This window comes from Roseiflexus sp., from assembly GCF_057785375.1.
In genome coordinates this window covers 1-57,671 of the sequence record NZ_JBYNRX010000035.1, presented here as the reverse complement: position 1 = coordinate 57,671, position 57,671 = coordinate 1, and the positions used below count along the sequence as shown (strand labels likewise).

The window sequence follows — 57,671 nt, the reverse complement described above, 5'->3', positions numbered from 1 at the left end:
CCGCTGGCACGCGCGGCTGAGTTTAATGTTCCGTTACATGCCGGCATCGAGCGGAGCATTGCCGCCACCAAAACATACACGACACAACTGGCGGCGCTGGCGCTGCTGACCCTCAGCATGGCAAACGACAGCGCCGGGCTGACAATGCTGGCAACCATCCCCGATGCAATGGAAGCGATACTCACCCTCGATGCCCGCATGCGCGAGATTGCCGGAGACCTGGCAGACGCAACCGCCGCCGTCACCATCGGACGCGGCTACCATTACGCAACTGCCTGGGAAATTGCGCTTAAGCTCAAGGAACTCACATATGTAGCGGCTGAACCGTATTCAGCCGCCGATTTTCAGCATGGGCCCATCGCGCTTGTGCGCAAAGCGTTCCCGGTCGTCCTCGTGGCAACCAGGGGCGCAGTCGCCGATGATCTCACAGCGATCACACGTCGTCTGCACGACCTTGGCGCTCATCTGACGGTCATCAGCGACGTGCCCGCCATCCTGGAGATGGCAGATCGACCCGCGCTGCTACCGGTAAGCGTTGAGGAGCGTTTCTCGCCAATGACGACGATCATTGCAGGGCAGTTGCTGGTTTTTCATCTAGCCCGCGCGCGTGGTCTCGACCCGGATAACCCTCGTGGCCTGCGCAAGGTGACTGAGACGAGGTGAGAGGCAAGAGGTGAGAGGCAAGAGGCAAGAGGCGAGAGGCGAGAGGCAAGAGGCAAGAGGCGAGAGGCGAGAGGCAAGAGGTGAGAGGCAAGAGGCAAGAGGCAAGAGGCGAGAGGCGAGAGGCAAGAGGCAAGAGGCGAGAGGCGAGAGGCGAGAGGCGAGAGGCAAGAGGCAAGAGGTGCGAGGTGGGAGGCGCGAGGTGGGAGGCAAGAGGCAAGAAATCCAACCTCTCACCTCTCATCACCTCTCACCCCTAACCTCTCACCTCTCACCCGATGTCACGGTGCAACCGTCATCACACCCTTCATACCACCGACGTAGTGCGCCGGATAGGTGCAAATAAAGACATACGTGCCAGGTGCAGGCGCGGTAAAGGTGATAGTTTCGCTGCCGCCAGGACCGAGCATCTTCGTCGCGGCGATAATATCCGCCCGATCAGCCGGCAGGAAATCGGGAGGACCGGCATTGATCGCCTCTTCATTAACCTTTGCGGCAATGTCCTCGCCGCCCTTGACAATCACGATGTTGTGCTGCTGCGCTGTTGACACATTCTTGAACGTCAGAGTGATCGTCTGACCGGTGGGAACGGTGAACTCTTTCTTATCGTATGCCAGGTTCTCGCCATCAGACGCAATCTCGATCGTCGTGCTGGCGCCGCCGCCGCCGCCGCCGCCGCCGCCGCCGCCGCACGCAGCCAGAGCAAATGCGGCAACAACCGCAACCATCAGCACCCACAAGGACTTGCGCATCTTCATAAAACTCCCCTTTGCTGGTTTTTAGGTGACCACGTGTATTTTATCACGATCTATCGGGCTGTCAATCGGTAGTACGCGCTTCGCGCATTGGGGGATGCAAGGATCGACGATCAGCAAACCAGATTATGACTTCACTGCAAAAAGCGGTAACCACGAAGGTAACCACGAAGATCGCAAAGGGACACAAAGGAAATGGACTTCTCACCTTCGTGCGCTTCGTGTTCTTGGTGGTGAAGCCTTTGTGCAGTGGACTCAGATTATGGTTTGGGTACGAGAGTAACCACGAAGATCGCAAAGGGACACAAAGGAAATGGACTTCTCACCTTCGTGCGCTTCGTGTTCTTGGTGGTTAAGCCTTTGTGCAGCGGACTCAGATTATGGTTTGGGTACGGGAGTGGGACCCAACTGCTCCGACACGCTCTTGAGCAGCGCCTCGCGCAGCGCCTCAACGAATTCACGCGGTCGCGCCGGGCTGATAATGAGCGATAGCGCATCATAGCGCGCCACCGCCACCAGCCGTTCCCGATGGGTTGCAGCAAAGAAAACGCGCCCGTATGGCTCGAGTTGAAACGGACCGTGATACCCAAACACGCCAGCATTGAACGAACGGCGCAACCCAAAGCGCGGCACGTCCGCCAGTGCGCCGGCGGGTGAGACGCCAGCGATCTGCTTGAACGGGATGCGCAACGCACGCGCCCAGCGCCGTCGAATGATCAACGCATCGTTCGTCACCACATAAGCGACCGGTTGTACGGCGTAGTTGAGCGTCAGCCACGCCGCCAGCGCCAGCGCGACAGCCACTGTCGCAATGGCGCCAGCCTGCGCGATGCCTTCAAACAGCAGCCCACTGAGATAGAGAAACAGCGCCGGCAGCATCAGAATGCCTCCAAGCGTCGCAACGCCGCTGGTAATGCGCTCGGCATAGGCATCGAGCGCGGCCGCACTGAACGATGTTTCCATTGCAAAAACCCTGACTATGGTACTCCTTGCGCGTCACCCATTGGTATGGTATATCGTCAGTATACGGCATGTTCCTGAATAACGATCTGCACTGCCTGGTCTATCGACATCTACAGGGCATCTTGCACCATGTCGCCGGAGCATATTGCGCGCTCACCCAGCCAACCGGCCATTCAACTGCCGGCGCCGGGACGCAGCCTGAACCATCTGACCGCCATTGCAATCGGCATTGTTCTTGTGCTCAACAGCGTCGCACTCGCAGCAACACTGCGGCACTGGTCGCCGGCGGCGCTTGCCATTGGCGCCGGTTTGACTATCCTGCTCGTTTTGAGTGATCGCTTTGCCGTGCGCGAGCCGGAAGGACGGCGGCTCACGCCGGCGCCCGTGGCGCTTGTGGCAGGAGCGATGATGACTGTCTGGTCTCCCGCACTGATTGCCGCGCTCATCGGCAGCCTCCTGGCGATGCCGCACCCATGGCAGCGCACGATTCGGCTGATTGCAGTACGCTCGGTGATCGTCAGCGGCGGCGCCCTGATCGCGCCGATCATCCAAACGACGCCCCGGTTCGTTCCATCGCTGGCGCTGGCAACCTTGATTGCCGCCGGCTTCTTCCTGGAAGCGCTCCTCGAAGCGACAGAAGAAAGGCGCTGGTCCTTGCCCTGGCACGGCAGAACAGCATCATTCCAGTGGTATGCGCCGGTCATGGCGCTGAATGGCGCTCTGTTCGGAGCATTCTGGCCCGCCGCGCCCGAAGCGCTGCCTTTCGCGCTGGCACTGCTCGGCTGGGTGCAGTTTCTGGCGCACCGCCAGGCGCAACAGCATCATACGACGACCGAATTGACCAATCTGCGCGAGCAACTCAGCATCCGCACCGAACGACTCGAGCGCCTGCAATCGCTGGCAACCGCAATGCTGGCAACGCTCGACGACCGACGCCAGCTGCATCTCCTCTGCGAACGTCTCGCCGCCCTGCTCGACGCCGAGGCCGGCTGGGTCGCGCTGTACGAGCATGACACATTGCGCGTGATGGCAGTTCACGGACTGACGCTCGATCAGCCCGATCCGCCGCTGGACGACCAGGAGCGCTACAACGAGATGATTCGGCGCGGGCAGATTGTTTTGATCGCCGATGAACGCATCCAGCGCCTGGCGCCGCCGATTGCCTCCGATGATCCCATACGCTGGTCAACCCTGCTGGCGCTTCCGCTCAAAACCGATCACGGCGCACTCGGCGTCATCTGCCTGGCATTCGAGCATCTGCGCGGCCTCGTCAGCGATGATCAGCGAATCCTGACATCCTTCACCCGCCAGGCGGCGGTTGCAATCGACAACACACGCCTGTTCAGCGAACTTCGCCAGAAGCAGGCGGAACTGATCCAGTCATCAAAACTGGCGGCAGTGGGCACGTTTGCAGCAGGCATCGGACACGAATTCAACAACCTGCTCGGCGGTATGCTCGGCTATGCGGAACTGGGACGCAGCACCGGCGATATTGCCGAAAAAGACCATGCACTCGACGTCATCCGGCAGGCATGCCAGCGCGGACGAGTCATCACTCGCGGCTTGCTGACGTTCGCGCGACGCAGTGAGCATCGCCGCGAAGTGCATCATCTCGCCGACATCATCGCCGAGACTTTGACGCTTGTCGAGGTTGATCTCCGTAAACTCAATATTACGCTGGCGCGCCATATCGAATCCACGCCAGCCATTGTCTGCGATGGCGGACAGATTGCCCAGGTGCTGCTCAACCTTGTTACCAATGCGCGTGATGCCATTGGGCAGCAAGGCGGAACGATCACCGTGTCGCTTCGGCAGTGCGACACCTTCGTCGAACTCAGCGTCCGCGACACCGGTGAAGGCATTCCCGAACATGTGCGTAACCGCATCTTCGAGCCGTTCGTCACAACGAAAGGCGCGCTCGGCGCCAGCAGCACGCCTGGAACCGGATTGGGGCTGTCGGTGTCCTATGGAATTGTCAAGGATCACGGCGGGGATATCCGGTTTGAAACAGCAACCGGCATCGGCACGAACATGATCGTGCGCCTGCCGATCCATCCGCCTTTCTCGTAATGACCCATACCATGAGTCCACTGCAAAAAGGCTCAACCACCAAGGACACGAAGCGCACGAAGGTTAAGTGAAGCGCATTTCCTTTGCGTCCCTTTGTGACCTTCGCGTTACCATGATAATAATAATCCTGGCGCGGATGCCGCGCTACTTCAGTTCGGGGAGTTCGATCGGATCCTCGCGCGGCTCGCAGACACCGCAGTAGAGCGCGCGCGCTGTGACAATCGCCCGATGGGTATGGTTCTCATCGCGATAGAGCGCCACAATGTGCGGCATCTCGCGCGCACAATCCTTACAGAGCGCCCGCCCGCAAAAGATGCACACGCCATGCGCCGGTCGCTCGCAATGCCAGCAGTTCACCAGGAGCCTCCTGAAACAACTCTGCGTGCGTGTTCCATAGATGTGATTGTACTTCAGAATCGTCAACCGGCATTGCAGAGCCTCTGGCGCTGTGATAGAATGCCGAGGATAGTGTGCATTCGAGGCAATTGCGTGGACTCCTCCAATCAACCGCACGATAATCAGCCAGTGCGCACATTGCCATTTCGTATCTCGCGTGATACGGCTATTCTGCTGGCAGCGCTCCTTTTTCTGGCATTCGCCATCCTGCTGGCAGTGCTGTTTCCGCCAGCCGGAAGCGAACTGGCGCGCGCGCGGACGCCGGCGCCTGCGATGGAGCAGGCAACGTCTGTTGTGGTCGAACCGGTGCAGATAGCAACCGCCATTCCCGCAGATGCGCCGACCATTGCGGCACTGCCGACCGACGCGCCGCCCTACCCGGCGCCACCGACGCCGGCGCCGGCGAACGCAGCGCCTTCGCCCACTCCCGATCTGCCACTGCCAACCGCAGCGCTCGACATCGCCGGAACAGCGACGACGCCTGCGCTGGCGCTGGCGCCAACCCTCGCGCCCCCGCCGGTCGTCCAACCAACCCCAGAGCCGCCGGTCGCCCAACCAACCCCACAGCCGCCGGTCGTTCAACCAACCCCAGAGCCGCCGGTCGTCCAACCAACCCCGCCGCCAGCGCCCCGTCCGACCCGTCCTCCGCCCACGGCGACGCCGATCCCTGTCGATATCATTCGTGCCACCACCTACTGGACGACTGCCCAGAGTCCGATCACGCTGCGGCGCGATACGGTGGTTGCAGCGGGCGCCGGACTGATCATCGAACCAGGGGTTGAAGTGCGCATTCCGCCAGGAATAACGCTCTATGTCGATGGCCGCCTGTATGCTCTGGGACAGGCGGATCGGCCGGTGCGCTTCATTGGCGCCAGCCTGCCGCGCTGGGAGGGGATTGTCGGACGCCCCGGCAGCGACATTGTGCTGGAACACGTCGAGGTGCGCGGCGGCGGCGCAGGCGGGACGGTCATTGCATCGGAACAGGGGTCATTGACGATCCGTTCAAGCCGCATCATCGACAATGGCGGGCATGTGCGCATCTCTACCGGACGCATCGAACTGCGCGACAGCGAGATTACGGGCAATGATATGCCATATGGCGCGGCGGTCGAGATCGTCTACGAGCGCGGCGGCGTTACGCTGACGGGGAACCGTATCGGCGGCAATCGCATGGCATTCGGCTCGCCCAACGTTCGGATCGGCAGTCGCAGCCCCAATGATACTGTCACGCTCGACATTCAGGGAAACCTGTTCGTCGGACAGGACGGACCCAATCTTGCGCTGGAGACGAACGGTCCATTGCAGGGATCTATCGTCTGCAACGGACTCATTGGCGGTTCCAATGGGCTGAGCATTCTCAGCACCCTGCCGCAGGCGCCGGGTTTGCCGGGGTTGACGATTCGCAATAACGCAATCGAGAAACATACGCCGCCGATTATTCCGATCTATCTGGAGCGCGGCATCGGGCGCGGCGCCACGAGTGACGTGTTTATCGATATGCGCAACAACTGGTGGGGCGCCGTCGAAGGACCGTATGAGCCGGATCGTCATGCCGACGGTCGTGGTGATGCGCCGGGCGATCTGGTAGCGTTCGATCCGTGGCTCACCGAGCGCCCTGCCTGCGCTCCTGCGCAATGAAGAGCGCCTGCTGTGTCCATTCCAGCCATTGACGCGATCATTGCCAGCGCCGTTGAAGAGCGCATCTTTCCCGGCGCCGTCGTGCTCGTCGCGCGCGACGATACGATCCTCCACCATACGGCGTATGGCGCAACAACCTATGACGCCGAAGGCGCACCCGTTGAACCGGCGACGATCTATGATGTTGCGTCGCTGACCAAAATGTTTACTGCGACTGCGGCGCTGCGTCTGTATGACGCCGGACGGCTCGATCTCGAAGCGCCGGTCTGTACGTATCTGCCCTCCTTTCGCGCTCGTGCGATCACGGTTCGCCACCTGCTGACCCATACATCCGGTCTTGACCTGCGCCTTTCCACACTCTGTCGGGGAGGACAAGACGCGGTGCGGACGGCGGTGTACGCTGCATTGCCTGCGCATCCACCCGGCAGCAGAGTCGCCTATACGAACATCAATTCACTGCTCCTGGGCGACATTGTTGCCACGGTATTCGGGCAACCGCTTGATCGCGCTATCGATGACCTGGTCTGCCGACCACTGGGCCTGCGCCATACCGGTTTTCGCCCTGATCCGGCGCTCCTGGCGCGCATTGCACCGACTGAATTCGACCATGAGTGGCGTGGCTGTCTGGTCCACGGCGTGGTTCACGATGAAAGCGCGTATGCGCTGGGCGGCATCGCCGGGCATGCCGGGCTCTTCAGCACTGCCGACGATCTCTGGCGATTTTGCCGCGCCTGGCTGCCCCCGATGCACAACCGCGCTGATTCGCTCTTTTTGCGCCGGGAAACGATGGCGCTGGCGACGAGGAATCACACGCCAGGGCTGGCGCAGGCATGCGGATTGGGATGGATGATTGACCGGCCGAATTTTATGGGTCCCGCACCGGCAGGAGGTTATGGGCATACCGGCTTCACCGGTCCGGCGCTGGTGATCATTCCACACCACTGCTTGATAATTGTCGTCATGAGTAATCGCGTCCACCCCCAACGCAGCGCGCCGCGCCATCATGCCGTCACCGCCGCGATTGTCGCTGCGACGCTCGATAGCATTGCACGACACCGTTGACGCGGCAGAGCCGCGCAATCACGTCGTCTGGACTTTCATCCGCGCCCATAAGTGAGCCAAAGTGCGCGCATCCGTCCGAATCATGCCCGAAAGACAGGTTTACAACAGGGCAAGGTATGCTATGATAGAGTGAGTGATACCATTTCCACATATTGGTGGAAAGGGCGAAACCTATGGCAGCTACGCGCATTCTTCTTGCAGAAGATAACGATCTGGTCGCGCTGACGCTCGAGGAACAACTGAAAGGGCTTGGCTGCGATGTCATCGGCATCGCTCGCACCGGCGCCGAAGCCATTGACCTCGCCATGCGGCTTGGACCGGATCTGATCATTATGGACATCCGCATGCCCGAAATGGATGGAACGGAAGCGGCGGCGCGGATCAATCAGCAACGCCCGACGCCAATTCTTATGTTGACTGCGTATACGGATCGCGAAACCATCCGCAAAGCGGAACAGGCAGGCGCGCTCGGCTACCTGGTCAAACCGGTGAATGAAGCGGAATTATTGCCCGCGATCGACATCGCGCTGGCGCGCTTCCGTGATTTGCAGGCGTTGCGCACCCAGGTTCACGAACTGGAAGAGTCGCTCGAAGCGCGCAAATTGATCGAACGCGCCAAAGGGATTTTGATGCAGCGCCTGGGGCTGACCGAGCGCGACGCCTATGAGCGGCTGCGGCAACGCGCCCGCGATAAGCGCGCGAAAATGAAGGATATTGCCCAGGCAATCATTGAGGCGGAAGAATTGCTTGGCTCTAGATCGTGACAATTGACACCTGCGCCCAGGTATGCTATAGTCAGAGTACGCATAGTATTGCAACAGAGTATTCGGGCATTTATGCAACTGCGAAGCGCCTATTTCTTCTGGTTCTGGTATTTTGCCGGCTCACCAAGAGGCTGGTTGCTTCGCGTTGAATGAAGTTGAAAGTACCCGAACTCAGAAGGCGTGGAGCAACAGGCTCCACGCCTTCTTGGTTTTCAGGAGCAAGTATGACGATCTTCTGTCGTGGCATTCGCGGCGCCACCACTTGCGACGAAAACACACGCGAAGCAATCCTCGAAGCGACGCGCGACCTGTTGCAGCGAATCATTGCTGCCAACAACGTGCGCCCCGAAGACATCGCCAGCGCCATCTTCAGCACCACGCCCGATCTGACCGCCGAATTTCCGGCAGTCGCCGCGCGCGAACTCGGCTGGCTCGATACAGCGCTGCTCTGCACCCACGAAATGGCGGTTCCGGGCAGTCTGCCGCGCTGTATTCGCGTGTTGATCCACTGGAACACCACCCGTCGCGCGGACGAGATCATCCATGTGTACGTTCGCGGCGCACATACGCTGCGCCCTGACCGAAGCATGACCCATGCGCGGACAGGGTCGCCGGAAGAGTGGAGGAGCGGAGGATGACACCTCCGCTTTTTTTGGCTACGAAATATGCCTGATAGAGTGAACAACCAGATGTTGCACGTTGCCCGTGTTGACCGTCTTGCGGCTGACGTTGGCTTCGACTGGCTCAACCGACGGTGGCCGTTCTATGTCCTTGATGGTCCAGGTTGTGGTTGATTGCTCGATGAGACGTTTGGTTCCTGGTTCCTGGTTCTCGGTTCTCGATTCTCGGTTCTTGGTTCTCAGTTCTCGGTTCTTGGTTCTTGGTTCTCAGTTCTCAGTTCTCGGTTCCTGGTTCTTGGTTCTCAGTTCTCAGTTCTCGGTTCTCGGTTCTTGGTTCTCAGTTCTCAGTTCTCGGTTCTCGGTTCTTGGTTCTCAGTTCTCGGTTCTCGGTTCTTGGTTCTCAGTTCTCGGTTCTCGGTTCTGGGGAGGAAGTCATGACCGCTCTCGAACTCGATATCGCCATGCGGCCTCGCCTGCGCCTGGCGCCACCGCAAATGAGTCGTCCGTCGTATATCGAACAATTGTTACCGCTGGCAAAGGAGAATGTGTCTATGATCGTCGTCATGCGCAGCAATGCAACCGAAGAGGAATTGAACGCGGTTCTGACGCGCATTCAGGAGCACGGGCTTAAGGGGCGCGTCACTTACGGCGAAGAGCGGAACATCGTCGGCGTTATCGGCGCTGCCATTCCGCCGACGCTCCGGGAAGAACTCGAGCGTTTCCCCGGCGTTCAGGAAGCCGTGCGCATCACCCGCCCCTACAAACTTGCCGCGCGCGAGTTTCACCCCCAGGATACGATCGTGCAGGTCGGCGACCTCGCAATCGGCGGCGGATCGTTCGTTGCAATCGCCGGACCATGCGCCGTCGAAAGCGAAGAGCAGATCATGACAACGGCATTCGCTGTGCGCGAGGCTGGCGCCCACATGCTGCGCGGCGGCGCCTTCAAGCCGCGTTCGTCGCCCTACACCTTCCGCGGGTTGGGGGAAGAAGGGTTGCGCCTGCTGGCGCAGGCGCGCGCCGAAACCGGTTTGCCAGTCGTCACCGAAGTGATGACGCCAACTGACGTCGACCTGGTGGCGCGCTACGCTGATGTGCTGCAGATCGGCGCGCGCAACATGCAGAACTATCAGTTGCTGGAGGAAGCCGGGCGCAGCGGGAAACCGGTCCTGCTCAAACGCGGCATGTCGGCGACGATCGAGGAATGGCTGCTCTCCGCAGAATACATTATTGCGCAGGGCAATCCGAATGTCATCCTGTGTGAACGGGGCATTCGCACTTTCGAGACCGCCACGCGCAACACGATGGATCTGAATGCGGTGGCGCTCGCCAAACGCCGGAGCCATCTGCCGGTGATCGCTGATCCATCGCATGGAACGGGCAAATGGTATCTGGCGCCGCCGCTCGCGCTGGCGTCGCTGGCGGCCGGCGCCGATGGCGTGATGATCGAGGTGCATCCCGACCCGGATCGGGCGACGTCGGACGGCGGGCAATCGCTGACCTGCGAAAACTTCGCTGCGCTGATGCCGCAAATGACGGCGCTGGCGAACGTTCTGGGGCGGCGCGACGCACGGTGGCGGCGATGACCGTCACCCAGGGGCTGCAAACCGCGACCGGCGGGCGATGGCGCGCCTGGCGGAGATGACCGTCACCGGGACGCTCAAACCGCGACCGCTAGGCAATTGCATGCCCGGTGATCAATCTGCTCGCCGGTTGCGGGGCGGCGGTAACGGTCATCGCCGGGGGCTGCGGGCGATGGCGCGCCTGGCGGAGATGACCGTCACCGGGACGCTCAAACCGCGACCGCCAGGCAATTGCATGCCCGGTGATCTATCCGCTTGCGTGTTGCATGGCGGCGGTGACGGTCATCGCCGGGGGCTGCGGGCGATGGCGCGCCTGGCGGAGATGACCGTCACCGGGACGCGCAAACCGCGACCGCCAGGCAATTGCATGCCCGGTGATCTATCCGCTTGCGTGTTGCATGGCGGCGGTAACGGTCATCGCCGGGGGCTGCGCTGGGGCGGGTCGCCAACCGGTCTCCAACCCCGTGGTATAATAGCTCAGGTTTGTCTGTCGCGGTTGGAGAGTCGTCTTTGTGAGCCACCGGTACACGACCCGACACAAAACAGCACTCACGCTGACGCTTATCGGAATGCTGGTCGCGCTCGTCGTGAGCGTCCCTCTGGCTATCGTTCGGGCGCAGCAGGTCGTTCAAGTCGTGCAGGTCGGTGCGCCGCCGCAGGGCGATCCGGGGACGATCATCACCCTGACGTTTCAGTTGACGAATAATATCAATGACGCCGTACTCTCCATCAGTCCATCGACGACGTTCAACATCACCGCGTCGAATGCGCCGTCCGGCGTTATCGTCAGCGCACCGGGACCGGTGCAGTTGAACAATAATGTCTCTGGCGGAACGAACGCGAATTTCACGCTGCAACTGAGCATTGGCAGCAACGTCGTTCCGGGCACGTACAACACTCTGCTGGTCACAGTGACCGGAACGTACAACTCGACATCGGGAGTGCGCCCTGTCTCCGCCAGCACCTTTGGCGCATTTGTCGTGACTGTCGGCGGGCGGACCGTCACACCGACGCTTTCGCCGACGGTGACGCCGACAGCGACGCGCACGCCGGGACCGACGCCAACGCCGGGACCGACGTGCCCCGAAGGGGCGCGCGATCCGGGAAATGACCCCGGCAGTGCGCGGCTGGTGCTGGTCGACTCGCCGGTCACCCATGGCATCTGCGAGATCGGCGATGAGGACTGGTTCCGTTTCGGCGGCGTCGGCGGCAAGGTCTACACCATTGACATCGAACGGATGGACGCCGGGCTTGATCTGTCGCTCGAACTGTATGATGAAAACGGTCAGCGCCTGGCGTTCAACGACGACTTCTTCAATCGCAATCCGGCAAGCCCTGACCCGAAGGACATCAAGCCGCGCATTCAATCGTGGCGCGCCCCGCGCGACGGCTTCTACTACGTCCGCGTCCGCGACACGCTCAATATTGGCGGCGGCAACCGCACCTATGTCTTTGTCGTGCGCTCCGAAAGTTACGGACCAACAGCCGCATTGGTGGGGGAGATTTGCCGCGACTTGTACGAAGACGATGGTCTGCCGGAGCAGGCGAAACTGATCCTGCCCAACGAGATCCATCCGGGGCGACGGCTCTGCCCGACGGGAGATGCCGATTGGGTTAAGTTCTTTGGCAAGGCGGGCAAAATCTATTACATCTACACCGACACCCGACCCTACCGCAACACGCCGGATTTCAACAATCAGACGCAGGCCGGCGCCGATACGGTCATGTATCTGTTCGACCGCGATGGCATTCGCCTCCTCGACTTCAGCGACGACATCGCCGGATCGCTCGACTCGCAGATCCGCTTTGTTCCGCAGGTTGATGGGTTCTATTATGTGCAGATCAAGAACAACGGCGACCTTGGCAATCAGTTCATCCGTTACGACCTGATCCTGCAATTGTGCGTCCCGGATGAAGAGTGCGGGCGCGCCCCTCAGCCGGCGGTGCTCCTTACCCCATCAGGACCAACACCGACTGTAGCGCCATTCGATGATCGCACGCCGACGCCAACCGGCACTCCCGCAACGAGCGGATCGGTCGGTGATGAATCCGACAGCGCTCAGGACGGGACGACGCGCGCATTCGTCAATGGTCCACTGGTCGGGTTTGCCGATGTCGCCTTTGATCAACTGTGGCAACGCACTGATCGGGTCGTTGCCAGCGGCAGAGTGCAACGCAGCTGGATGTGGGGACCGCGCGGGTTGATGGCGCGCGCCGAGAGTTATCAGCAGGCGACCAGCGGTATGCGGCAGGTGCAGTACTTCGATAAGGGCCGAATGGAACTGAATAACCCCTTCGGCGACCGTTCGAGTCCCTGGTTTGTCACCTCCGGTTTGCTGGTGATGGAACTGGTCAGCGGACGGATGCAGATCGGTGATAACGAGTTCGTTCAGCGTGAAGCGGCGGCTATCCCCGTTGCCGGCGACGCTGATGACCCGAACGCACCGTTGTACGCCAGTTTCGCCACGGTTATCACGAAGGTGGAACCGGACCAGACCGGACAGTTGCCGCGCATGACCATTGATCGCCAGGGACGCATTGGCGCATATGAAGGTCCGATGCGCAGCGAAACCCGCATCGCGCACTATGTGCCCGAAAGCGGGCATAACATTCCAGCAGTATTCTGGGACTATCTCAATACACGCGGGCTGATCTACGATCAGGGACGGTTACGCAGCGATCGTCTGTTCGACTGGCTGTTCACGCTTGGGTATCCGATCAGCGAGCCATTCTGGGCGCGTGTGCGCCTCGGCGGGGTTGAGCGCGATGTCCTGATTCAGTTGTTCGAACGCCGCACATTGACCTATGTGCCCGACAACCCGCCCGGCTGGCGCGTTGAGATGGGCAATGTCGGGCGACACTACTACCGCTGGCGCTATGGCGAAGACCTTCCATGAACATAAAAAGACCTCCGAGACACTGGCGTCTCGGAGGTCTGTCTGCGTTAGTCTTTGTAAAAGAAACTGCGCAACACGGGGTGCACCTCCTGTGTGGATCGAAAACGGCGTCGGAGAGGTTCACTCACTTCGCGCATGATCATGCCACAAACTGCGCGCCGCTTCAATCAGCCATTAGTCCCACGCACACGAAGTACCGCATGGTGATCGCGCATAGTCCATAAGACGGGCACAGGCAGTGACGGCATCTGATCGGAGCAGTGCAACCAAAAGCCAACCGTCAGGACGTCCGCTCGAGACGCCATTTGCTATCGCCGCACAGATTGTCGAGACGATCGGTCCCCGGCCTCCCGGATCAATGGGCGAGGCAAAGGTCGCTGCATTCCTCGATGCGCGTCTCCGCCAGGCAGGATTTCGTTTGTCCGCCGAGTCCTACCATGCGTTGCGTCCCCCCGGCTACGATGGCATGGTGGTTGGAATCCTGGCTGTTCTGGGGGTGATCGGTTTTTACTGGATGCCGTCGCCAGCCATCCTGATCTTTGCCGTAAGTTGGGGCGCGTCGTTCCTGTCGTGGCTGTACGACACGCCGCTTCTGGCGCCGCGCATTGCGAGTCAGAATGTCGTCGCCACCCGCGCAGCGGCTGACGTGATGCGCTGGCGCCTGGTGATGCTGGCGCCGCTCAGTTCGCCGCCAGCCGCCAGCCGCTGGCTTGTCGCGTCTGGCACTGACCAGACCGGGCTTATCGGGCGCACCGTGGCGGCAACGTTGCTGTTGGCGCTGGGCATAGCAGCGAATGCGCCGCTTCCGCTCGATCTCCGCCTGTGGCTCTGGTATGCCCAGGCGGCGCCGGCGACCGTCCTGTTTGCTCAGGGGGTCATCGCGCTGATCGTACAGCACGCCCCGGCGACCCCGGGCGCGATCAGCTACGCTGGCGCTCTGGCGACGTTGATCGAGAGCGCAGCACGACTACCCCATCTCAAGCACACCGAAATATGGATCGTGGGAGTCGGCGCCGGGTCGGCCGGCATCGACGATCTCCTGCGGCGTTATCCCTTTGAAGCCGGGCAAACCCTTTTCGTCGGTCTCGACGGCATCGGACAGGGAACTTTGTGCTACCTGGCAGCCGAAGGCGCCCTACGCCAGCGACTTGCGGACGCATTGCTGTTGCACCTGGCGGCTCGTGTTGTGGACAGTGGGCAGGCGGCGGTCAGGCCTGACGTCTACCGCGGGACCACATATGCTGGCGTCCTGCGGCGTCGCGGGTGGCGCGCCATGGGCATTGCCGCTCTCGACGCACAGCACCATGTTCCATACCAGCACGACCGGCGTGATGACCTTTCGAGGCTCGACGCAGCGCACCTCGAGAACGCCGTGCGTCTGGTCGTCGGGCTGGCGCGCGCGCTCGACGATGCAGCATAACGGCGTTCACGGATGTGGCACACGGAGCACGCGGTTCACTTCCGGCGTCATAATCGTCGTCGTCGCGCCATCGGGCCAGTACACCTCAACCGACTCAACCGTCGCCACACTGCCCAGACCGAAGTGAGCAACCGCTTCCATCTGACACAAATAGCCGCTGCCGGCATCAACGGCACGCAGTTGCCGCCTGCCGCCTGCCAAAAGCGCGACGATCGCGCCACGCGCCGGCGCCCCGGCGCGCGTCAGCGGCAGCACACGCAGCCAGGCATGATCGTTGGGAACAGGTCGGTACAGGCTGAGCGGTTGTAGATCGGCTTCGCCATGACTGATCAGCAATTCGAGCCGCCCATCGTTGTCAAAATCGCCAACCGCAGCGCCGGTGCCCAGCCCGGCAGGTTCGAGCGCATCACCCGGATCAATCTTCGCCCACTCAGCGCCACGGCGCGCAAACAAACGGTTCGGTTCGCCAATATTGTTGAAGAAGATCTCCAGTTCGCCATCATTGTCGAAATCGGCGGCGATGACGGTGCGAACCCGCGATGGTTCCGCCATATCAGGCGGCGCGGCATCGACGAACAGCCCATCCCACTTCTGCAAGAACAGGCGATGGGGACCTTCCCAATTGCCATAGACCAGATCGAACCGGCCATCGCCATCAAAATCGCCGGCGGCGACCCCACGTCCGTGCTCGTGTGGATCGGGCAGACCGGCACGGCGGGCAATTTCCTCGAATGTGCCATCGCCACGATTGGCGAAGAGCAGATTAGGACCATTCTCATTAACCGTGAAAATATCCATGCGCGACGTCACCAGCGGCAGCGCAATCACACCGCGCCCGCCGGTGGTAAAACTGATGCCGGCGGCGCTGGCCATATCCTGCACTTCGCCAAAGCGGTCGCGCTCATACAGGCGGAACGGACCGCCATAATTTGCGACGAAGAAACCATAGCGCCCCGTCCCCAGGCGATCCACCACCGCCACCGAGCGACCGGCAGTCAGATTGAGCGCCTCGCGGTTCTGCGGCAACTCAAAGAGGTCGATCCAGCCGGTCTCCTGGAAATCGAACAACCGATCGCCAAAGCGTTTGCGCCCGGCAAAGGTATCGGTGTTGAGGACATAAATCTCCTCTCGACCATCGCCGTCGAGGTCGCCGGCCGCCACGCCGATCGCCTGGCGCTGCGCATCGGCGAGGGTCTCGTCAACGATATCGGCGAAACCGGCGCCGTCCCAGCGCAGCACGCGATTGGCGCCATCGAAGCCGGCAATGAACAACTCCCAGATGCCATCATCATTGATATCGACCACTGCCACGCCATAGTGCAGGCGCGGCGGATTGGAACCGATCAGATGGCTGCAATCGATAAACATGGGCATATCCCCATTGTGCGACATGATGCGCTACATACGCCCCTGGAGCCAGGCGACGATGGTATGAGCAACCCGTTCACCGCCCTCGCCAAGGAGCAACTGATGTCCATACCCTTCCATCCAGACCAGCCGGCAGTCGGTGGCGCCGATCGACCGCGCGACCTGTTCAGCGGATCGCGGATCGACGGTGGCGTCATCGCGCCCCTGCACCACCAGCGTTGGCGCCGTGACGCGCGGTAACGCATGGCGGGCATACCGTTGCAGCAGCGTCAACTGATAGATCGCAGCCAGCGGCACCCGCACCATCCGGCGCAACTGCTCACAGACCGACGGATCATCAAGATCGGCATCCGGGACCCGCTGACGTATCAACGCGCGCAGCGTCGGGTCATTGAAATCAGCGCCTGCGAACGGATAGTACCACGAAATGGCGTGCCGTGCGATACCGCTCAGATTCACCAGGAGTTGACCACGCAACGTCAGCGCCGGCGCCAGCGCGACCAAGCGCGCAACCGGCAGATGCGCCGCCAGGAGCAGCGAAAGCAACGCCCCCATCGAAAAACCAACCACCACCACCTCAGAGCAACGGTGACGGAGCGTGGCAAAGCCCTGCATCACCGTTTCCGCCCACTGTTGCCACTGGACGCCAGCAAGTTCATCGGGAAGCGCGCCATGACCAGGGAGCAGCGGCGCGTGCACGCTGTATCCTTCACGAAGGAATGCAGCCGCCAGTGGACGGACTTCCGCCGGATCGCCGCCAAAGCCGTGGATCAACAAGATCCCCGGCGAACCTGCCCACACCGTCAGCGGCGCCGCCCTGCGTCCCCCAGAAAACGATGATGCTGTCGCGGTTGGAGAGTCGCGCATGGATCTGATCAACATGCTGGTATTCCTATCAATTGCATTGTAGACCTGCACCCTATCGTATGGCAAGGCGCCAGATGATGAAAATGACATCCCGGTTACAGATGCCGCTTATCGTTAAAATCCGGTCAATTCACGATTGACAATAACGGCGTAACCTTCTACGATCATTGTACGTGGTTTATGCGACATACGAAACGACTATGGCGCTGCGGTTCCAGCAGAAGCTTATTGTCCCGACGTCGGCGCGACCGCTGATCGAACGCCCGCATGTTCTCGCGCTGCTCGACCGCGCAATTCGCAGCAAGCGCGTCGTTGCCCTTGCTGCACCCGCCGGTTGGGGCAAAACGACCGCCCTGGCGCAGTGGGTTGCCCAACAAACGATGCCTGCTGCATGGTATACGCTCGACAGCACTGATCGCGATCCAAAGGTCTTCCTCGATTATCTGCTCCACAGCACCGCTGATCTGGCGCCAGGATCGGCGGAGATTGCAGCGCGCCTCAGCGAAACCCCTCCTCAAGGACTGGCAGAGATCTCACAGCAGGTTGCGCTCGCCTTTGCTGATGCACCCGAGCACTTTGCCCTGATACTGGATGATGTGCATGTGCTGGAGGATGATCAGGCGCAACCGATTCCCGGCGTGTCGCTGGTCTTCGCCCTCCTCGCATCGATTGCCGAGTACGCAACCAGATGCCATCTGGTGCTTGCCTCGCGCACGCTGCCAGCCCTGCACGGCATGGTGCGCATGGTTGCGCAGCAACGCGCTGCGGTCTTCGATTATAGCGTGTTGCAGTTCCAACGCGCCGATACGCAACGTCTGGCAGGAGTCGCTGCGGACCTGACCCTCTCTGATGAGGAAGCGGATCAACTGACCGCAGCGGTTGGCGGCTGGGTTACCGGTATTGTGCTGTCGCTGGATCAACCGCTTGCGCATGAAGGGCGGGCAACCGATCAACATCAACGCCTGGCAACGCTTGCAACCCGACGCGCTGCCATTATCGAAGCCAATACGAGTCAGGTGTACGCCTATTTTGCCGAACAGATTCTGGCGCCGCTCCCTGCCGATCTCCAGCGTTTTCTCGAGGACACCAGCGTTCTGCAAGATCTGTCGCCGCGTCGTTGTGATCGGTTGCGTTCGACGACGAACGCAGCAGCATATCTCGATGACATCAAGCGTCGTGGTCTGTTCGTATCAAGCCGCGCCGGATGGTTGTCGTATCACAGTCTGTTTCGCGATTACCTGCGATCACGCCTGGCGCGCGATCCACAGCGGCATCAGACGCTCCTGCGCGCCGCCGGCGACCTCTATGCCGCCGAGGACGATATTGAACGCGCACTCGATTGCTATCTGGCGGCTGGCGATGATCAGCAGGCGATCAACGTGCTGCGTTCCTCCGTGCCGCGCCTGCGCCGGTGTTCGCGTCAGACAACCCTGCTTGCGTGTTTTGAACGTCTGCATAGTGCGCGATCACGATCGAACAGCGATCATCTGCGCGCAGGCGACTCGCCGTTCCTGCTGGCGCACACCGCACGACCATCGTTGCTCCCTCCCGATCTCTTGCTGGCAGAGGCGCGAGTATATAGCGACCTGGCGCTCTGGGAACGCGCATATCTGGCACTCCAGATCGCGGAAGCAACCGGGTCTGCACAGGTTCGTGCAGAGGCGCAGATCCTTCAGGCGGAAGTGCAGGTGCTTCAGGGTGACTACGCCCGCGCCCAGCAAACATTGAGAACTGTCGATCGTGATACTCTTGATGACCGGCTGAGTCTGGAGTATGCCATAGCTGCCGGGCGCGCGCATATCATGGCGGGGGAAATCGCGGCTGCCATTACGGAGCTGGAACAGGCTCACACTATTGCGGCCTCTCAGCCGGATACGGCGGATAATCCCGATGCACTGGCGGATATTTACGATAACCTTGGCTGGGCATACGCTGCGCAGGGCAATCGCCAATCGGCTCTTCGTTATCTCAAGCGCGCCGACGCCTGCTGGCAAGCGTCCGGCAATCAGGGAAGACGCGCTCTGACTCTCAATAACCTGGGAGTGATAGCGTTGGAAGAGGGACGACTTGCTGAAGCGCGCACAGCATTCGACACCGGACTGGACATCGCCCGACAGATCAGGTTGCGACGCGAAGAAACCGTGTCGCTTTGCAGTCTGGCAGAACTGCATCTGCGCCAGGGCGATTTTGAAGCAGCAATCAATTGCGCTACCGAAGCGCATGCCCTGGCCGCCAATTTCGACATCGCCAGTAGCGCGGAGGCGGCAGCAGTGGTCGCATTCTGGGCTGCGCTCCTCGCCGGAAAAACGGACGTTGCATCTGCGTGGCATGATGTGGTTGCCGCGATCACTGAGCCACTCCAGCCAGAGGTGCGTGGACGCCTGGCACTGGCGCGGGCAATGCTGGCATGGCGCCAACCTGCGCCGGATCGGGAGCATCTTGCCGATCTTCTGGCTGAGGCAACGACATACGAGGCATCACTTAGCGAGGAAGAGCGCGCCTATGCGGCATTGTTGCGCGCCGAACTCGCCTTTTCTCGCACCGGCTGGCATGGCGCCGCTGAAGCCTGGCGCGATTTTGCTGCACGCGCCAGCACGCTCTCCGACCCTATCCTGCACCACTTCGCCTCGATTCATCGCGCCCTTTTTGAAGCCGCTGCGCCTCACACATCACTTGCTGCGCGTGTGACCACAGCCATTCGTCGTCCTGCCTCCCCCCGCTGGCGGATTACCGCGCTTGACGGCTTCGAGTGCCTGGTCGATGGCAGACCGGTCGAACTGTCTCAACTGCACCGCGCTCTCCTGATCCGACTTCTCGATGCCGGCCCGCAGGGCCTGGCAGTCGAGCGTCTGTGGGAAGCAGTATAGGGAGATGTCGATATTTCGATGCCGGCGTTGCACCGGGCGCTGCGACGGTTGCGCCTGCAAACCGGGCTGGCCGCATCGGCGCGCGAGGGGGCTGTCGCCATCCGCAGCGGATGGGACCAGATCGAATACGATGTGCGTGAACTGGAGCGCGCCCTTGAGACCCCAACCCGACCCGACTCCATCCAGCGCGCCATGGCGCTCTATCGTGGTGAATTCCTTCCGGGCGCGCCCATGAGCGCCGGGTTGTGGGTCGAAGCGCGTCGGGCGCATCTCCAGCAACGCTACCTCGATGCGATCGAACAGTATGCCCGGTCCATCGAGCACGAAGCGCCGCAACAGGCGATGTTCCACTACCAGCACGTGCTGCAGATCGATGGCTGCCGTGAGCATACCGCCGCGCAATTAATGCGCCTGGCCGCCCGTTATGGCAATCGCACCCTGGTGACCTCCACATTCGAGCACCTCAAAGGTGCGCTGCGGGCGCTTGGCGCCGCACCAGAACCAGGGACTGCGGCATTGTACCAGCAACTGACTTAGTGCATGGCAAACTGATGACGGTGCAATCGCGCATAGAACCCGCCGCGCATCAGCAGCGTTTCGTGATCGCCGTCTTCGACTATCTTCCCCCGATGCAGAACAAGAATCCGGTCCGCGTTGCGGATGGTTGAGAGGCGATGAGCAATCACCACGCTGGTGCGGGTGCGCAGGATGCGCTCCAGCGCTTGCTGGATCAGGCGTTCGGTGGCGCTATCGATGCTCGACGTCGCTTCATCGAGCACCAGCACGCCCTCTGGACTGAGCGCCAGCGCGCGCGCCAGCGCCAGCAATTGTCGTTGCCCGACCGACAGATTGGCGCCGCCTGGCAACACCTCAAACTCGTAACCGCCGGGAAGCCGTTCGATGAACGATGCCGCATTGGCCAATTCAGCGGCGCGCCGCACATCAACATCGCTGATATCGTCACGAAACAGGCGAATATTGTGGGCAATCGTCCCCGAGAGGCAGATCGGATCCTGGGGCGCCACGGCAACAACCCGCCGGAGCGCGCTGAGGTCCAACCGGCGAATATCGACGCCATCGAGCAGAACCTGCCCCTGTTGCGGATCGTAGAACCGCGCCAGCAACGCAACCAGGCTCGATTTCCCGGCGCCTGTTGCGCCGACAATCGCCACATTCTGACCGGCCGGTATCCTCAGGGAGACATCGCGTAGCACCGGCTCCTCCGGCACATACGAGAAACTCACATGGCGCAACTCGATAGCGCCACGCACCCGCGGCAGAGTCACAGGAACCGGCGGCGCAACGACTGCCGGCGCTGTCTGCAACATGGCATAGATGCGTTCCGCAGCGCCCAACGCGATCTGAACCGTATTGTACTGCTCGCCCAACCGCAGGATCGGCTGAAATGCGCGCTCGGTATACTGCACAAAGGCAACCAGCATGCCAAGCGTCGCCCATCCCGCCAGCACTCCCTGCCCGCCGCCATACAGCACGAGCGCCAGACCAACCGACGACAGGATTTCCTGTGACGCCAGGAACAGCGCACTCTGACGACGCAATCCAAGCAACGCTTGGCGATACGCCATGTTGTAACCGTCGAACTCTGCTGCGCTTGCCCGTTGCGCGCCAAACAACTGGATCACGGTCATTCCGGCAATACGTTCGCTCAAGAAGGCGCTAGCACGCGCCAACGCCGTGCGCTCACCCGTGGAGGAACGCCGAATGCGCTGCCGGAAGAACCGCGTCACCAGCGCCAATACCGGCAGCACCGCCAGCGACAGAAGCGCAAGACGCCAGTTCACAACGAGCATAACCCCGACGATCACCAGCAAAGTCACGCTTTCAACCAGGATGGTCACCACGCTGCTCGACAGGAGCGCATTGATGGTATCGACATCACTGGTCAGGCGCGTCACCAGATCGCCCGTCGGCATACGCCCGAAGAACCCCTGATCCTGGCGGGTGATATGCTCGAACAGTCGCATGCGCAGATCAGCCAGTGCGCGCTGACCAGCGATCTGCAGCAACAGCGTGTAGACATACTGCAACGCAAACATGGCAAGCGCCACAGCGCCGTAGAGCGCCACAATGATCCACAGACCATCGGCATCGCCACGCGCGATCGGTCCATCGATTGCCTGCTGCATCAGCGCCGGCGGCACCGCATTCAACGCCGCAGTCGCCAGCAGAATGATGAGTGCCAGCGCCAGGATTCGCCAGCGGGGCGCCATTGTACTGACGAGCAATGCAACCAGCGCGGCATCCTGTCCGCGCACCGGCGCCGACCGCGTTGCGGAAGAATCATCGGTCATTCGTGCGACTCCTCAGCCTCTTCAGCCTGACGCAATTCACGACGATACATGGCCGCATACCGTCCATTGAGCGCCAGCAACGATTGATGATCGCCCTGTTCAACAATGCGTCCATCGTGAAGAACGATGATCTGATCGGCGTCGTGCACGGCTGCCATGCGCTGACTGACGATCAAGACGGTGCGACCTTCACGCGCTGCGGCGAGTTCCCGCATGATCTCGGCAGCCGTTTGGGTATCGACGCTCGACAGCGTATCGTCAAGCAGCAGGATCGCCGGGTCGCGCACCAGCGCGCGTGCAATGGCGGTACGCTGCTTCTGCCCGCCGGAAAGCGTTGCGCCGCGTTCCCCGACAATCGTCGCCAGGCCCTGCGGCAACTGCGCCAGATCGTTCGTCAGACGGGCGGCGGAAGCGGCGCGATGTACCAGTTCATCGGGCGCACGAGTAAGTCCGAGGGTGATATTATCGCGCACCGACATGCTGAAGAGCAACGGCTCCTGTGGCACATACGCCACATAGCGTCGCAGCGTGTCCAGTCGTATGCTGCGGATATCGACTCCCCCGACAGTGATACGCCCTTCATCGGGGTCGCGCACCCGCCCGACGAGGCTCAGCAGCGTGCTCTTCCCGGCGCCGGTCGCACCGACGACGCCTAGCGTCGCACCGGCCGGGACCCGCAGATTGATGCCACGCACGATCCAGGGACCATCACCCGACGCGCGCACACCCACGCTCTCGAAACAGATATCACCGGAAGACATCTGCGTGATGGCATCAGGCGCATCCGCAATGCGCGGACGACGGCGCAGCACTTCGCCGATTCGTCCGGCAGCCGCACTCCCCTGTTGCAAACGCTCATATGCCTGGCTGAGTTGTTGCGCTGCCGCACTGAGCAACCCCAGATAGACGATAAACTGAACATACTGACCAACGGAAATCGTTCCATTGATCACCAGGGCGCCGCCAACGCCAAGCACGAGCGCAGCCGCCAGACGCACCACCAGACCGGGCAACGGCGCGATCGCGGCTGAACGCAGTGCAAAATCGAGATTGCTGCGCACATAGTCATCATTCCTGCGTTGAAACGCCGCTGCCATCGGGCGTTCCTGCGCATATGCCGCCAGCATACGCATGGCGCTCAGATGCTCCTGAGCAAACGCCGAGAGGTGCGCCATACGCTGCTGCACTTTGTCGAAGGCGCGCTCCAGCACGCGGCCCAGCACAACCTGCGCCCCAAGACTGGCAAAGAGCAACACAACGACCAGAATCGCCAGCAGCGGGCTGGTCAGCGCCATCAGCCCCGTTCCGATCGTCAGCAGAAACAGCGCGTGCATGGACATCTGAAAGCCTGCGCTGTAGAAGCGCCAGATGTAAATGAAATCGTTCGAGGCGCGCGAGAGTAATTCACCAACGCCGTAGCTTTGAATCGCCGCCTGATCGAACAGCAACACCCGATCGAACAGGTCCTGGCTCATGCGATAACTGACCCCCACCGCAATCTGACCGGTCAGCATACGGAGCAGATACCTGAACACGGCGAGCGTGGCTGCCAATGTGACAAGCCCGACGGCGTACCACATCAGCTGATCGGCGCGAATGCCGGCCAGTACGTCGTCAATCGCGCGCCCAAGCAACGCGGGGCTGAATGCACTGGCAGCCGCACTGATCAGGGCATAGATCGTTCCAACAATCAGATGCCTCCGATAGGGCGCCATGTAGGGGAGAAGAAAGCGGATTCCGGAGTGTTTCATCGATACAGATCCTGAATGCTACGACACGCCTGTATACTTTTGGAGAGGGACGCTAGTTTACACGATATTAACTCGTTGAGTCAATGAACAGTCAATGACGAGTCAACCGTGTATCCTATGATTATGCCAGTTCCAGCAAGCACTCCAGCACTGTCCGGTATGAGCATCTATCTGTGAGGAGGCAATCTGCCATGCGGTCGAAGATCCTGCGAGCACTTGCAGCGGCGCTTCTGGTTGGCACAATCGCAGCAGCAGCAATGGCGCCCCTTGCGCCACCCCCCATCCGTGGACCGTCGACGACCATTGTGAACCGGTAAAATATGAACCTGTTCGTCGTCTATCTTGTCTGCGCGCTCGTCGGAGCGGTCATTGCGCTGTGGCGAGCGCCGGCATGGCCACGTTACAACCTGTTACTGGCAATTGCCGCCACACCACAGGTCGGACACGTACTCGGCATACACATTCGTGGAATGTTTGCCGTATCGGTGATGGCAATGCTCCTATGGTGTTGCTGCAATTATCGCATCGCTGGCGTCCCGCTCGTCGCTGGCGGTGCGGCGCTTAACATGCTGGCAATGGCCTGGCATGGCGGCGCTATGCCGGTGCGAGCGGACATCCTGGCAGGTCTGGGGTATCATTTTGAAACCGGCATGCTGCTGGAAGGTTCGAAGGATATTGTCGTTCACGGTTCGCCGCTCTGGCTTCTCTCTGACTGGTTGCCGGTCACAACCGATCTCTTCACCCTCATTGTCAGTCCTGGCGATCTGCTGATCGTCGGCGGCGTGCTGGTATGGCTGTTGTTCAGTCGCACGCCTGAGTCGGAAAGGAAACATCTCATGCTCGCGTTCAGTACGCCTGCGGCATCGACCGAGAAGCGTCCTCGCCTGGTTCAGGGGCAAAGCGCACGACCGGCGTTGACTCGCCTGGCGCTCCTTGCTGCCGCTGACCCCGCGCTGGCGGAACGGCTGCTCCGCGATCCGTTCGATGCAGCCGACGCCCATCCTCATTACTACGTGACACTCGATGCTCATGATCGCGCCACGCTGGCCGCCATCCGCGCGCGCGCGCGGACCGTTGGCGAATTCCTGGGCGAGCTTGCCGCTGAGGTTGACGGAACATAGCATCGTTATGTCCCGAACATCGAATACTCACGCACACGTCAGATCTGGCGGAAAAGCGTCGGCAATCGGTGCAGCCATCAACGTCCGCTGCATCATTATAGAAGACGAGTCGCCATGAATAGCGGATTCGAATCTCAATCCCCTGCGTCGTTGCTTGCTGACATGCTGACCAGGCTACGTCGAATTGTCGATGCACCCGACACCGAAGGGCTTGTAGAAGCCATCCACAACGCAGTTATTCATGTGTTCCCCGATACACGTGTTGACCTCTTCGTCTTCGGCGAGTCGACAGAGCGCCTGCTGATCACGCGCGACACACAGGATCCGCCATCGCCGCCGCCGACGCAGTGTCTGTCGCCGTTCATCGCCTGGTTGAATCAGCACGGCTACCATACTGATATTGTGCCGTTGATGTGCGCTGATCAAGCGCAAGGACAATTGCTCGTATCACAGCGATCTACTGAAATCGATCCGCATCTCCGCGCTATTGTCCATCAGATCGCGCCGATTGCAGGACTCTGGCTGAGCGCGCACCGACAGCGGATCGCCCTCGAAGAACGTGACGAACGACTGCGTCTGACCCAGGAGCGATTGCGGCAGATCGAAGAAATGTGGTTGCGGGCGACCCTGGCGGCTGGCGCCGCACACGACATCGGCAATCTCTTTGCATCAGTGCTGGGGCACGCTCAGCTGCTGCAGCAAACGGCGCCGTCCCATCTCCAGGACGATCTCAAGACCATCGAACAGGCTGCCAGAGATGGACATTATCTCTTACGGCGTCTGCTCACCATTCGCAGCACGACATCGTCGTCGGAAGCAACAATGTCGCCTGTGCTGCTCACGGCGCTGGTCCACGATGCACTGCGCCTAACCCAGCCCTTTTGGGGAAACCGTCGTTCGGTCACGGTCAACATGGCGCTGGCGCCCGTCCCACCGGTGCGCGGTCATCCGGCGGACCTGCGTGAAGTGCTGGTTAATCTCATTCTCAACGGCGTATCAGCCATGCCGGAAGGCGGCACGCTCACGGTGCGCACCTACAGCACCGGCGAACGCGCGATTGTCGAGATCAGTGACACCGGCGTGGGCATTGCACCGGCGCATCAGAGCACTATCTTTCAGCCGTTTGTCACGACACGCAACGCGGGAAGCGGTCTGGGATTGAGCGTCAGCCGGACTATTGTGGAAAGTTACGGCGGCGCTATTAGCGTCTCGAGCATGCCCGGGCGCGGCGCCACCTTTAGCATCAGCCTGCCCCTGGCACGCGCCGTCGATATGGCGTCTGAACCGACTGCGCTGCATTATGCAGCATCGTAGCGCAGTGCTAGCGATGGCGGAAGATGAGCATTCCTCCGGCGACGATCATCAGCAGTGGAAAGACGATATCGGTATCGATGCCGAACTGCTCAGCCAGAAAGATCAGTCCAAGCCCAATCAGTATAATCCCTGACCAATTCAGGCGCCGCCGCGTCGCCGATTTCGCGGCGCTCAGCGGCAACGCCTCCGGGTCCATGCGCAGATTGATCGTCTGCCCCGTGTTAGGCGGCTCGGAAGATGTATCGGCACATGGCGCCTCGGCATAGCCGGATTGCCGGGCATACTGGGCGTGATATGCCCGACGACTGAACACAGCGTCCTGCGCTTCCAACTGTTGCCCCGCATCAGGCGGCGCTTTCGGCATAATGATCCACAGGATTGGATACAGCAGAAAACCGATGCCGCTAGTCAGCGTGACCAGCACAAAAATCAGGCGAACGATCACCGGATCGATCTGAAAATATTCTCCAAGGCCACCGCACACCCCGGCGATGACCGCATCACGACGACTGCGCACCAGACGAGACTTCATTGCATTCCCAGGCTTTCAGGGTCGCTGCGCGACCAGTACGTTCGATTCCTGGAAATGAGACGCAAAAAATTAATAGATTGTTGCAGCAATGTCGCCTAGAAGGTAATGCGACGTCGGCGCAGTGCGATACTCTGGAGTAATCCAACCGCCGCCAGCGTCGTCATTGTAAAGCTGCCGCCGTAGGAGATAAATGGCAGAGGGATGCCGGTAATTGGCATAATGCTCATATTCATGCCGACATTGACAAGGACATGACACAACAGCATGGCTGCAATGCCCACCGCAATCAGACGCCCGAAAGAATCGCGCGCCACGCGGGCGATCGCCAGCGCCTGCCAAATCGTCATACCCAGGAAGACGAGCAGGAGCGTCGCTCCAATAAACCCCAGTTCTTCACCGGTAATGGCAAAGATGAAGTCCGAATATTGCACCGGCAAATAGTTGCCCTGGCTCAGCAAGCCATGCGTCCATCCGCGCCCGGTCAGACTGCCAGACCCAATCGCCGTCAGGGACTGGATGATGTTCCATGCGCCCTGTTTCAGTTCCGGGTCGTATTTCAGCGGATCGATAAAGATCAACAGACGATCGCGCTGATAGGAACGGAGTATGTGCGTCCAACCGTAGATCGCAGCGGGGATGGCGGCGATCAACAACACAGCGAATTGCCGCCATTGGACGCCAGCCGCCAGCGCCATTGCCAGCCAGACGGCGCCAAAGACCAGCGCGGTGCCAAAATCGGGTTGCAGAAAGACCAGCGTCGTAGGAATGCCCACCAGGATCAGGCTGGTGATGACAACGCGCCATGCATATGGTTCGCGTTCGTTACGCGACCAGTACGCAGCCAGCGCAAGGATGACCAGCAGTTTCGCCGGTTCCGAGGGCTGAAAGGTCCGAACACCGAGGTCGATCCAGCTTTGCGCACCGGAACTGACCTGACCGATCACCAGCACCAGTCCCAACAGCGCCACGGCGCCAAGATAGAACGGCACGATCCAGGCTTCGAAGACGTGGTAGTCGAGCGCGGTAAGGAACGCCATAGCGGCGCATCCCACCAGCAGATTGACCAGGTGCCGCGAAAAGTATCCCTGCGTCAGCGGATCGCGCAGGGTGGCGCTGTACACCATGGCCGCACCGAAGCCCAACAGGATAACGACACACAGTAGCAGCGGGAAATTGTAATCGCGCCAGGTTTTGACCATATGCCTCTTCGGGATACCACAACGCCAACATTATACCAGTGATGAATGACGTGCCGGCATGTTCTTATCGCGTCACGAGAGGAATCCAGATGTACGGTCGGCCACGAACGACGCTGAGAGTCGCGGTATTGTTCGCCGGCGCCGGGTCGCGCTGCGTCGATGAAACCATTGCCGTCGCCGTACTCACGCCGCCAGGCGATGAGACCCGCAACGCAATGGTGACTGCTGGAGCGACGCCGCCGGCTGAGAGCGCGCCACGACCACAGGTAACAGCGCTGGCAATCACACACTCCCATCCCATCCCGCCGGTTTGCAGATTCGTCGCACCGGACGGCGGCGTGAATTGAACTTGGACGCTTCCCGCTGCACCCGGACCGGCATTCAGCACGACAATCGAATAGGTCAGCACACCGCCGGGTTCGACCGGATTCGGTTGTGCGGTCAGGATGACCGAGAGATCGGCATCCCCCAGAACAGGCGCCTCATACGCCCCCATATCACAGATTGCGAGTCCGTTGCCATCCCCATCGATCGGGCGCGCCACACCACGTTGATCGGTTGCGGCGCATGAGCTGCCGACCGCCGGATCACCTGCGTCGATAGCCGGACTGCCGCTCAACAGCGCGACCGTTGGCGTTGATCCGCCGTTGTCGAGCAATACGCCAGGCCGCGCGCTGACGCCAATGATATTGCCGCTCAGGTTGCCGACAATCGTGCAGCCGGCGTCGCGATGGATCAGATTATGCCCCTGGGATTCGAGGATATTGAAGCAATCTGGATTGACCCGCTCCGGCGTAGGGCTGAGGTCGGCATTGTCGGAAATAATGGTATTGCGCATTCGCAATTGATTGATAACCTGCGCATCAACGCGCACCGAGACGCCGCCGCCTTCACCGATGTCATTGCGATCATCGTCGGCAGTATTGCGCACGATGGTGACATTATTCAGCGTCGCCGAGCTTTTGGGCGGATTGATCAGCGCCTGATCGAGCGACACGCTTATGCCGCCGCCGCTATTGCCTGCGCTGTTACCGATTATCGTCACATTGGTCAGCGATGCAGCGCCGCCGTTAAACACGCTCAGCGCCCCGCCAAGGCTGGCCGCCCGATTGCCGGTGAACGTCACCCGCTCAATCGTGGCGCTGGCGCTGGCCTGGTTCACCCCATCGCCAAGGACCTCGATAGCGCCGCCGCGCCCCGCGCGCCCGTCGCGCACCACGCTATCGCGCAGGGTCAGGCTCGTGCCCGGCACGACAAGAATCACGCCGCCGCTGCCGGGAACGTCGCCATTTCCGCGCAGGGTCACTCCCGTGATCGTGACTGTCGCCGTCGCCAGCAGATGAAACACACGATCGCCCCCCGCAGCGATGATGGTCGTCGTAGCGGCGCCGGCGCCGATCAGCGTCAGGTCATCGCGAATGTCGAGGTCGCCATCGGCGTTGTCATCTTCCAGGGTGGTGGTGAGCGTCAGCGCATAGGTCCCGGCGGGCAGAATGATCGTATCGGCGCCAGGATTGGCATTGGCCGCGCTGATCGCTTCACGCAACGAACAATCGGCGCCGCACACGCCATCGGCGGTATCGGCCGTCTTGGTGACCGTGAATGTTTGCGGCGCCGCTATTGCCTGCTCAACCGCGAACGATGCTGCGATCATCAGCAGGATCAGTAAGGACGAAAGGTTGCGCATATGTGTCAGCGAGCGCATGATGCACCTCTTCAATCAACGGCTTTATCGGATTGTACTACGAATGCGATGGCGGTTCCATAGTACAACGGTTGTCTGTATACACCACGTTTACGTTTGACACGCCCCCTGCAGCGTGCTATACTATGCATCGCTGTGGGGGTGTAGCTCAGCTGGGAGAGCGCGACAATCGCACTGTCGAGGTCAGGGGTTCGAGCCCCCTCACCTCCACCAGAGCACGGGGCAGTAGCTCAGTTGGGAGAGCGCAACGCTGGCAGTGTTGAGGTCAGGGGTTCGATCCCCCTCTGCTCCACCAGATTGAACGACAGGCGCGATGCGCCTGTCGTCTTTGTTTCTAGCAACCGTCATCCGGCAAAAACGCACCAGCAGGAGCGACCATAATGCGCACAGACGTCATTTTTTTCACGGCGCCCGATCAGGTACAGTGCGGCACGGTCGAGATTCCCGAACCCGCACAGGGCGAACTGCTGGTGGAAGCCATCTACACCTGCATCAGTCCTGGCACCGAACTGCGCACGCTTGCTGGTCTGCAGGCAGGAATTCCTGGATGGCCAATGATACCTGGATACTCAATGGTCGGTCGGGTGGTGCGCGCCGGTCCGGCAACACCGCACACCCCCGGCGAGATCGTCTTCTGCAAGGGAACACGGCGCGCCGATGCGCATCTGGTGTGGGGAGCGCATATAAGCAATGCCGTACTTCCCGCCGAACAGGCAATACCTGTACCGATCGGCGTCGATCTACTGGAAGCCGTGACTGCAAAACTGGCAGCCATTGCGTATCGTGGCCTGACCATTGCTCACCCATTACCACACGAAACTGTCGCTGTCCTCGGGTTGGGAGTCATCGGCCAACTGGCAGCCAGACTGCACACACTCAGTGGTGCGCGCGTTCTGGCAGTCGACCGCTCGCTGCAACGTGTCGAGCTGGCGCAGCGCTACGGCATCGAAGCGTTCGTCGCCAAAGACGATCTTGCAACAGCCTTCCGCGAACGATTTCCTGCTGGCGTCGATGTGATTGTCGATGCAACCGGTGCGCCATCGGTGATTGCGGAGGCAATCGAACTGGCGAAAGATGTCCCATGGGACCATGCGCCTGGAAGCAATACGCGCTACCTGGTGCAGGGGAGTTATGCCGACCCCCTCTGTTTCCCTTATCAAGCGGCATTCCGCAAAGAACTGGCAATTCTCATGACCCGCGACGAAGGACCGCGCGACCTGCGCACGGCGCTCGATCTGATGCAACGGCGCCGCTTGAAGACTCGTGATCTGATCAGCGCTGTGGTTTCACCCGAACGCGCTCCAGAGATCTACCAGGCGTTGCGAGAGCAGTGCGAACTGGTGACGGCAGTATTCGAGTGGGGAACATAGGCATCGTGCAGATTATGACGGCTCGTTCATCAGGCGCTCATAGCAGGCCGGGCAAATCGTATGGCTGAATGACACATCGGCGTGCGTTTCGAGATAGGTTGTCACGCTCACCCAGTTGCCCTGCTCGTCGCGAATGTTGGTGCTGCACCACGCACAGATCGGAATAATCCCGCTCAGGGTTTTGATCGTGGCAAGCGCCTCTTCCAGGGCAGCGTGCTTTCGTTCGAGAGCGCGGTAGAGTTTTCGTAGAGTCAGGTGGGTATTGATGCGCGCCAGCACCACCTCGACGTTAATTGGCTTCGTAATATAATCAACAGCGCCGGCGCGCAGCCCGGTCACCTCATCGATTGGATCGGTCAGCGCCGTCATCAGAATGACCGGAATATCTTTTGTGCGAGGATCGGCTTTCAAGCGGCGACAGGTTTCGAATCCATCCATTCCAGGCATCATCACATCGAGAACGATCAGATCGGGATGCACATCGACAGCCGTTTGCAAAGCGACTTCACCGCGCTCATTCAGCAGCACCTTAAAGCCGGCGTGCTTCAACCCCGCGAAGAGCACCGCAAGATTGGCAGGCGTATCATCAACAACAAGAACAGTATCCGGCGATTGATTCATTTTTCTGCTCTAGATTTTTGCAGGAATGCCTGTAACTGACCGATCTGGAAATGTTCCAGAAAGGAATGCACCTGTGCAGCAAACGAAGCCGCCTGCGGCATTTCCTGCACCAATGCATCGATCGTGTGCTGAATAGCGTCGATATCGCCAATACGCGCCAGTTCACACAGCGAGTCAAGTATCGCGCGCGACGGCAGCATCGATACTGCCGGAGACGGCTGATCGACGGACAGTTCGGCGTAGCGCCATTCAACCTGCGGCAGCAGGCGTTGCAGCGTCTCAATCAGCATGGCGCGGTTGATCGGCTTGGGAATGAACGCCTGTGCACCAGCATTCAGACTCTGCGCACGATCATCAGGGTACGCACTGGCGGAACTCACAATCAGCACAATGTGATGATACGCAACGCATTGGCGAATGCGCCGAATCATATCCAGTCCATTCAGATGCGGCATCACCAGATCCAGGATGACGACATCGGGATGAAACGTTGCCATCTGACGCAGTCCCTCGTTACTGTCCTGCACCTCTGCCGTGATGAACCCCAGCGGTTGCAGCATGCCGCGCACAATGGCACGGTTGTCTTCATCGTCATCAACGATCAACACTTTCGGCGCGAGACCTGCAATGCCGACGACCTGGCGCTCGACCGGCACGGTGACCGAAGTTGGATGCTGTGCTACCGGCAGCGGGATCTCGAACCAGAAGCGACTTCCCACATCTGGCGTACTGTGCACCTGCAACACGCCACCCATCAACGCAATCAGTTCGCGTGAGATCGTCAACCCGAGACCGGTTCCTTTCTCACCGGTCTGAGCGCCCAATTGCTCGAACGGGCGAAAAATCACTGCGAGATGCTCAGGCGCAATCCCGATGCCGCTGTCGATCACCTGAAATCGGACATCATCCCCTTGATCGGGCGACCTATCGACCTTGAGGATGACCACACCCTTGCGCGTGAACTTGATCGCATTGCTCAACAGATTGACCAGCACCTGCGACAGCAGTCGCTCATCACCAATGACTGCCTGTGGCAGGCGCCCAAAATCCCGCGCGAACGCCAGATTTCTGGCAGCCGCCCGCTCCTGCATCATGTCGCAGACCGTTCCGAGCATGGCAGAAAGGTCGAACGGCGCCGGTTGCATTTTCATTTTCCCGACTTCGATCTTTGCCAGATCGAGCAAATCATCAATGAGATGCAGCAGATGCTCACCACTCGACCGGATCACGCGCAGGCTTTTCTGCGCATGATCGGGAAATGCAGGATCGTGTTGCAGAATCTGAGCGTAGCCAAGGATGCTATTGAGCGGCGTGCGCAACTCGTGACTGATATTGGAAAGAAAGGCGCTCTTGGCGCGATTGGCTGCTTCCGCAGCACGACGCGCTTCTTCCGCCGACTCTTTGGCAGCGCGCAGAGAATCCTCAATCGTGCGCTGCTCGGTAATATCGAACATCAACCCCAAAATCGCCGTTACCGCACCATCCATCCGGACAGGCGCAATAATCTGTTTGAACAAACGCGCCTGCCCCTGAACCAGCAGGGTATGCTCGAAGGACACCGTTCTTCCCTCCCAGGCCCATGCCTCATACGACGCCCATTCCGCCTGCGCGGTATCGAGGTCGGCATCGTGCTCCTTCCGGGCATCGCCGCCGATCAGCGCTCGCATGACAGAGTTTTGCATGATGTAGCGGCCCGCAGTATCCTTCGCCCATAGCGCAACCGGCACATGTTCGACCAGCGTGTGCAGACGCGCCTCGCTCTCGCGCCGCGCATACTCCGACTGGCGATAGTCGCGCCAGAGAAAGACCGATTGCAGGGCGCTGCTGATCTCCTGCGCCAGCATTTGATACACCCGCCCCTCGCGCGGTCCAACCTGCACCGCGATAAACCCGAAGTCGCGCAACCCAAAAAAGAGCGGACTGACGATCAGCACGTATGGCTGGCGATGATCAAGCAGTTCATCCGGCATAATCTGGCAACTGGGGAACAGCATGCCATCCGCAGGCAACGGCAACCGCTGTCCTTCCCGCAGCGCCAGCGCCAACCGTCCCTGCGTTGGCACTTCCTTGGCGGTTGTCGGCGGGAGATCGTCGAACAGAACCAGATAACAATCGCGGATGCGCATTTCAGGCAGGCGTCGTGCGATCACGTCGAGCAGATGATCGACATCTTGCGTGCTGAGCATAGACTGACTGATTTCGAGCAGTGTGTGGGTCTGCTCAATCGTTCTGGTGCGCAACTCGATCCTGGCGCGCTCTCGTTCCTGTATCAGCGCCAGACGAACCCGTTGCAAGAACACGAGACTGGCCTGCGGCAGTCGTTCAGAATGATCGAGCGCCGAAATGACCAGATACAGCAACTCTGAGACCAGATCGTGCCATTGCGCTATCTCCTGGCGGGTACGCTGGCGCACCAGTTCTTGCTCGAACTCGCTCCAGAATCGATCCCGTCCCAGATTGCTTCTATCTGGCGCACCAGATGACAACCCTGCAATCAATCCATCGAACCAGGATCGTTTTGTGGCGGTCGCCTTCGTTTCACGGAGGCGCGCGATCTCTGCAACCAGAAGGTCAACGGAAGGCTCAGCCAAAGCGGGTTGGGAACCGGTCGCAGCATCGCCAGCGCCGGTTGAGCATTCGAGCGACCAGCAGCCGCAAGAGCGACGAACGATCAGCCGGGCAGGAACGTCAATCCGATCAGGGATGCGCTTTCCGTTGATCAGATCAAGGAGTGCGTCGAGGGCAATAGCGCCGGCTTCGTAGAATGGTTTCGCCATCACCGTGATCGGCAACCCCGACGTCTGCGCATCCAGATGATCATTAAACCCGACAACCGCCACCTCGTCCGGGACACGCACGCCATACTCCTGGAGCGTTTGCAGTGCGCCGATGGCATAATCAATCTCTGAGCCGATGACGGCGTCAAAATCCACACCGGGACGCATGCGCCGGGCGTCGATCAGGGTGTGCATCGCCTCGCTGCCGACGATTTTCCCCCATTGTGAGTCCTGATACACCAGCGCGGCACTGAAGGGGATACCGTACCGTTGAAGCGTCTCCTGATACGCCAGAAAGCGTTCCTCACTCTCCAGATGGCGCAAAGGACCGCGAATGAACACAATGCGGCAGCGACGATGATATTCGATCATGTGCGCAAGCAGCGTGCTCATACCCTGGCGCGTATCGGTCCAAACCGATGGTATGCCCTGGATAGAACCTTCGTAATTCACTATCGGCAACCGCCGGTAGGGTGCGATAAACTCCTCCATTTCAGTTTCATCGAGATTCACGCCAAACCCTGCCCGACTACCGCCCCATGTGATGAGTCCATCGAGGCGCGGACTGTTCGCCAGAGAGAAAAAGGACAACGCCGGCAACTTTTGCTGATACGGAACCCTGAGCAGCGGCTGTTTACGGGTTGGCAGCGTTCCACCCATGAAGCAGAGGAGATTCACGCCGCGTTTGCGTGCGGCATCAACGACGCCCAACCAGAACGGTTGATGAACAATCGAGATAAGCAGACCAATGGTGAGCGGTGTAGCGTCGAGATTTCGGTTGGGCATAGACGAGTGCTACTGTGAATGATAATTGGCGAGCAACCCCTCAAGCTGCACTGGCGGCAGTGCGCGGCCAAAGAGCCATCCCTGAGCATACTCACAGCGTAAGGCGCGCAACTCACTCGACTGATCGGCAGTTTCGACGCCCTCAGCGACCACAGTGAGGCCAAGTGAATGCGCCAGCGTAATGATGGCTTTGACAATCTCATAATGTTCGCGCGCCATACCGAGACGACTGATAAATACCCGGTCGATCTTTAATGTATCCACAGGGAACTGACTGAGATAACTGAGTGACGAATAGCCGGTGCCGAAATCATCGATGCACACGCCGACGCCCAGTGATCGCAGTTCTGCAAGTTGCGCCGCCGCAGATTCACGATGGGTAATGAACGTATTCTCGGTGATCTCCAATTCGAGCGCGCGCGACGGTATATCGTTCATTGCAAGCGCCCCCGCGACCTGCGTTACCAGATCGGGTTGCGCCAGTTGATGCGCCGACAGGTTGACATTCACCCACATATCGGCACGATGAGGATAGCGGGTATGCCACACCCGCAATTGACGACAGGCTTCCCGCAAGACCCACTGACCGACGGCGCCGATCAATCCGACCTCCTCCGCCAGCGGAATGAACTGTTCAGGAGAGATCAGACCATACTGGGGATGCAGCCAGCGCACCAGCGCTTCGAGAGCAACGATGCTCCCGCTGGCGAGCGCCACGATCGGCTGATAGTAGATAGAGAGATCGCCATGCTCAATCGCGCTGCGCAGATCGTTTTCGAGCTGAAAATGACTGAGCGCTTTCCGGCGCATATCCGGATTGAACACCACGTGGCGCGCACGCCGCCCCATCTTCGCCTGATACATGGCTGTATCGGCATCGCGCGCAATCTCCTCGGGATGCATATACTCCTGATTGCTCAACACCAGACCGATGCTCGCCGTTGTGTACACTGTGCGATCGCCAATCGGCAACGGCCCCTGCAACGCCTGCTGGATGCGTTCCACAACCCATTCAGCATCTTCTGGAGCATCCAGATGATCAAGCATCACGGCAAACTCATCGCCCCCCAATCGCGCGACCGTATCACCGGGGCGCAGGAGGCTCTCCAGTCGTCGCGCAACGGCGATCAGCAATTGATCGCCGACGGCGTGCCCCAGGCTGTCGTTGATCGTTTTGAACCGATCCAGATCGAGAAACAACACCGCAAACAGATGTTTTTCGCGCTGCGAACGTTTGAGCGCCAGGCTCAGGCGATCCATAAAGAGCGTCCGATTGGGCAACCCGGTCAGCGCATCGTGCAACGCGCCATACGCAAGCTGCTCTTCCGCCTGCTTCCGGGCAGTGATATCCGTCTGTGATCCGACCATCCGCGTTGCTCGACCGCTCTCATCCCATACCGCGATCCCACGACAGAGCATCCAGCGATACTTTCCATCACGATGGAGCATGCGATATTCAAGTTCGAACGATGTGATCAGGCGACGGGTATGCGCCAGAAGACGCAGTTCAACCCGTTCGCGGTCATCGGGATGGATGCGATTGAACCATTCATCGGGAGACGTGCCGATCTCATCCTCGCTGTAGCCCAGCATTATCTTCCAACGCGGCGCAAAATAGATGTGACCACTGAGGAGATCCCAGTCCCACAAACCATCGTTTGCGCCCTGCGCTGCCAGTGCATACCGTTCCTCACTGGCGCGCAACGCCGCCTCAGCACGCTTGGCGTCAGTCACATCCCGCACAATCGCCACGCTCCCGCTCAAACCGCCGGTATCGCGGAGCGGACGTGCCGTGATGCTCACCCACTGCTCTGGATGGTTGTCGGTAGCGGGCAACCGCACTTCCGCCGCATCGACCGCTTCACCGCGAAGCGCGCGTGCAAACGGCAGATCGCACGGGGTCCACCAGGAACGACCATCGGGCGACTGCGCCACAGGAGCATCGGGGGCATCCGGAAGCAGGCTGACTAGACGATCGCCAAGCATCTGGATAGCCGCAGGATTATGATGGATCAGCCGTCCTTCCGTATCGGTCACAACAACCGCATCGCCCATGCTATTGAGAATCGCCAGCAGAAGGTTTGTCTGCCGTTGAAGGGCCGCTTCGGAGCGTTTCAGCGCCTCGGCGCGCTGCTCTGCCAGCATGGTGCGTTCGGCGACGCGCTGTTCGAGCATGAGGTTGAGGGTGCGCAACTCCTCTTCTGCACGCAATCGCTCGCGCTGTTCCGCTTCGAGACGATTGAGCATTGCCTGCAACGTTTGATCCACAGCGTCGGGGCTGCCGGGGTTTTGCATCGCCTGCTGCACCGCCGGATCATGCGCCGTTGCCGGGTGATCCGCTGCTGTGCTCAAGAGATGCAGACGCATGCGCAGATACGCCTGTTCAGCGTCGCGCAACCGCTTCTGCTCTAAGCAGGCGTTGACGCGCGCGTGCAAAATGGTTGCATTGAACGGCTTGCCCAGATAATCGGCGGCGCCGAGTTCGATACAGTGCGCTACCAGATCGAGGTCCTGATCGCCGGAGATGACGATGACCGGAATATGGCGCAGCGCAGGATCGGATTTGAGCGTTGCCAGAACACGGTCCCCACGCATGCCGGGCATGAGAATATCGATCAAGATCAGATCGAACGTCTGCTGCCGCACGGCCTCGAGCGCCTGAATGCCGTCGGACAGGGCGACGACGATATGTCCGGCGAGTTCGAGCTGCCGCGCCAGCGCACTGCGAATATAGTCGTGATCATCGACAACCAGAATATGACCGGAGAAAGACATAGATTCCTGACAGGGCTTCTCCATTCCGGCACAACCATCATACTATACTGCTGTTTATGCGCCGGTGCAAGCGCAGATGACGCCTGGAGCGCGATCCGAACCCGCCCGGCGCAGGCTAGAGCAGGGAGGCGCCGCGCAGAAGTAGGGCGGGCTTCCGCCCGCCGGCGCAGGCTGGAGCAGGGAGGCGCCGCGCAGGAGGAGGGCGGGCTTCCGCCCGCCGGCGCAGGCTTGACGCACGCCTGCACCGGCGACATCTTATAGTGCGATCAACCAGATATTGCACCATAATTGCCCGTGTCGACCGTCTTGCGGCTGACGTCGGCTTCGACAGGCTCAGCCAACGTCAGCCGCTCCGCGTCCTTGATCATCCGGGTTTTGCGTGGTCGATTGTGCGCCGTCTTCCCCAGATAAACGAATCGCATATATTTGAAACTTAGGGTATAATCCAAAGCATCAACACCATCGCATCAGTTCTCATACATTCATTTTCCCGCGAATCTGGCGCGCTCGAGCGATCAATATCGCTTATTGACGTCCTGCACGATAGAACTGTGAGCGCTTACTGATTTGTGTGGCAAACGTCTGGCGAAGGGGGCGCCATTATGTTCGACGGCTTCAGAAAGTTCATTATGCGCGGCAATGTGGTCGATCTGGCAGTCGGTGTCGTGATCGGCACTGCGTTTGGCGCCGTTGTCGACTCGCTGGTCAAAGACGTGTTGATGGCGATTATCGCTACACTGGTAGGACAACCAGACTTTTCGAATGTTCTGGTATTTGGAGCAGTACGGCTTGGCGCCTTTCTCACCGCCGTTATCAACTTCCTGCTGATCGCCGCCGCCATTTACTTTTTTGTGATTGTACCCATGAATAGACTGAACAGTCTGATCAAGAAACCTGAACCGCCGCCTGCGCCGCCGGAACCATCAGCAGAAGAGAAACTGCTGAGCGAAATTCGCGATTTGCTGCGACAAAACATAACCCGTGCTTAACAACCGCTTTACGAAGTTCCTGTAAGGTTAAGAGCGCGTCTGAAAAGTCAATTGGGTGAGCGAAGGCGGCGCCTTCGCCTACTCACATCAGGAGGCGAGTTTTCAGACACGCTCGAAAAGCCAGAAATTGCCAATCGAGCATTCAACAGCGAACGTTCAATATTGATGACACGAGGTGCGCAGTGCTTGACACCCTGAGTGTCGTGATTCCGACACGCAACGAAGCAGCATTGATCGGCAGATTTCTCGCCGCCCTTCCCGAATGGGTGGAACTGGTCGTCGTCGATGCCAGCGACGACGAGACCCCCGCCATCATCGAGCGCACACGACCGTACAATACCCGGCTTATCCGCTCGCCCGCCAGCATTGCGGAAGCGCGTGAGATTGGCGCTGCCGTTGCACGTGGCGAGTGGTTGATCTTTAGCGATGCCGATGTACGTTTCGCTCCCGGCTATTTCGAGCGTTTCGCGCGCTACGCCGGCGCCGATGCCGTCTACGGTCCCAAATATGCCACTTCAGCATACCGCTGGTACAGCACCATCTTTACCGGCGGGCAGCGGATGGCGCACACCCTTGGCTTCCCGGCGGCATCCGGCTCGAATATGGCGGTAAGACGTGAGGTGCTCGCGGCAATTGGCGGCTTTCGCCGTGACCTGCCGGTCAATGAAGACAGCGAACTCTTCCTGCGCCTTGCCCATCGCGGCTATCGCATCCGGTTCGCCGCCGATCTTGCGGTCTATTCGCTCGATGACCGCCGGCTGCGGCGCGGTGCGGTGCGTAAATTGTTGCACAGCACTGCGCGGTGCGCGCTGATTGCACTGGGGATGCGCGTACCCCTCCCGCAACGCCTCCTGCGCCACGACTGGGGATACTGGAGCGCCACGCGCCGATGAGTCTGCTGCGTGTTTCGACGCGCCGGGCATTGTTCCTCGGCAGCATCCTTGCTCTTGTGTTCGTGGCAATGTTCATCGGGCAGAGTGGCGCCGCACAACGGGTGTTCAGCGCTGCATCACCCGACGAGGCAGCCGCACTCCTGCGAGACTTCGGCATATGGACGCCGCTGGTCAGCATCCTGCTGATGGTGCTGCAATCGGTGCTGGCGCCGCTGCCCGGCTCCCTCGTCGCCGCCGCCAACGGCGCGATCTATGGCGTCTTGTGGGGGACGCTGCTCTCCTGGATTGGCGGCATGGCGGGGGGTCTGGCGACCTATGCGCTTGGACGCTGGTCTGGCGGCGTGCTGGCGCAGCGCTGGAAAGATTCACCCCTCTGGCGACGATTGACCGACATCGGCGCCTCACGCGGCTTCTGGATCGTCCTGATCGCCAGAATGACGCCGATTGTGTCGCTCGATTTTATCGGGTATCTGGCAGGCATGGCACGTCTGCCGCTCCCCTCGTACACGCTCGCCAACGCCATTGGCATCATCCCCGGCATGCTGGCGTATACCCTGATCGGCAGTGAACTGATCCAGGGACGCGCCCTCTCCTGGCAGATCGCCCTGGCGCTGCTCCTGATCGTTGCGCTGTTCGTCGTTGGACGACGCTGGCTGCAAGCTGAGGTACGAGGCGAGAGGTAAGAGGTAAGAGGCGAGAGGCGAGAGGCGAGAGGCGAGAGGCGAGAGGCGAGAGGCGAGAGGCGAGAGGCGAGAGGGGTTGAAGGTTGAAGGTTGAAGGTTGAAGGCAGGAAAGTTAACCCCTAATCCCTAATTCCTAACCCCTCACTCCTAATCCCTAATTCCTAACCCCTAATTCCTAATTCCTAATTCCTAATCCCTAACCCATTCTTTTCCTCCCCTTATCCTGCCGTTAACACCTTCATAGTCAAAGTGCAATCCAGGTATGCTACAGTCACGAATGGTGCGGCAAGCGAACACGCGGGAGCGCAGGAATGCGGATAGCACTGATCACCGAGACTTTTCTGCCCAACGTCAACGGCATCGTCACAACCTTGTGCCGCCTGCTGGAGCATCTCCAGAACGAAGGGCACGAAGCGTTGCTGTTTGCGCCGCAGGGCGCCCCCAAGTCCTATGCTGGCGCGCGGATCATCCCGCTGCGCGGCATTCCTTTCCCGCTCTATCCCGACATCCGTTTTACGCCGCCGCAACCGGGTATTGTGCCTGCGCTCCGACAGTTCCGCCCCGATCTGATCTACCTCGCCGGATTGATGGTTCTTGGTCCGGCGGCGCGTTTTGCGGCACGGCAACTGCGCATTCCAGCAATCGCCACGTACCATACCGATCTGCCTGCCTACAGCGTTCACTACGGTTTGGGAGCGCTACGCGAGGCGGCATATTCGTACTTGCGCTGGATCCATAACGCCTGTGCGCTGACCCTATGCCCTTCCTCGGCTATTCTGGCAGATTTGCGCCAGCGCGGATTTCGGCGGCTCCGCCTCTGGGGCCGTGGCGTCGATACCGTCCGCTTCCGCCCGGCAAACCGGCGTGAGGAGTGGCGCGTCGCCATCGGAGCACGCCCCGATGAGCGGGTATTGCTCTACGTCGGACGACTGGCAGCCGAAAAACGGCTCGACCTGCTGGCGGAAGCGTTGCGCAATGTGGATGGCATCCGTCTGGTGCTGGTCGGCGATGGACCGGCGCGACCTCAGCTTGAACGTCGGTTTGCCGGGATGCCGGTGACCTTCACCGGCTTTCTTGATGGACACGATCTGGCAGTGGCATATGCCAGTTCCGATCTGTTCGTCTTCCCTTCCGATACCGAAACCTTCGGGCAGGTGGTTCAGGAAGCAATGGCATCAGGGCTGCCGGTCATCGCTGCGCGCGCCGGCGGCGTCATCGACCTGGTGCGCGATGAGGAAACCGGCATTTTCTTCACACCTGGGTCGGCATATGATTTGCGCACCGCAGTCCACAGACTGGTCGCCAACCCCAGCCTGAGCAGCGCGTATGGACGGGCGGGGCGCGCTGCCGCCGAACAACGCTCCTGGCCCCGTGTACTCGACGAACTGATAAAATATTATCGGCGTGCGCTGCGCTGGCGTCCGCGCCTGCTGGCGCTCAGGAGAGCCTGGTCATGACCCTCTGGAACAAGGCGGATATTCACGTTCACACCCGGTACAGCGACGGGCACAGTTCGGTCGCGCAGGTGCTCGAATATGCCGATCACATCGGGTTGCGCGTGATCGCCATTACCGATCACGATACCATCGCCGGCGCGCTCGAGGCGCGGCGCATGGCGCGCGGCTTCGATGTCGAGGTGATCGTCGGCGAGGAGGTGTCCACTGCCGATGGTCACCTGCTGGTGTTGTTTCTCGAACGCGCCCTCCCTCCAGGACAACCCGCACCCAAAACGATTGCTGCTGCTCATGAGCAGGGGGCGATTTGCATCGTTGCGCACCCCTTCGATTGGCTGGTCTCTTCGTTTGGCGCACATCTGCTCCGCTCCTGCGGCGGCGACAACCCGGCCTGGCCCGTCGATGGCGTCGAGGTGTTCAACGCCAGCCTGCCGCTGCCGGGCATGAATGCGCGCGCCGCGTCCGTGGCAGCGATGCTCGGTCTGCCTGCCTGCGGCGGAAGCGATGCGCACCACTTCTCGACAGTGGGGCTTGGCTACACCCTCTTCCCCGGCACAACCGCCGACGACCTCCGACAGGCGATCATCCACGGCGACGTGCAGGCTGGTGGACGCTCATGGGCTGCCGGGCACTACGCCGCCGTTGCGAGCCTGCGCGCCCGCCGGGGACTCGCCCGCGCTGCGCGCGCCGTTACGCGCCCGGTGCGCGCCACAGGCCGCTGAGAAACACAACCGCTCCGCCTCATCCTCGTCCGACGGTTATGGAGTCTGAATATACATCCCTATATGCGCGTACCGACTCCAGAGGCTGGGTTGCGCCGGACGCTGCGGGCTAAAGCCCTCGCTGAGATCACACAAGCCCCTACGGGGCTTCCATGTCTCGAGTGCAGGTTTAGAGCCTGTCCGAAAAATCGCTGACTGAAGTGCGATCGGGTAGGCGAAGGCAATGCCTTCGCCTACCCAACGAGAGGGCGTGCGACCTGGCGGCGCGGGTCTACCGGATAACGTCGGTTGCAGGCTGTGGAAGCGGGCCTTCGTGCAAGCGGCGCGATCACGGAGGCGCTGCTTGCGATAGAGCGACCACAAAAGCGCAAAGACTCAGAGACGGTTGTATCAGGGGATGGCATTCTGGTGGAGATGCCGCCCATGCCGTATGTCTCCACCCGCTTGTGCTATACTCGACAGCGAGTACACTCGGAATAGCCCATCCCTGTGCAGCAGGACGCAACTGTTCACGGTGATGGCAAACGATGCCACCGGTCGCCCGAAACGGAGATTTGGCGTCCTCACGGGTGGAGAGGCTTTGGGGGCAATGGCTATATGACGTGTCCTGGCGCCGTCTTTACCCTCATCTCTCTGCTTCCTTCTCCTGCACGCTGGAGAAGGGGGAATTGAAGCGTCCTGATGCCTCGAACGGACGACTCGGCATAAAAGAGCGATCAACCAGTGTTGCACAATCATCACCCGTGTTGACCATCCTGCGGCAGACGTTGGCTGCGACAGGCTCAGCCCACATCTGCCGCTCCACGTCCTTGATTGTCCGGGTGTTGGTTGATCGCTCGATAAGAGAGCGACGGCACGATCCACGTCTTGTGAGGGAAGGGTAAAGCGTGTGGCTATCATTATCGAGAACCTGGATGCCGCACGATCAGCGCTGATCGACCTGCTGCGCCGGGAATACGACGCTGAACATAACGACCTGGTTGCTGACTTCTTCGACGCCGACCGCGCGGCAGTGCGCGTCCTGGCGTCGGGATGGGGAACCATCGACGGCATGCTGGTATACCGCTCAGAAACGCGCTTTGCTGCTACAACACGCGCAATGGTTGTGGCTGCCCACGAACGCGCACTGCGCGATCTACTCCTGGCTGCGCCACGCGGCGACGTGCTGCTGTTTCTGGCAGCCGGCGCGTGGACGTTGCCGACGCTCGCTGAACTGTTCGACGGGCATGAAGTCGCACCGCGTCCACCGCTAAGGCGCCCCGGCATTCATCTGTTCATTGGCGTTCGGCGCGGCAGCGAAATGCTCCCCGTCATCGACGACGACACACTATTCCGTGGTCCCCCACTAGCGCGCGCCGACCTGCCGCCCCCGGCGCAGGGGCAAACCCTCAGCAGCGCCAGAGACCCGATTGTCGCCCGCCTGCGCGACCTCGGCAATGCGGCAGGTCGGCGCGCGCGCGGTCAATTCCTTGCCGAAGGTCCCCTCCTCGCCTCCCGCGCCCTTGATGATCTGCCGGTCGAGGACCTGTTCTACACCGGCGATCTGCTGCGCGATCCGACAGGCGCAGCGCTGCTCCGGCGCGCGGCAGACCTGGATGTGCCCGCCTACCGCATTTCCGAAGGTCTGATGGGCTTGATCACTCCCACCCGCCCGATCCCCGCCGTCATCACCGCAATTTGGGGGCGGGTGCGCGACGTCGCCGACTACCGCCCCGGCAGGCGCGCCGTCATTCTGGTCACGGAGCAGATCAACAATCCCGAAAACCTGGGCATGACGTTGCGCACTGCCGATGCCGCCGGAGCCGAAGCGGTCGTCGTGGCAGGCGGCGGCGCCGACCCGCTCCACCGCGAATGTGTACGCGCCGCGCGCGGCGCCGTGGGGCGCATCCCGATCTATGCCTGCGCCGATCTGCCCGCCTGGATCGGGCGACTGCGCGCACAGGGCATCCACGTCGCCGGCGCAACCGGCAATGTCGAGCAGACCCTGTACGACGCCGACCTGCCCATCCCGCTGGCGATCATCGTCGGTAATGAAACCGAGGGATTGACCAGTGCGACGCTGGCGGCCTGTTCGTCGCTGGTGCGCATCCCCATGGCCTCCGGGCAGGATTCGTTGAACGTCGGTGTGGCAGCGGGGGTGATACTGTATGAAATTGTGAGGCAAAGGTTGAAGGTTGCAGGTTGAAGGCGGGAACATACCCGACCCGCGTATCTTATCATAATGAACGACGTGCTTGAAGTTCCAGCTAACGAAAGCATCACCCGCAGGCGAGCCGAGCGCAGCGAGGCAAAGCCTGTCGGGTGCATGCGCTGGTTAGCCTGCCTGTTCATGTAAAGCAAATGCCAATTGGAGGGGCTTCTCAGATTTTGTAGTCTCAATAAGCGCCGTCTCATAACCAGGTTTTATCAACAAGGCTTCTTCCATTGAGTTTCTGAGATTTTCTGTTGAACCTACATGATAAAAATGAGTAAAGGTTCTTTCTACTAGCCCATCCCAGTAAGAAGCAATGTGTTGATTAAGGCGATACTTATTTTCTTTCCACATAGACAATGCAAAACCACATGGCAAGTTTCGAGTAATTCTTGCCAAATCTGCTGCGTCGTCTTCTGACCAATCCTGATAGTAATCTGTATGCCTACCGATGTAGGGTGGATCAAGATAAACAAAGTCATCTGCATTTACATTGCCAAGAACTTCTCGCCAGTCTCCAGTTAAAAACACCCACTCTTTGCCTTGCATTATTCTGCGTATTCGAGAGATTTGATTTACTATCTTGGTTACATAGGCTTGACGAAAGCGATCTGGCTTGCGACAAAACGGAACATTGAATTCTCCCTTGCTATTAAATCGCATAACCCCATTGAAACACGACCTGTTGAGGAAAATAAAATCTAAAGGGTCTTCAGTTCTATTGAAGCGTTCTCGGACTACATAATAATAATCTTCGCCCTTTGACAATAACTTTTTACCTTCTTCGGTCAAGTATGACCTTACTTGTTCAGGCGACAAGTCTCCATCGTAAATCATCTGGTATAACCTAATGATGTGGGGATTAACATCATTGAGTAGTGCGCGTTCTGGCTGAACATTGAATAATACTACACCCGATCCGAGGAATGGTTCTATCCATTTTCCTTTGCCATCCCAGGAAATGTGGCTCAAGATAAATTTGACAAGTTTCGTTTTAATTCCCTGACACTTTATCGGAGGGACGATAACCTGTTTTACTGTACGCGGCAAACTTTGGAGAATCACTTCGCCAAACCTTTGTATTTCAAGTAACTTCGCAAATTTGTGTAAGGCGGTCGTTTCAGCTCCGCTGCTCTTGCCATATCTTTGGTCAAGTAATACATCCAGTAGTCATCGAAGACATCTTCTCCTAATGAGGCGAACGGCCCAGAGCCATTTACAAGTTTATCAATTTCCGTGACTGAACCAATGTTCTTGGTATTGCCACTTCCTGGACGGTCGGCTGCGATGCGATATTTTTCCTGAGCAAAGAACTGAAAGTCTTTGATAACGGATGTAATCTGTTCAAGTTCATCAAGGGTATATCTTCTCCGCGCATCAATCAAATCATCTGTCTTTGAATAAATTACACCCAGAACGAAATGACCGCTATAAGAACCATAAGGAAAGGTTATGTTTTTTGTGCTATTCCTTTCTCGGAAATACCCAGTAAAGGCACCTAGTGTCATTCCATTCACACGGTTGCCATCAACTCTGTAAGTGCTTTTCAAGTCAAGCACGAAGCGATGTCTATCATCATCTACAAAACTTATATCAGGATAGAAGTTCTGCTGTTCCGACAAGACCATTTTGAGTCCGCGCTTTTCGGCAAACCGTGCAAGTTCTGGGAACAACAAAAGTTCCATGATTTTTGAGATAACTTTGGTGTCCACTGAAATGGTGTAAATGTTCTTAGCTATATCAATAAATCCCTTGATAATCCATTCGCCGCTTGGAGTAGAAACTGCCGAATTAAACGTTGCCACTTCTGTCTGAAGTGCGATCAGAAAATCGTTTTTATCCATTGCTGTATTGTACCACCTAGATTCAGAAAGGTAGGCTAACCAGCACATCGACGTCAGCCACCGTCGCAAGTGCACTATGCACACCATCATTGTAGAATTTCGGCGTCAGGATGCCACGTTGTTGATAAGCCTCTGCGAGTTCAAGGGCGCTCCTGTTCACAGTCAGAACTTCAGCAGCGCCGGACACGAGTTCCGTGTACAGTGTTTGTACATCTACGGGAGCATTGGCAACCTTGACAGTCACAATCTCAGACAAAACGGGCACAAATAAACTGCGGCGAATATCCCTGATAAGTCCGTTCGACCAGGGAGCGAACTCGGCATCGAAGCACCCCCCAGCACGGAGGTATCAAGGTAGACTCCTGGAACTTTCATGTTCCTATCTCATCTCCCCGGAGGAACCCAACCATCGCCTCATTCACCTCCGCCGCGCGTTCTTCGTAGGGCAGGTGGCCAGTGTGGTCGTAGACGATCAGACGAGCGTCGGGGAGGATGCGTTCCAGGCGGCGCCCCTCGTCCACCGGAAACACCGTGTCGCCATCGCCCCACAGCAGCAGCGTCGGCGGGCGGATCGACGTCAGGTTCTCCGGCGCCGGCAGCGGTCCGTCCTTTGGCGAGCGCGCCTGCCAGACCTGCGCCGCCGCCGTGCCGCGCACATACAGCGGCGCGGCGTACCCCGCGCTCACCTCGTCGGTCAACCAGTCGTGGCGCTTCGAGAGGGAACGCAGCCCGACGCCGACCAGCGACGGCGCCAGGACATAGTACGAGAGCGCCTGACCGATCAGCGGCAGACGGGCAAGCGCAGCAATCGGCGGACGCCCGACGGTGAACGCCTCAGGGCAGATCGCAACGATGCGCTGCACCCGCTGCGGAGCAAGCAGCGCCATCTGAAACGCCACCCGCCCGCCGAACGAGTGCCCGACCACATCGAACGTCCTGATCTCAAGTGCATCGAGCGCCTGCAACAACACCTGCGCCTGATCGTGCGTCGAGTAGACCGGCGCCGCAGGACGAGGGGATGCACCGTAGCCGATGAGATCAATCGTCACCACCCGCCGTCCGGCGGCGGCGAGCGCGGCGCGTTGCGAGCGCCAGGCGAACGCCCAGGCAGCAAACCCGTGGACGAGCAGCGCCACCGGAGCATCGCGCGGACCCTCATCGGTGTAGTGCAGGTTGTACTCGCCGACCTGCACAAAATGCTGAACACCCGGCAGTTCAGCCGGGTGCAACTGCTCGCGGAGCGGCGTCAGCGCAATTGGGGCAAGCAACGCTGCCATGCTCACAGCGGCGAATGGTGGTAGTGGATTCATCTATGTAGCAAACACAGGGCGCGAAAATGGCTCGAACCAGCGCACCAACTCAACCGGCAGACGCCCGGCGATCAACGTCCCTTCCGCTTCGTACCGCTCTTCGTCAATCACGCCGCGCGTATGCCAGAGCGACACCAGATCGTTGCGGCGGTAGGGGATCAGCGCCGTCAGCGGGATCATGCGCTCGCTCAGCGTCTGCTCGATGCGTTGCAACAGCGTATCGAGACCCCACCCTTTGCGCGCCGATACCGCCACATAATCGTCCGGCATGCCCAGCGTTTCCGCAATTCTGCCCACCTCGGCTTCATCGACGCCGGCCATGAGATCGACTTTGTTGAGCACCGTGAGGATCGGGCGATCTTCAACCTGCAGATCGCGCAGCGTATCGAGAACCGTCTGCGTCTGCTGCGCTGCATTCGGGTGTGTTATGTCGAGCACGTGCAGCAACACATCCGCCTCACGGATCTCTTCGAGGGTTGCGCGGAACGCCGCTACCAGGTGCGTTGGCAGTTTCTGAATAAACCCGACAGTGTCAGTCAGAAGGATCTGCTGCCCGCCGGGAAGCGCCACCTGGCGCGTTGTCGGGTCGAGCGTAGCGAACAACCGGTCTTCGGCGCGCACGTTAGCGCCAGAAAGGGCGTTGAGCAGCGTCGATTTTCCGGCGTTTGTGTATCCGACGATTGCCGCCACCGGGATGCCGCTCTGGCGACGCCGTTCGCGGTAGACCTCGCGGTGGCGATGCACGTCCTCGATCTGCTGTTCGAGCCACTGGATGCGGCGCGCAATCAGGCGCCGGTCGACTTCGAGCTGCGTTTCGCCCGGACCGCGCAGACCGACGACGCCGCCTGCCGAAGCGCCACCGCCGCCAGCCTGACGCTCCAGGTGCGTCCATTGTCGTCGCAGACGGGGGAGCAGGTAGCGGTACTGCGCCAGTTCGACCTGCACGCGCCCTTCGTGGGTCTGCGCATGGCGCGCGAAGATGTCGAGGATCAGGACGGTGCGGTCCAGCACGCGCGTCTGTAAGGCATCTTCGACGTTGCGCGCCTGTGCTGGCGTCAATTCATCATCGAACACGACGAGATCATAGCGCAACGTGTCGCGGAGCGCGGCGATTTCTTCGATCTTACCGGGACCAACGAAATAACGCGGGAAGGGCTGCTTGAGGCGCTGATACGTGCTGCCAACTACATCAAGACCGGCGGTGTCAGCCAGCAGGGCGAGTTCCTGGAGCGAGTCTTCGGCTTTCCATGCACTGCGGCCACCGGTCAGTTCCACACCGACGAGAAAAGCGCGTTCACGGGGCGGGCGGGTTTCGTAGAGGCGGCGCCCGCTGTTGGGGGTCGTCTGATCGTCTCTGATCGCCATGCTCCTTGCAGGTAGATCGTATCCGTAGCATTATTCTAGCATGTCCTGGTACGGGGAGCAAGCAGCGATCAACGATGCCCGTCACCCGTACCCGGCGCGGCACTCGCGACAGACCCGCCGCTGCTGCCCGTGACTTCCTGGCAGCGCCCTCAGCCGCACAGGTGACGGTCATCTCTGCCACGATCCCCGGCGCTGCCCGTGACACCCCGATCGCGCCCGCAACCGCCCCGCCGATGCCCGTCACCCGCACCCGGCGCGACGCGCGCGGTAGACCCGCCGCTGCTGCCCATGACCTCCTGGTTGCGCCCGCAACCATGCGGGTGACGGTCATCTCCGCCACGATCCCCGGCGCTGCCCACGACCTCCTGGCAGCACCCTCAGCCACCCCGCCGATGCCCGTCACCCGCACCCGGCACGACGCGCGCGGCAGACCCGCCGCTGCTGCCCGTGACCTCCTGGCTGCGCCCGCACCCGGCGCGCCTTGACTGCACCACCCCAGGGCTGCTCGCGACCTCTCAAAGGTAGAGTTTTTCAGGCGCGAGGGGCGTTTTCCGCGTCTCGAAGCCTTTTTCGTCCTCACCCCCCTTCCCTCTCTCCAGCAAAGCCGGAGAGGGGGAGTTGAGGCATTTTGATACCCAAAAACAGGTGATGCAATGTGAGGGTTTGCTAGAAGAATCTACACCTGTGAACTGCTCGGATGACGGTCATCTATACCAGGGACCCCCCATGATCGCAACTCAGCAACCACCTCCTCCACCAGTGCATCAAGGTTTGCCTGCACCGGCGCCGAGAGGTCCAGCCCTGGTTCGATCCGCAACGGTTCCATACCCAGCAACACGATGCGCGGCGGTGTATGCCCGCGCAGCGCCATCACGGCCAGAAGTTCCTGCAAGCCCACCTGGTGCATCGACATTTTGAGCGCCAGAGTCTGCGGTATCTGCTCATTCTCCAGCCGCACAATCGTACCGGGTGAATAGCCGGCATTGATGGCATCGATGATGAGCAGGTCGGTGATCCCTTCAAGGTACGGCAACAGATCAAGCCCTAGCGTTCCGCCATCGAGCACGATCACACCGTCGGGCAGACGATAGCGTTGGGTCAGGCGCTCACAGGCGCGCACGCCCAACCCTTCGTCGCGCATGATGATGTTGCCCAGACCGAGGACGAGGATTGCTGGCATGATTATCGTTCTTTCCGCCAAGACCCTTGAGGTCGGGCGATGTCCGTGCCGGGTGAAGCGCCCGGCGAAACACGGGCGCGCCTCCGGCGCGGGCGTGCCTCCGGCACGCGGGCGCGCCAGCGGCGCGCCCTTACCTTTGCCCTTCCCACGTGCACCGGCAACGTTCACCCCGCCTCCGGCGCGCGGGCGCGACTGGGATACAAAACGGGATTTTTACTGCGCTTTCCACCCCGCCTCCGGCGCGCGGGCGCGCCACTGCCGCACGGCGCGCCCCCGGCGCGCCCCGACCTTTGCCCGTCCCACGTGCACCGGCAACGTTCACCCTGCCCCCGGCCCGGCGCGCCCCTACCTTTGCCCTTCCCACGTGCACCGGCAACGTTCACCCGGCCTCCGGCGCGCGGGCGCGCCACTGACGCACGGGCGCGCCCCCGGCGCGCCCCTACCTTTGCCCTTCCCACGTGCACCGGCAACGTTCACCCTGCCCCCGGCGCACGGGCGCGCCACTGACGCACGGGCGCGCCCCTACACCTGGAACCTTCCCACGTTCAACGTTCAACCCCGCGCGTCTCCGGCTTCGCCACATGTGGCGCTTTACCATCCTGTTTGCCGTTCTGCTTGCCGTTCTGGGCGATCACCTGCTCGATCCAATCTGGCTGCTGATTCTTTGGCAGGAACTTATAGCCGCTGAAGATGCTCGACATCAGACCGTTGCCCTCTTCCATGTCGATCAGCCACGCGGCATACACATGGTGCACGACGAACGCCAGAATGAGGTACATGATGATGTGATGTCCGAGCCGCAGCATCTGGAGCGACGCAAATGACGTAACCCAGTTGGTGAGGGTGTGCCAGATGCTCGCGGGATGCAACTGACCGTAGAGCGTGAAGCCGGTAAAGACGCTCAGACCGTACAGGAAAACAATGATCATGTACGATGTGCCTGCCAGCGCATTGTGCCCGGCGACCTCTGGCGGATGGCGGCGCAGGAAGAAATAGTACTGGATCGCGTGCCATGTGTTCTCGCGCCCTTCCTTCGTCAGGAAGGGGAACAACCCGCGCCAGCTCGCCCACTGATTGCCGACGAACGCCCAGTAGGTGCGCAGGAGCAGGCTCGCTACGAAGACGTAGGCGAATGCGAAGTGCAGGAAACGCATCGTTCCCATGAAGTAGATGCCCCATGGTTCGCGCGTGCTCACGAAGATGTACGGGTTGGCGATGTAGTAGCCGGTGAACGAGAGCATCACGATGCTCAGCACATTGACCCAGTGCGTCAGGCGCACCGGGACTTCCCATACATAGACTCGTCGTCGCATGGCACACCTCACTGCACCCTGACGCGGGTGATCTCGACGCCACGGGCATCCACCAGGTGAACTGCGCACGCCATGCACGGGTCGAAGGAGTGGACAGTGCGCAGGATTTCGATCGGTTGCTCCGGGTCGGTGACAGGCGTGTCGATCAGGGCAGATTCGTAGGGTCCACGCACATCACGCGCATCGCGCGGCGAGCCATTCCACGTCGTCGGAACGACTGCCTGATAGTTGACGATCTTGCCGTCCCTGATCCGCACCCAGTGCCCGAGCGAGCCGCGCGGCGCTTCCATCGATCCCCAGCCGACGGCTTCTTTGGGCCAGTTCGCCGGACTCCACTTCGTGCTGTTATGAACAGCCAGGTTGCCTGACGCCATATTTGCCGCCAGTTCGTCGATCCATTCCGGCAACAGTTCGGCGAGCAGCGCTGTTTCGATTGCGCGCGCCGCCGTGCGCCCCAACGTCGAGAAGAGCGCCGCTGGACCCACCCCCAACTGCGCGAGCGTTGCGTTCACCAGTTCCTGAATTCGCTGCTGACCGGAAGCATATCCCACCAGCATGCGCGCCAGCGGACCAACCTCCATCGGCATGTCGTTATAGCGCGGCGTTTTGAGCCAGGAGTATTTGCTATCGGTGTTGAGCCAGTCATAGGGCGGCTGCGGACCGGTGTAGTTCGGAATGGTCTCGCCTTTCCACGGGTGAAGCGCCTGTTGATCGCCTTCGCTGTAGCGGAACCAGGAATGCGCGACATACTCGGTCACACGCTCGTGGTTCATGGGCAGCGGCTTCTGATCGATATTCTTGTTCACAATCACGCCGCGCGGCAGCCAGTAACTGGCGACATTGCCATCCTTTGCGGCGGGGAAGTCGCCATACGACAGATAGTTGCCCACCCCCGCGCCAAGTCCCGCCCAGTCTTTGTAGAATGATGCGATGGCAAGGATATCGGGAATGTAGACTTTACTCACAAACGTGCGCGCCTGCTCGGCGAGCATCTTCAACTGCGCGATGCGGATGGTATTGATCGCCTGCTGTGCATTCGGGTCGAGCGGCGCTGCCATCCCGCCGACGAGGTACGTCTGCGGATGGGGATTCTTGCCGCCGAGAATGGCGTGAATCCTGATGACGTCCTTCTGCCACTCCAGCGCCTCCAGGTAGTGCGCCACCGCCATCAGATTGGCTTCAGGCGGCAGAGCATATGCCGGATGCCCCCAGTAGGCGTTGCCGAAAATCCCCAGTTGTCCGCTGTCCACGAACTTTTGCAACCGCCCCTGCACGCCTTTGAAGTAGGCTGGTGATGATTTAGGCCAGTCGGAAATGCTCTGCGCCAGTTCCGATGTTTTGACCGGATCGGCGCTGAGCGCGCTCACGATATCTACCCAATCCAGCGCGTGCAGGTGATAGAAGTGGATGACATGGTCCTGCACGTACTGCGCGCCAGCGATGATGTTGCGAATAAGGCGAGCATTATCGGGAATCTGAATCTCAAGCGCATTCTCGACGGCGCGCACCGAAGCGAGGGCGTGGACGGTCGTGCAGACGCCGCAGATGCGTTGCGCAAACACCCAGGCATCGCGCGGATCGCGCCCACGCAGCACGATCTCCATGCCGCGGAACATTGTCGAACTGCTCCAGGCATCAACAATGCGCCCTTGCTCGATCTGCGCTTCGATACGCAGGTGTCCCTCGATGCGCGTGATTGGATCAATGGCGATCTTTGCCATAGCGCTTCCTCCGCTGCTCTGTTCAACCGGTCAGGACGCGGACGGTCCATCTCTGCCGGGACGGTCGCTCTCTTCGCTTTCGCCCGATGCGATAGCCTTCCCGGACTCTACCGCTGGCGCCTCCGCCACTTTGACTGGTCCTGCAATCTGTTCCACAACGTGAACCGCGCGTTCTGCGGCTTCCACCAGCGTCTCGCCACCATCGTGCGCCGCAATTGGCTGCATCCGCGCCCGAACTGCGCTTGCGACTCCATGCACCACACCAGCTGCCGCCACCACACCAACCGCGACTACGCCCAGCGTGTCGGCGGTTACTTCGACGCCAAAGCCCTCGATGTTCGGTAGACGCTCGTAGAAGGGCGTCATGGTATCCCAGAAGCGCGGCGACATACAGCCAACGCATCCGTGACCGGCGCCAATGGGCCAGTACGAGGTTCCGTTCCACCCGATAGCCGGGCAGTTCGAGAGGGTTTGAGGTCCTTTGCACCCCATCTTGTACAGACACCATCCCAGACGGTGCCCCTCGTCGCCCCAGCGCTCGACGAAGCGACCTGAGTCGAAGTGACCACGACGCTCGCAGTTGTTGTGGATGAGTTGCCCATAGGCGAAGAAGGGGCGTCCCTGCTCGTCGGTTGCTGGCAGTTGTTTGAACGTCAGGTAATGAACAATGACCCCTGTCAGGTTGATGACATTCATCGGGCAGCCTGGCAGGTTGATCAGATTCTTGAGACCAGGCACCGCCTGACGCACCCCGACGGCGCCGGTCGGGTTCGGACTGGCAGCGGGCCAGCCGCCGTCCCAGGCGCAGGCGCCGACTGCGATCGTCGCCAGGGCGTTCGAGCACACACGCTCCGCGATGCTCAGCGCCGTCCGACCGCCGATGGTGCAGTACACTCCGCCATTGGCAGTCGGGATCGACCCTTCGACGATAGCGATGTACTGACCGGGATAGTGTTCCACGATAGCATCGAGCGAGTGTTCGGCGCGATGACCGGCCGGCGCCATGATCGTTTCGTGGTACTCCAGGCTGATCTGCTCCAGCACAATGTCGGCAACGCCAGGCGAATCGGCGCGCAGGAACGATTCGGTGTTGCCGGCGCAATCTTGAAACTCCAACCAGACAACCGGAAGACGTTCGGCGGTGTTCAGCGCCCTAGCGATACGCGGCGTGAACGTAGCGGGCAGGGCGAGCGTTGCGGTCATGGCAGCGCAGAACTTGAGGAATTGACGGCGCGAAACGCCGCGCGCTGCAAGACGTTCCTCCAGCGACGAAGGACGAGCAGGCATAGACAACCTCCTCAGATCGGAGAGCCGGTTGCGCCAGACGACGAGATTCTGTTCGGACGAATCGACTAAGGACGGGACGGAGAAAAGTACATCGTGGGCACGAGTATAGCAGCGATGTGGACGGAGTGTGTAATGTTTCGGCTACAAAAGGTTAACGAGTAGTAACCCCCTGCTCGCACCCGACGATGACGCCATCACGCAGGTGGTAAATGGTGGTTGCGAATTCCGTCACCGCCGGATCGTGCGATGCCATGATCAGCGTGACCCCTTCCTGATCGCACAGGGTGCGCAGCATGGTCAGCACCCGCCTGCCGGTGCGGCTGTCGAGGTCGCCGGTTGGTTCGTCTGCCAGGATGATACGTGGGTAGGTGACCAGCGCCCGCGCCAGTGCAACGCGCTGCTGCTGGCCACCGCTCAATTCATAGGGGCGATGATCGGTCCAATCACTCAACCCGACCGCTGCCAGCACGCGACGCACCCGTGCATCCCACCGGCGGCGAGGCGTTCGCCCGGTCAGGCGCAGTGCCAGTTCCACGTTCTCGAACGCTGACGATGTGGGCAGGAGCGCGAAACTCTGAAAAACGAACCCGATCCGGCGCCGTAGAATGGTCAGTTCGTCGGGACGCATCTGATCGACTCGTCGCCCTTCGATGACAACGCTGCCGCTCGTCGGGCGATCCAACCCGCCGATAATGTTCAACAGCGTCGTCTTACCGCTGCCGCTTGGTCCCATAAGGGCGATAAACGCACCCCGCTCGACGGTGAGATCGACGCCGCGCAATGCGTGGACCGCGTGAATGCCGATGCCGAATGTGCGGGTGACGCCTCGCACGTCGATGAGCGGTTCGGATGACGCCGGTGCGGCGACATCGAGGGACGTATCATCATCGTAGAGGTAATGGTGGTGGTGTTCGCCGGTTGTCTCCTCAATTGGAATGGCGATCCGGTCATCTTCTACCGGACGAATGAGCACGCCGCCATCGACGAGTTCGACGCGCGCGCGCCGCCCAATCCCCGCGAGCGCCCGTTGGTCGCCGGGGATCTGCAGGCGCCCGGTGCGATCAACAACGACGAGTTCTTCGGCGGCGCGCGCGCGCCCGCGCTGTCCAGCACCCGCCGACGCTCCATTGCCGCTGCCGTCGTCGCGGCGCGTTTCAGTGCTGGTGCGACCGTCACGAATGGCGATCACCCGGTCTGCCTGCTCTGCCACACGCGGATCGTGCGTGACCAGCACGATCGTCAGGCCGTAGCGCGTCCGCAGGTCGCGGAGCAGCGTCAGCACCCGCTGCGCCGTGTCCCAGTCCACCTCGCCGGTCGGCTCGTCGCCGAGCAGGATGCGTGGCCGGTTTGCCAGCGCACAGGCGATAGCAACGCGTTGCTGTTGACCGCCAGACAACTGTGTGATGGGGGTCGAGGCTTTGTCTGCCATGCCAACCGCTTCCAGCAATTCGTCCGCCCAGGCGCACCGTTCACGCCCGCTGCGCCCGGCAAAGGTCATCAGCAATTCGATATTCTCGCGCGCGCTGAGATAGGGTAGCAGGTTGCGGGTCGTCTGCTGCCAGATGAAGCCGACCCGTTCCCGACGGTAGGCGCTCACCTGAGCAGGCGTCAGCGCGGTCAGATCGAGACCATCGACGATCAACCGGCCAGCGGACGGGCGATCAAGACCGCCAATGGCGCTGAGAAGCGTGGATTTGCCTGAGCCGGAAGGACCAACCAGCGCCAGAAACTCGCCCCGCGCCACTTCGAGGTCCAATCCCTGGAGCGCCACCACCTCGAGTTCGGCGACCTTGTAGATTTTCACCAGACCACTGGCATGAATAATGTGATTGGCTGTGTTCATGATCTATCGTATCGCGCCAGCAAATAAGCGAATGGGTCAACGAATGGGTTAGCGAATAAAAGAAACAAGCGGGTCAATGGTCAACGTGCAACGTTCAACCTCTACTCACCTCGCACCTGGCGCCTCGCACCTCGCGCCTCGCACCTGGCGCCTCGCGCCCCTGCGCTCCACCAAGATCACGAAAGGCACGAAGGGGCAATACCACCTTCCACCTTCGCACCTCGCACCTGGCGCCTCGCACCTCGCGCCTCGCACCTGGCGCCTCGCGCCCCTGCGCTCCACCAAGATCACGAAAGGCACGAAGGGGCAATACCACCTTCCACCTTCGCACCTCGCGCCTCGCGCCCCTGCGCTCCACCAAGATCACGAAAGGCACGAAGGGGCAATACCACCTTCCACCTTCGCACCTCGCACCTGGCGCCTCGCACCTCGCGCCTCGCACCTCGCGCCTCGCGCCCCTGCGCTCTACCAAGATCACGAAAGGCACGAAGGGGCAATACCACCTTCCACCTTCCACCTTCGCACCTTCGCACCTCTCGCCTCTCGCCTCTCACCTCTCGCCTCTCACCTCTCAGTTCACATCCCCCAATTTCACCGCCTGGAACAACCGGATGCGCGCCAGCGAGGCGCCAAGCGCCAACAACGAGAGCATCAGCGTCACGCCGAATGCCGCATAGATGCCCGCC

44 protein-coding genes and 2 tRNA genes (1 of these 46 running past the window's edge) are annotated in these 57,671 nt (G+C 60.4%); 24 read left to right on the top strand and 22 right to left on the bottom strand.

The window, feature by feature from the left end; genetic code table 11:
- On the top strand, positions 1–663 hold the 3' portion of the coding sequence (locus AC3EA7_RS05970; protein WP_488613121.1) for an SIS domain-containing protein. Its footprint begins 381 nt before the window's first position; only the last 663 of its 1,044 coding nucleotides appear in the window; its start codon lies off the left edge, out of view; the stop codon is at positions 661–663.
- A 278-nt stretch (positions 664–941) separates the two neighbouring features.
- Here the strand turns inward: AC3EA7_RS05970 and AC3EA7_RS05965 are convergent, their stop codons facing one another.
- Complete coding sequence (locus tag AC3EA7_RS05965; RefSeq protein WP_488613120.1) at positions 942–1,418, bottom strand: plastocyanin/azurin family copper-binding protein; 477 nt, start codon at positions 1,416–1,418, stop codon at positions 942–944.
- 375 nt (positions 1,419–1,793) lie between these two features.
- Positions 1,794–2,378 carry a PH domain-containing protein gene (locus AC3EA7_RS05960; RefSeq protein ID WP_488613119.1) on the bottom strand — a complete coding sequence of 195 codons (585 nt, stop codon included), beginning with the start codon at positions 2,376–2,378 and terminating at the stop codon, positions 1,794–1,796.
- Positions 2,379–2,507: 129 nt separating this feature from the next.
- On the opposite strand from AC3EA7_RS05960, the gene AC3EA7_RS05955 reads away from it, so the two are divergent.
- On the top strand, positions 2,508–4,448 hold the full coding sequence (locus AC3EA7_RS05955) for a sensor histidine kinase (protein ID WP_488613118.1): 1,941 nt from the start codon (positions 2,508–2,510) through the stop codon (positions 4,446–4,448).
- 144 nt (positions 4,449–4,592) lie between these two features.
- On the opposite strand, the gene AC3EA7_RS05950 is transcribed toward AC3EA7_RS05955, so the two are convergent.
- Positions 4,593–4,805 (bottom strand): hypothetical protein, encoded by a 213-nt coding sequence (locus AC3EA7_RS05950; RefSeq protein ID WP_488613117.1) that lies wholly within the window; start codon positions 4,803–4,805, stop codon positions 4,593–4,595.
- 132 nt (positions 4,806–4,937) lie between these two features.
- Here AC3EA7_RS05950 and AC3EA7_RS05945 point away from each other — a divergent pair, with 132 nt between their 5' ends.
- The 7 genes from AC3EA7_RS05945 (at position 4,938) to AC3EA7_RS05915 (ending at position 14,825) form a co-directional block, all read left to right on the top strand.
- Entirely contained in the window at positions 4,938–6,482 is a 1,545-nt protein-coding gene (locus AC3EA7_RS05945; RefSeq protein ID WP_488613116.1) for a right-handed parallel beta-helix repeat-containing protein, read from the top strand.
- A gap of 12 nt (positions 6,483–6,494) precedes the next feature.
- Positions 6,495–7,544, top strand: a complete 1,050-nt coding sequence (locus tag AC3EA7_RS05940) for a serine hydrolase domain-containing protein (RefSeq protein ID WP_488613115.1) — start codon at positions 6,495–6,497, stop codon at positions 7,542–7,544.
- A 173-nt stretch (positions 7,545–7,717) separates the two neighbouring features.
- Positions 7,718–8,308: an ANTAR domain-containing response regulator gene (locus AC3EA7_RS05935; RefSeq protein ID WP_488613114.1), complete on the top strand. Its 591-nt coding sequence runs from the start codon at positions 7,718–7,720 to the stop codon at positions 8,306–8,308.
- Between the two features lie 224 nt (positions 8,309–8,532).
- Positions 8,533–8,946 (top strand): chorismate mutase, encoded by a 414-nt coding sequence (gene aroH / locus AC3EA7_RS05930; protein ID WP_488613113.1) that lies wholly within the window; start codon positions 8,533–8,535, stop codon positions 8,944–8,946.
- A 533-nt stretch (positions 8,947–9,479) separates the two neighbouring features.
- Entirely contained in the window at positions 9,480–10,511 is a 1,032-nt protein-coding gene (gene aroF / locus AC3EA7_RS05925) for a 3-deoxy-7-phosphoheptulonate synthase (RefSeq protein WP_488613225.1), read from the top strand.
- 509 nt (positions 10,512–11,020) lie between these two features.
- Positions 11,021–13,405 (top strand): COG1470 family protein, encoded by a 2,385-nt coding sequence (locus AC3EA7_RS05920; protein WP_488613112.1) that lies wholly within the window; start codon positions 11,021–11,023, stop codon positions 13,403–13,405.
- A gap of 238 nt (positions 13,406–13,643) precedes the next feature.
- Complete coding sequence (locus AC3EA7_RS05915; RefSeq protein ID WP_488613111.1) at positions 13,644–14,825, top strand: hypothetical protein; 1,182 nt, start codon at positions 13,644–13,646, stop codon at positions 14,823–14,825.
- A gap of 6 nt (positions 14,826–14,831) precedes the next feature.
- Here the strand turns inward: AC3EA7_RS05915 and AC3EA7_RS05910 are convergent, their stop codons facing one another.
- Positions 14,832–16,217: a CRTAC1 family protein gene (locus tag AC3EA7_RS05910; RefSeq protein WP_488613110.1), complete on the bottom strand. Its 1,386-nt coding sequence runs from the start codon at positions 16,215–16,217 to the stop codon at positions 14,832–14,834.
- Positions 16,218–16,223: 6 nt separating this feature from the next.
- Complete coding sequence (locus tag AC3EA7_RS05905; protein ID WP_488613109.1) at positions 16,224–17,075, bottom strand: alpha/beta hydrolase; 852 nt, start codon at positions 17,073–17,075, stop codon at positions 16,224–16,226.
- 158 nt (positions 17,076–17,233) lie between these two features.
- Between AC3EA7_RS05905 and AC3EA7_RS05900 the strand changes: the two genes are divergently transcribed.
- Entirely contained in the window at positions 17,234–19,927 is a 2,694-nt protein-coding gene (locus tag AC3EA7_RS05900) for a winged helix-turn-helix domain-containing protein (protein ID WP_488613108.1), read from the top strand.
- A gap of 18 nt (positions 19,928–19,945) precedes the next feature.
- Positions 19,946–20,464: a bacterial transcriptional activator domain-containing protein gene (locus AC3EA7_RS05895; RefSeq protein ID WP_488613107.1), complete on the top strand. Its 519-nt coding sequence runs from the start codon at positions 19,946–19,948 to the stop codon at positions 20,462–20,464.
- Here the strand turns inward: AC3EA7_RS05895 and AC3EA7_RS05890 are convergent.
- Positions 20,461–22,239 carry an ABC transporter ATP-binding protein gene (locus AC3EA7_RS05890; RefSeq protein WP_488613106.1) on the bottom strand — a complete coding sequence of 593 codons (1,779 nt, stop codon included), beginning with the start codon at positions 22,237–22,239 and terminating at the stop codon, positions 20,461–20,463. The genes AC3EA7_RS05895 and AC3EA7_RS05890 overlap by 4 nt on opposite strands.
- Entirely contained in the window at positions 22,236–23,990 is a 1,755-nt protein-coding gene (locus AC3EA7_RS05885; RefSeq protein WP_488613105.1) for an ABC transporter ATP-binding protein, read from the bottom strand. Before AC3EA7_RS05885 ends, AC3EA7_RS05890 begins: the two co-directional genes overlap by 4 nt.
- 191 nt (positions 23,991–24,181) lie before the next feature.
- Here AC3EA7_RS05885 and AC3EA7_RS05880 point away from each other — a divergent pair, with 191 nt between their 5' ends.
- The 3 genes from AC3EA7_RS05880 to AC3EA7_RS05870 all read left to right on the top strand — a co-directional run bounded on the left by AC3EA7_RS05880 (position 24,182) and on the right by AC3EA7_RS05870 (position 26,425).
- Entirely contained in the window at positions 24,182–24,307 is a 126-nt protein-coding gene (locus tag AC3EA7_RS05880; RefSeq protein WP_488613104.1) for a hypothetical protein, read from the top strand.
- A 3-nt stretch (positions 24,308–24,310) separates the two neighbouring features.
- Positions 24,311–25,111 (top strand): DUF5317 family protein, encoded by an 801-nt coding sequence (locus AC3EA7_RS05875; RefSeq protein WP_488613103.1) that lies wholly within the window; start codon positions 24,311–24,313, stop codon positions 25,109–25,111.
- A gap of 114 nt (positions 25,112–25,225) precedes the next feature.
- Positions 25,226–26,425 carry a sensor histidine kinase gene (locus tag AC3EA7_RS05870; RefSeq protein ID WP_488613102.1) on the top strand — a complete coding sequence of 400 codons (1,200 nt, stop codon included), beginning with the start codon at positions 25,226–25,228 and terminating at the stop codon, positions 26,423–26,425.
- Positions 26,426–26,432: 7 nt separating this feature from the next.
- On the opposite strand, the gene AC3EA7_RS05865 is transcribed toward AC3EA7_RS05870, so the two are convergent.
- From AC3EA7_RS05865 to AC3EA7_RS05855, 3 genes are all read right to left on the bottom strand, one after another.
- Entirely contained in the window at positions 26,433–26,957 is a 525-nt protein-coding gene (locus AC3EA7_RS05865) for a PspC domain-containing protein (RefSeq protein WP_488613101.1), read from the bottom strand.
- A gap of 95 nt (positions 26,958–27,052) precedes the next feature.
- Complete coding sequence (gene rodA, locus AC3EA7_RS05860; protein ID WP_488613100.1) at positions 27,053–28,156, bottom strand: rod shape-determining protein RodA; 1,104 nt, start codon at positions 28,154–28,156, stop codon at positions 27,053–27,055.
- Positions 28,157–28,220: 64 nt separating this feature from the next.
- Positions 28,221–29,861, bottom strand: coding sequence for a choice-of-anchor Q domain-containing protein (locus tag AC3EA7_RS05855; protein ID WP_488613099.1), 1,641 nt, complete (start codon positions 29,859–29,861; stop codon positions 28,221–28,223).
- 137 nt (positions 29,862–29,998) lie between these two features.
- Here AC3EA7_RS05855 and AC3EA7_RS05850 point away from each other — a divergent pair.
- From AC3EA7_RS05850 to AC3EA7_RS05840, 3 genes are all read left to right on the top strand, one after another.
- Positions 29,999–30,074: transfer RNA gene (locus tag AC3EA7_RS05850), tRNA-Ala, on the top strand.
- Positions 30,075–30,080: 6 nt separating this feature from the next.
- Positions 30,081–30,156 (top strand) — tRNA-Ala (locus AC3EA7_RS05845).
- 85 nt (positions 30,157–30,241) lie between these two features.
- Positions 30,242–31,231 (top strand): zinc-dependent alcohol dehydrogenase, encoded by a 990-nt coding sequence (locus AC3EA7_RS05840; protein WP_488613098.1) that lies wholly within the window; start codon positions 30,242–30,244, stop codon positions 31,229–31,231.
- Between the two features lie 12 nt (positions 31,232–31,243).
- Here AC3EA7_RS05840 and AC3EA7_RS05835 read toward each other — a convergent pair whose 3' ends face one another.
- The 3 genes from AC3EA7_RS05835 to AC3EA7_RS05825 are packed head-to-tail and all read right to left on the bottom strand — an operon-like array spanning position 31,244 to position 38,190.
- Positions 31,244–31,852 (bottom strand): response regulator, encoded by a 609-nt coding sequence (locus AC3EA7_RS05835; RefSeq protein ID WP_488613097.1) that lies wholly within the window; start codon positions 31,850–31,852, stop codon positions 31,244–31,246.
- On the bottom strand, positions 31,849–35,415 hold the full coding sequence (locus AC3EA7_RS05830) for an ATP-binding protein (protein ID WP_488613096.1): 3,567 nt from the start codon (positions 35,413–35,415) through the stop codon (positions 31,849–31,851). The genes AC3EA7_RS05835 and AC3EA7_RS05830 overlap by 4 nt, the downstream gene beginning before the upstream one ends.
- Before the next feature lie 9 nt (positions 35,416–35,424).
- Entirely contained in the window at positions 35,425–38,190 is a 2,766-nt protein-coding gene (locus AC3EA7_RS05825) for a two-component system response regulator (RefSeq protein WP_488613095.1), read from the bottom strand.
- A gap of 602 nt (positions 38,191–38,792) precedes the next feature.
- Between AC3EA7_RS05825 and mscL the strand changes: the two genes are divergently transcribed.
- From mscL to AC3EA7_RS05795, 6 genes are all read left to right on the top strand, one after another.
- Positions 38,793–39,179 carry a large conductance mechanosensitive channel protein MscL gene (gene mscL, locus AC3EA7_RS05820; RefSeq protein ID WP_488613094.1) on the top strand — a complete coding sequence of 129 codons (387 nt, stop codon included), beginning with the start codon at positions 38,793–38,795 and terminating at the stop codon, positions 39,177–39,179.
- Positions 39,180–39,361: 182 nt separating this feature from the next.
- On the top strand, positions 39,362–40,072 hold the full coding sequence (locus tag AC3EA7_RS05815; RefSeq protein ID WP_488613093.1) for a glycosyltransferase: 711 nt from the start codon (positions 39,362–39,364) through the stop codon (positions 40,070–40,072).
- On the top strand, positions 40,069–40,755 hold the full coding sequence (locus AC3EA7_RS05810) for a TVP38/TMEM64 family protein (RefSeq protein ID WP_488613092.1): 687 nt from the start codon (positions 40,069–40,071) through the stop codon (positions 40,753–40,755). The genes AC3EA7_RS05815 and AC3EA7_RS05810 overlap by 4 nt, the downstream gene beginning before the upstream one ends.
- A 311-nt stretch (positions 40,756–41,066) precedes the next feature.
- Positions 41,067–42,212: a glycosyltransferase family 4 protein gene (locus AC3EA7_RS05805; protein ID WP_488613091.1), complete on the top strand. Its 1,146-nt coding sequence runs from the start codon at positions 41,067–41,069 to the stop codon at positions 42,210–42,212.
- Positions 42,209–42,931, top strand: coding sequence for a CehA/McbA family metallohydrolase (locus AC3EA7_RS05800; RefSeq protein WP_488613090.1), 723 nt, complete (start codon positions 42,209–42,211; stop codon positions 42,929–42,931). The genes AC3EA7_RS05805 and AC3EA7_RS05800 overlap by 4 nt, the downstream gene beginning before the upstream one ends.
- A gap of 889 nt (positions 42,932–43,820) precedes the next feature.
- Positions 43,821–45,116 (top strand): TrmH family RNA methyltransferase, encoded by a 1,296-nt coding sequence (locus AC3EA7_RS05795; protein WP_488613089.1) that lies wholly within the window; start codon positions 43,821–43,823, stop codon positions 45,114–45,116.
- Positions 45,117–45,245: 129 nt separating this feature from the next.
- Here the strand turns inward: AC3EA7_RS05795 and AC3EA7_RS05790 are convergent, their stop codons facing one another.
- The 4 genes from AC3EA7_RS05790 to hflX form a co-directional block, all read right to left on the bottom strand.
- On the bottom strand, positions 45,246–46,187 hold the full coding sequence (locus AC3EA7_RS05790; protein ID WP_488613088.1) for a Dam family site-specific DNA-(adenine-N6)-methyltransferase: 942 nt from the start codon (positions 46,185–46,187) through the stop codon (positions 45,246–45,248).
- The gene (locus AC3EA7_RS05785) at positions 46,184–46,966 is read right to left on the bottom strand and encodes a type II restriction endonuclease (protein ID WP_488613087.1); all 783 of its coding nucleotides are present in this window, start codon (positions 46,964–46,966) and stop codon (positions 46,184–46,186) included. Before AC3EA7_RS05785 ends, AC3EA7_RS05790 begins: the two co-directional genes overlap by 4 nt.
- Before the next feature lie 371 nt (positions 46,967–47,337).
- Positions 47,338–48,276, bottom strand: coding sequence for an alpha/beta fold hydrolase (locus tag AC3EA7_RS05780; RefSeq protein ID WP_488613086.1), 939 nt, complete (start codon positions 48,274–48,276; stop codon positions 47,338–47,340).
- Complete coding sequence (gene hflX, locus AC3EA7_RS05775; RefSeq protein ID WP_488613085.1) at positions 48,277–49,641, bottom strand: GTPase HflX; 1,365 nt, start codon at positions 49,639–49,641, stop codon at positions 48,277–48,279. It lies immediately after the preceding gene.
- Positions 49,642–49,715: 74 nt separating this feature from the next.
- Between hflX and AC3EA7_RS05770 the strand changes: the two genes are divergently transcribed.
- Positions 49,716–50,126, top strand: a complete 411-nt coding sequence (locus tag AC3EA7_RS05770; RefSeq protein ID WP_488613084.1) for a hypothetical protein — start codon at positions 49,716–49,718, stop codon at positions 50,124–50,126.
- Positions 50,127–50,317: 191 nt separating this feature from the next.
- Here AC3EA7_RS05770 and AC3EA7_RS05765 read toward each other — a convergent pair whose 3' ends face one another.
- The 5 genes from AC3EA7_RS05765 to AC3EA7_RS05745 all read right to left on the bottom strand — a co-directional run bounded on the left by AC3EA7_RS05765 (position 50,318) and on the right by AC3EA7_RS05745 (position 56,985).
- A complete protein-coding gene (locus AC3EA7_RS05765) occupies positions 50,318–50,821 on the bottom strand; it encodes a HyaD/HybD family hydrogenase maturation endopeptidase (RefSeq protein ID WP_488613083.1) in 504 nt (167 codons plus the stop codon).
- A 545-nt stretch (positions 50,822–51,366) separates the two neighbouring features.
- A complete protein-coding gene (cybH, locus tag AC3EA7_RS05760) occupies positions 51,367–52,134 on the bottom strand; it encodes a Ni/Fe-hydrogenase, b-type cytochrome subunit (RefSeq protein ID WP_488613082.1) in 768 nt (255 codons plus the stop codon).
- A gap of 8 nt (positions 52,135–52,142) precedes the next feature.
- Positions 52,143–53,855, bottom strand: a complete 1,713-nt coding sequence (locus AC3EA7_RS05755; protein WP_488613081.1) for a nickel-dependent hydrogenase large subunit — start codon at positions 53,853–53,855, stop codon at positions 52,143–52,145.
- 30 nt (positions 53,856–53,885) lie between these two features.
- Positions 53,886–55,142, bottom strand: a complete 1,257-nt coding sequence (locus AC3EA7_RS05750; protein WP_488613080.1) for a hydrogenase small subunit — start codon at positions 55,140–55,142, stop codon at positions 53,886–53,888.
- Between the two features lie 151 nt (positions 55,143–55,293).
- Entirely contained in the window at positions 55,294–56,985 is a 1,692-nt protein-coding gene (locus tag AC3EA7_RS05745) for an ABC transporter ATP-binding protein (protein WP_488613079.1), read from the bottom strand.
- Positions 56,986–57,671 lie beyond the last annotated feature (686 nt).

Bases quoted from the DNA above. Each gene is read 5' to 3' on its own strand.
- AC3EA7_RS05965 (WP_488613120.1), bottom strand. From the start codon at position 1,418: ATGAAGATGCGCAAGTCCTTGTGGGTGCTGATGGTTGCGGTTGTTGCC.
- AC3EA7_RS05960 (WP_488613119.1), bottom strand. From the start codon at position 2,378: ATGGAAACATCGTTCAGTGCGGCCGCGCTCGATGCCTATGCCGAGCGC.
- AC3EA7_RS05955 (WP_488613118.1), top strand. From the start codon at position 2,508: ATGTCGCCGGAGCATATTGCGCGCTCACCCAGCCAACCGGCCATTCAA.
- AC3EA7_RS05935 (WP_488613114.1), top strand. From the start codon at position 7,718: ATGGCAGCTACGCGCATTCTTCTTGCAGAAGATAACGATCTGGTCGCG.
- aroH (WP_488613113.1), top strand. From the start codon at position 8,533: ATGACGATCTTCTGTCGTGGCATTCGCGGCGCCACCACTTGCGACGAA.
- aroF (WP_488613225.1), top strand. From the start codon at position 9,480: ATGATCGTCGTCATGCGCAGCAATGCAACCGAAGAGGAATTGAACGCG.
- AC3EA7_RS05910 (WP_488613110.1), bottom strand. From the start codon at position 16,217: ATGTCGCACAATGGGGATATGCCCATGTTTATCGATTGCAGCCATCTG.
- AC3EA7_RS05905 (WP_488613109.1), bottom strand. From the start codon at position 17,075: ATGTTGATCAGATCCATGCGCGACTCTCCAACCGCGACAGCATCATCG.
- AC3EA7_RS05895 (WP_488613107.1), top strand. From the start codon at position 19,946: ATGCCGGCGTTGCACCGGGCGCTGCGACGGTTGCGCCTGCAAACCGGG.
- AC3EA7_RS05890 (WP_488613106.1), bottom strand. From the start codon at position 22,239: ATGACCGATGATTCTTCCGCAACGCGGTCGGCGCCGGTGCGCGGACAG.
- AC3EA7_RS05885 (WP_488613105.1), bottom strand. From the start codon at position 23,990: ATGAAACACTCCGGAATCCGCTTTCTTCTCCCCTACATGGCGCCCTAT.
- AC3EA7_RS05880 (WP_488613104.1), top strand. From the start codon at position 24,182: ATGCGGTCGAAGATCCTGCGAGCACTTGCAGCGGCGCTTCTGGTTGGC.
- AC3EA7_RS05875 (WP_488613103.1), top strand. From the start codon at position 24,311: ATGAACCTGTTCGTCGTCTATCTTGTCTGCGCGCTCGTCGGAGCGGTC.
- AC3EA7_RS05870 (WP_488613102.1), top strand. From the start codon at position 25,226: ATGAATAGCGGATTCGAATCTCAATCCCCTGCGTCGTTGCTTGCTGAC.
- AC3EA7_RS05865 (WP_488613101.1), bottom strand. From the start codon at position 26,957: ATGAAGTCTCGTCTGGTGCGCAGTCGTCGTGATGCGGTCATCGCCGGG.
- rodA (WP_488613100.1), bottom strand. From the start codon at position 28,156: ATGGTCAAAACCTGGCGCGATTACAATTTCCCGCTGCTACTGTGTGTC.
- AC3EA7_RS05855 (WP_488613099.1), bottom strand. From the start codon at position 29,861: ATGCGCTCGCTGACACATATGCGCAACCTTTCGTCCTTACTGATCCTG.
- AC3EA7_RS05840 (WP_488613098.1), top strand. From the start codon at position 30,242: ATGCGCACAGACGTCATTTTTTTCACGGCGCCCGATCAGGTACAGTGC.
- AC3EA7_RS05835 (WP_488613097.1), bottom strand. From the start codon at position 31,852: ATGAATCAATCGCCGGATACTGTTCTTGTTGTTGATGATACGCCTGCC.
- AC3EA7_RS05830 (WP_488613096.1), bottom strand. From the start codon at position 35,415: ATGCCCAACCGAAATCTCGACGCTACACCGCTCACCATTGGTCTGCTT.
- AC3EA7_RS05825 (WP_488613095.1), bottom strand. From the start codon at position 38,190: ATGTCTTTCTCCGGTCATATTCTGGTTGTCGATGATCACGACTATATT.
- mscL (WP_488613094.1), top strand. From the start codon at position 38,793: ATGTTCGACGGCTTCAGAAAGTTCATTATGCGCGGCAATGTGGTCGAT.
- AC3EA7_RS05810 (WP_488613092.1), top strand. From the start codon at position 40,069: ATGAGTCTGCTGCGTGTTTCGACGCGCCGGGCATTGTTCCTCGGCAGC.
- AC3EA7_RS05805 (WP_488613091.1), top strand. From the start codon at position 41,067: ATGCGGATAGCACTGATCACCGAGACTTTTCTGCCCAACGTCAACGGC.
- AC3EA7_RS05800 (WP_488613090.1), top strand. From the start codon at position 42,209: ATGACCCTCTGGAACAAGGCGGATATTCACGTTCACACCCGGTACAGC.
- AC3EA7_RS05785 (WP_488613087.1), bottom strand. From the start codon at position 46,966: ATGGATAAAAACGATTTTCTGATCGCACTTCAGACAGAAGTGGCAACG.
- AC3EA7_RS05780 (WP_488613086.1), bottom strand. From the start codon at position 48,276: ATGAATCCACTACCACCATTCGCCGCTGTGAGCATGGCAGCGTTGCTT.
- hflX (WP_488613085.1), bottom strand. From the start codon at position 49,641: ATGGCGATCAGAGACGATCAGACGACCCCCAACAGCGGGCGCCGCCTC.
- AC3EA7_RS05770 (WP_488613084.1), top strand. From the start codon at position 49,716: ATGCCCGTCACCCGTACCCGGCGCGGCACTCGCGACAGACCCGCCGCT.
- AC3EA7_RS05765 (WP_488613083.1), bottom strand. From the start codon at position 50,821: ATGCCAGCAATCCTCGTCCTCGGTCTGGGCAACATCATCATGCGCGAC.
- cybH (WP_488613082.1), bottom strand. From the start codon at position 52,134: ATGCGACGACGAGTCTATGTATGGGAAGTCCCGGTGCGCCTGACGCAC.
- AC3EA7_RS05755 (WP_488613081.1), bottom strand. From the start codon at position 53,855: ATGGCAAAGATCGCCATTGATCCAATCACGCGCATCGAGGGACACCTG.
- AC3EA7_RS05750 (WP_488613080.1), bottom strand. From the start codon at position 55,142: ATGCCTGCTCGTCCTTCGTCGCTGGAGGAACGTCTTGCAGCGCGCGGC.
- AC3EA7_RS05745 (WP_488613079.1), bottom strand. From the start codon at position 56,985: ATGAACACAGCCAATCACATTATTCATGCCAGTGGTCTGGTGAAAATC.